The sequence below is a fragment of the Gammaproteobacteria bacterium genome, from assembly GCA_033344735.1.
Taxonomy (GTDB): Bacteria; Pseudomonadota; Gammaproteobacteria; order UBA4575; family UBA4575; genus UBA1858.
Window position 1 is genome coordinate 1,095,417 of sequence record JAWPMW010000001.1, and the last position, 57,671, is coordinate 1,153,087.

Consider the following 57,671-nt stretch of genomic DNA (forward strand, 5'->3'; position numbering starts at 1 on the left):
GTCATAGGCTCCTGAAAAATCATAGAAATTTTACTCCCCCGCACTGAACGCATCTCTCGTTCACTATGGTCAAGCAAATTATCGCCGTTCAATAATACCTGCCCTTGAGAGATTTTTGCTGCATCTGGTAATAGCCTTGCAATAGATAAAGCAGTTATAGACTTGCCAGAACCCGATTCACCTACTAGCGCAAATGTCTCGCCATTATTAACCTCGAAAGAAATATCCTTAACAGCATTAATAGTTCGATCTGACAGTTTTATATCAGTGCATAAGTTATTTACTCTCAATAATGACATAAGAATTATTCCGAGCCTGATACACGCGGATCTAATGCGTCTCGTACAACATCTGCAAATAGATTCGCGAATAATACTAGCGTAAACATAAACACAAAGGCTGCAGTTAGCGACCACCACACCACGGGATCACGCGCCATTTCAAGACGCGCTTGATTAATCATATTCCCCCAGCTATTAGTTGCAGGATCCACCCCAATATTGATATAAGACAACACTGCTTCTGCCAACACTAAACCACTAAAATCAAGCGCCACAGTAATTAATACAATATGCATAAAATTCGGCATAACATGACGCGTGAGGATTCTAAATTTTGTTACCCCAAAAGCGGTTGCTGCCTGAATGTATTCCATTTCGCGCAACTTAAATGTTTCAGCACGTAATAAGCGACACAATCCTGTCCAACTAGTGACACCCAAAATTAAACAGAGAAATAACAAACGCACATCCGCGCGTTCAATTAAACTATTAAAGTTCTCCTCATTATTACTCATATAAATTTGCACTAGCAAAATAGATGCAGCTATGAGTAACACACCCGGAATTGAATTCAATGTTGTATATAAATACTGAATGACATCATCCACCCACCCTCTGAAGTAACCAGCCATTGCGCCTAGCGATATCGCCACTGGCAGCATCACAATAGTAGTAAGAGTTCCAATCAAAATTCCTGTACGAATGCTTTTAATCGCTTGATAAAAAACATCTTGGCCTACTTTATCTGTTCCAAACAAATGATAGTACGAACCAACCACCATACACACAGAGATAAATATGATTATCAGCCCCGTTGTTATTGCTATTGCTCGCACAGGATAGTCATGATTAGCTACAAACAGCTTAGATAATGACTCAGGAAATGATTGCTTATATCTCTTCGAATTCACCAAGCATATCAATGCCCACAGCACACACCAGGCAATAAATGCATAAAACAATCCCTTGATAACAAGCAAAGTAATATCAGAAATTTTATCTTGTTTGGAATAATCTAAATGCGCACCCCCAAACTTGAGTGGCGGATATATTTGCTGCATAGATCCATCTGCTTGCTGCACCATTTCTTTAGAAAACAAATGTGTCGCAAGCGGTGCAGAAAATGTTTTCTCTACCTGGATTCGCATGGGCGTCATTAAAACATCTAGCACACTCAATATTTCATTAGAGTATTGATTGTGTTCAGCCTTTGCATTTTCTAATCGCGGGTTAAAATGCATAGAATCTAACAGTGCAATGCTGTAGTAAGTTAATAACACCAATAAAGAAACAACCCCTGTAGTACGTTTGAATACTTTTTTCCATGGTCGATTTATATGTTCGCGCTTACGTGCGAATAATACAAACATCAACAACAACGCAGTTAAGAAAAAGAATAATGCATCTGTGATTAATATGACGGGCTGAAATGGCATGATTAATTTAAGCGAATACGTGGATCAACCAATGTGTAAGAAATATCTGTCAATATCAAACCAATAATGTATAAAACAGAACCCAGATAAACCATAGATCTTACAATTGCAAAATCCTGGCTGTTTATTGCATCAATCGTATAACTACCCAGCCCAGGAATACCAAAAAAACTTTCCACCAACAAACTACCCATAAATAACATAGGCAAAACAACTACTACACCAGTCAAAATTGGAATTAAAGCATTTCTTAAAACATGTCTGAATAAGACTAGTTGCTCAGACAAACCTTTTGATCTAGCGGTACGCACATAATCTTTGTTTATCTCTTCTAGAAAGATAGTACGATACCAACGAGTACTAGAACCAATCCCCCCAATAACTCCTATGATGACTGGAAGAATCAAAAACTTTATGGCTTCAAATCCTGTGTCATAACCAGATATCGGCACTACTTGCAATAATTTTCCTATGACAAACTGCCCGCCAATAATGTAAAACAAGGCAGAAACTGACATTAAAGCGACACATATGATGACCGCCCAATAATCGATATATGTGGCGCGAAAAAATGCGATTAATAAAGCAAACGTAATTGTAACCAACAAACCAAGAATTAAATTAGGCACTGCTATTGCCAAGCTTGGCCACATGCGATTACTAATGTCATAACCGATATTTCTTCCACTATCAGAACTTCCAAAATCGAATATAAATAATTTTATCGATTTTTGGAAAAAAATAGTTTCAGTTAATTTGCTTACTCCTATTTCTTCCCCATTCACAAGTAAAGGCAAATGATAACCTCTCTCGCGTTTCCACTCTTCAATTTGCTCTGCGGTTGTATGCTTTTCACCTAGCTGACTAATTGCCATATGATCAGGTGAATTGACCACAAAAAATAATATAAAGGTAATTATATTCACGCCAATTAGAATCGGAATAGCATACAATAATCTTCGAATAATATAGCTAATCATAATGCTTTAGCTTTTTCACGTTGGTAGTAACCCCGAATTGCTGGAATGACTGTAACAATTAATAAAATTGCAATTAAATAGATTGGCCACAGTATAGGCTTATTCCATTTCTCACGTAGTTCAGCGCGCACCCCAGGTTCAATGCGGCGGTACTTGATATAATTATTTGCCATCGCATTCGGCTTAACATTTTCATACCAACCATGGTACAAAGAGTATCCTTTAGGATTAAATGCCCAAACCCATGGCGCATCGGCTCTAACAATCTCGTTCATTTGACGGATTAGCGCTAGACGTTCTGGCCCATTTTCCATATTTTTCATTTGATCGAATAATGCATCAAACTCAGGGTTACTATAGTTACTGTAATTCTGACCCTTGCTATCTAATACTGAGTGCGGGCCGTATAAAAGAAAGAAAAAGTTTTCTGGATCAGGGTAATCTGCATTCCAACCTAGAGTATAAATTTGCACACTACCATCACGAATTTTATCGTAGTAACGGTTGACATCAGTACCACGAATAACTAATTCGATATCAATCTTCTTAAATTGTTTCACCATCCAATTTAGCAATGCTTTAGTATCCGCCCCTCGACTCACAGCATCATAGTAAAGAATTAGAGGTCTCCCTGAATCTTGATCAATTCCATCTGCATAACCAGCATCCACCATAATCTGCTTCGCTTCAGCAATACTTTTTCTTACTGGACGATCATTCTCCCAGTTGTACACATAAGGATTAATACCGGCTTCACCTTTTTCGTAACCATAAATACCCGGCGGAATTGGCCCTTGTGCCGGAATGCCACGGCCATTTTTAAAAATAGATATAAACTCGTCATAATCAACAACAATTGAAATGGCGCGCCTTAGTAAACGTGCGCGCTCAGAGTCTCCACCAAGCACTGCATCACGCATATTAAAACCTAGATAATATAAACTTGGCTGTACGGCTGAGGCGAGCTCTATATCTTTTCCTTTCATTTCTTCAGTTAAACCAAATTCTCCTTGTGAATTAAGTTCAACTGATTGATCAAAACTATCTGAAGTGATACCCGATGTATCATAATAACCCTGAAGGAATTTATTAAAATATGGGATGCTTTCTTTTTCCAAACTAAAAACAACTTTATCAACTAACGGTAAAGATTTTCCTGCATCATCTAACAAACCCGCTTCCATATCACCTGGCTCGCCTTCGGTCGGATAGGTTTCACCATGAAAATTTGGATTACGATCCAACACCATACGTAAATTTGGATTGTTTTCCGTTAGCATGAATGGCCCCGTACCAATTGGGTACCAATCAAATGAAATATTTCGTTCTTCCATTCCAGGCTGAGCATAAAATTTATCTGCCTCCCAAGGGATAGGTGAGAAAAATGGCATGCTTAACCAGTATATAAACTGCGGATAAATCCCTTTTACTCTAATTCGGTAACGATAATCATCAAGAACTTCTAAACCTGCCATATCTATAGATCGTAAATCTAACCACTGAAAACTATCATTCTCATTTAAGGACGCTAATATTTTTTCACGATAATCTTTAAAGCCAACAATATAGTTTCCTAATAATCCCGCGAGTGGCGAGTGTAAATTTGGATGTGCCAAGCGTTTAATTTGGTATACATAATCATAAGCAGTTAGTTCTCTGCTACCTTGGCGCGCAAAATCACTTAACTCAAATACATCATTTAGGCCTGCATCTGTCAATTCATGGTAATAATAGCCACCTGCTTTGTTTTTAGCTAAAGCTGGATGTGGTTGATATTCGATATCTTGTTGTATTTCGACAATATAATCGGTAAACGCAATATCTTCAGGATTTGCATCAGTGGGTAATTCGTTTGCTTGTTCATCAAGATATATCTTCGTTGGCATATGTGCCGCAGTTAATGGAATAAGTTGATAAGGACGTTTCAAGTAATGATATTGCAGAGGTGGCTCGTAAATTTGCGTAATAAAGATATATTCACTTGCACTATAAGATTTAACCGGATCTAATTCTTTAGGACGCTCTTGAAACGCTGAATAAATTATCTCTTTGTCGGCATCTATATCCCGATAAGGATTATTCCACTGACTTTCTTGACAGCCATATAGAAGCACGCCCGATAAAATTATCAGCAAAAAAATTTTAAAAGTATATCTACCTGCCATCAACTTATCGGACAATGTATAATTATGAATTCAATCGCACCAGTATAGCGATTAGCACGTAATCAGGCGAACTACTTTTACAGGAGAAACCATGGGTTTTCTGGCGAATAAAAAAGCATTAATAATTGGCGTTGCGAGTAATCGATCAATTGCTTGGGGAGTGGCCAAGGCCATGCATGAACAGGGCGCTGAATTAGCCTTTACTTACCAGAATGATCGCCTCCAGTCACGTGTCGAAAAATTAGCCAATGAATGTGGAAGTAATATAGTGCTTCCTTGCGATGTTGCCACCGACGAGAACATTTCCGACCTGTTTAAGCAATTAGGAACTCACTGGACAGAATTTGACATCTTAGTCCATTCGGTCGCATTTGCTCCTAAAGAAGAGCTTGAAGGCGACTTCGTTGAAAATACTACTCGCGAAGGATCAAAACTTGCTCATGACATCAGCAGCTATAGTTTAACCGCACTGGCGAAAGCTGCACGCCCGATGATGAGCGGACACCCTAGCGCAATCATTTCGCTCACCTATTTAGGCGCAATGAAAGCAATGCCAAATTACAATGTTATGGGACTCGCTAAAGCAAGCCTAGAAGCTAATACGAGGTATATGGCTTATGCATTAGGCCCTGACAATATTCGTGTGAACTGCATTTCTGCAGGTCCAATAAGAACTTTAGCAGCAGCAGGAATTGGGGACTTTCGCAAAATGCTTGATCACGTAGAACAAAATGCGCCTTTACGTAAAAATGTAACTATTGAAGAAGTTGGCAATGCTGCTGCATTTTTATGTTCCGACTTAGCCAGTGGCATTACTGGAGAAATTACCTACGTGGACTCAGGATTCAATATTGTTGGAATGACAGGTTATTAAGTTACAAGACTAGTTTGCTCTCCTTCAGAACGAGCAATGATCACCGCACCGCATGAATCACTAAACACATTCACTGCGGTACGACACATATCCAATACTCTATCCACTGCTAAAATCAGGCCTATTCCCTCTAGTGGAAGACCCATTGCAGCTAAGATAATTGTAATAGCAACCAAGCTTGCAGCAGGCACACCAGCCACTCCAATTGATGTCATTAATGCGAGAATGACCACTGTAAATTGCTGCACAAAGCCCAACTCCAAGCCATAAGCCTGAGCAATAAATAAGGCAGCGACACATTCATATAATGCAGTTCCATCCATATTAATAGTCGCACCTAATGGCAAAACAAAACTAGATGTCTTATTAGACACACCTGCACGATCTTGTACGCAGTCCAAAGTAACTGGCAATGTTGCAGATGACGAGCTAGTTGAAAATGCAGTTAATAATGCGGGAGACATTGCTTGAAAATGTTTTATAGGGCGAACACGCGCAATCAGTTTTAACAAAATTGGCATCACAACAAACATGTGAATAACAAGTGCAGCTAAAACTACAAAGAAAAACTTCGCTAATGGTATAAACACATCGATACCAGATGTCGCAACAATTTTAGCTACCAAGGCAAACACGCCAATAGGTGCAAAACGCATGATTAGATCAGTCATTTTCATCATGACTTCAAACATGCCTTCGAAGAAAACCTTCATCGTTATATTATGCTCATTTTTGAGCTGAGAAATAAAATATCCAAACAATAGACTAAAGAAGATCAACCCCAACATTTGACCTTGCGCGGCTGCATGAATGATATTAGGTGGAATCATGCGTAGAAATATGCCGGCAATATCCCCTGTACTTGCATCTCCTACTTTCTGAGTGATTTCTGCTGTATCGGCATGAAGCCCGAGCACTTCTTTTGCTGGCACATCATTAATCAATCCAGGTTGGAATACCATCACCATTACCAAACCAATAATGATTGCAATAGTACTGGTTAAAACATAATAGAGAAGCGTTTTACTTCCCATGCGTGCAAATGAACCATCTTGTTCAATGCTGGCAATACCAACAATAATAGAAGAAACAATTAACGGAACAATAATCATTTTTAGTGCATTAAGAAATAATGCACCAAAGAACTCAAAAATGGGGATAAGATCAAAACCAGAAATGGTATTAATTGATGTAGTTAATGAACCTACAACAACCGCAAAGGCCAACGCAATTGATATTTGCCAATGCAATTTCATCAATTTATTAATAGTTAAATATTCTCAGGAAACACGGTAACATCTCCCGTTTCTCTCAATGCATTTAACATTGCTTGCATTTCTCTCCGACCATATCGACCTTGCACAGAAATCCATTCTGCAGTTTCAATATTTACATCAGAATCAGCGACGCTCAACACTTCGTTTAATCTTATTACTGCAAACTGCCCATTATCAAGCTCAACACCATCAAACAGAGGATAGCTACTTGACGTTGAAAGAGAGAATACATGATCTACAATTCCATCAGGCACCGAATCATCATCGCGCAATAGAGCCCCAGCAGATTCAAGAGAAACATCAAATTGCTTAACCACATTGTCAATATTTGACGAATTGTCATTTAGTTTTTCTATTACATTTTTGGCTTTAGATATCAATTGATCACGCGCTTTGATGGTTTTCACAGTCCGTATAATATCGTCTTTAACTACGCCTAAAGGCTGAATTTCTGAAGGCTCATGCTCAGCAACACGAACAACGATAGAATATCCATCTGCCACTTCCAAAAGAGCACTATTTACGCCTTTATTTAACACTTCGTCAGAAAATGCAGCACTAACTACACTTGGGTAAGAAGCAATACCTTCTAATTCTGCACCAGATATCCAATCAGAAGTCTGCACTTTCATACCCAGCTCATCTGCTGCCGAGTCTAAATTATCTTCGTTCACATAGCTTAAGTTCGATAATCGTTCAGCAATCTCTATATATTCCTTATCAGAAGCATCGGCACGTAATTCATTTTCTATTTGTGTACGTACTTGCTCAAGCGCTTTAGTTTTTGGAGAGGTAATATCTTCCAATTTAATTAACTGCACACCTAGACTAGTTTTAATCGGGGCACTCACATCGCCTTTTTGCATAGAAAATAATGTCTGAACAAAAACAGGATTATCAAAATCTGTACGAGTAATATAACCAAGACTTCCACCTTTATCGGCGGAAAATTTATCTTCAGAAATTTCTTCCGCTAAATTGGCAAAATCTTCACCATTTTTGATTCGATCAGCTGCAGTTTTCATATTACTTAGCGCCAAAGCAACTTGGTCTTCAGATGCATTTTCCTCTAACTTCAGTAATATGTGGCTGGCTTTTCTTAGCTCAGGCGTTTGATATCGACCAGGATCGTCATCATAAGAAGACTGTATTTCATCTTCTGTAAATGTAAGCGCATCACCAATATCTTTCTGTTTGACTTCCAAATATTCCAACTTAACACGCTGCAATGTTTTAAAAGACTGCTTATTAGATTGATAATAGTCATCAATTTCTTTATCTGTGACTTCAACAGAATTTTCATCTGCGTTAATCAAAAAATAATCGAAGTTGCGTTTTTGCTGTTTAAGAGCAGAATATTTTTTCTTGTCTTCACTTGGTAGGAAACTAGAGTAGACAGCACTACCTTGATACTGATTAATAGCCTCTTCTAGACGCAGTTGATTTTCAAACTCAACAGGACTTCGTCGTTGAGATGTTAATAGCTGTTCATATCTTGCAGAATCAAATCGACCTGCATTCTGAAACTGAGGTACCGCCTGTATACGTTCTGTTAATTTGTTATCGCTGATACGGTAGCCAGCATCATTAATTTCATCACTGAGCAATGCGTTTTGTATCAATGAATCAAGAACACTTTGCTTCAATTTACTTTCATCGCTATAGACAGAATCAAAGGAACTACCCAGAATTGATTTCAAGTAACGGCGCTGATCTTGAACTTGAGCATCAAACGCTCGCTTTACAATTTCTTCATCATTAACAACGGCTACTTTTTGATCGTCAGGACCGCCGAGATATTCATGAATCCCCCAAAATGCGAATGGAATGGCTATCAAACCGATAATAATGTAAGCGATGATACCGCTCGCTCGCTCACGAATTTGCATCAACATAAAATTAACTCAATTAGATTTATATTTAAAATTGGCGGGTATTATACAAGATAGGAGAAGATGAAATCTTCCCCTATTTGTATAAAAGATGGCGGAGTGGACGGGATTCGAACCCGCGACCCCCGGCGTGACAGGCCGATATTCTAACCAGCTGAACTACCACTCCATGTATAGCTATTTGCTATTGGTGGGTGCTGAGGGGATCGAACCCCCGACCCTCGCCTTGTAAGGGCGATGCTCTACCAGCTGAGCTAAGCACCCATGCAAAAGGCGCGCTAGTTTACGGCATCCTTCAAAGCTTTTCCAGCTTTAAACGCAGGAACTTTTGATGCTTTAATTTCCATAGGTTCGCCAGTTCTTGGATTTCTGCCAGTGCGAGCCCCACGCTCACGAACTAGAAATGTTCCAAACCCTGCAATCGCTACTTGATCACCACTTTTAAGTGCACCTGTGATTGCTTCGATGACTGCATCTACTGTTCTACCTGCTGATGCCTTAGAAAGATCAGCGGCACTTGCAACCGCTTCAGTTAACTCAGTTTTATTCATTGAATGATTTACCCCTGAATTGATTATTATAGAAGTCTAGTACGGTGTTGATTAGCACAAAGATATATCGATACTTATGATTGATATTACTAAAAGCTCAAAGTAAATGTAAAAGAATACACACTTTCATTTTCATCAAGTGCATACAAGAACAACCTTTAATGCGCAGAGAAGTTATACCAGCAAGGGATTCACACTGTCAATAAAGGACTAGTGGTGTCTCACTTCTTCTTTTTTATTACCGACAGCAAGTATTTTCTTTTTCAACTCGCTTAAGTTCTCACCACCTTCCAAAGGTGTAGGCTTTTCAGTTAATGCTATTTCGAGCACTTCATCAATCCAACGAACTGGCCGAATTTCTATTTGTGCTTTAATATTATCTGGGATCTCAACTAGGTCTTTTTCATTTTCTTCAGGTATGACCACTGTTTTAATTCCGCCTCGATGAGCCGCCAATAATTTTTCTTTTAGTCCACCGATAGGCAATACCTCACCTCGCAATGTTATTTCACCTGTCATTGCGACATCAGCACGCACAGGAATATGAGTTAATGCTGACACCAATGCAGTAGTCATCCCTATACCAGCACTTGGTCCATCCTTTTTCACAGCGCCCTCAGGGACATGTATGTGAATATCAACTTTATCGTAAAATTCCGGACTAACGCCTAATGATATAGCACGACTACGAACAACAGTTTGCGCTACTTGAATTGATTCCTTCATCACATCTTCAAGATTACCAGTTGGCGCCATCATCTTGCCTTTACCTAAGACAATCTCAGATTCTATACTTAGCAGCTCACCACCTACTTCGGTCCAAGCCAGTCCTGTTACCTGGCCAATTTGATCTTTCTCGTCGGCTAAACCATAACGGAATTTACGCACACCCAAGTAGTCATCAATATTCTCTGGTGTAACTATGATTTTTTGATTGTCTTTTCCTAAAACAATCGACTTAACCACTTTACGGCAAATTTTAGAAATTTCTCTTTCAAGATTACGCACACCGGCTTCACGCGTGTAGTAACGAATAATATCTTGGACAGACTCTTTGCTGATTTCTATTTCATTTTCCTTCAAACCATTAGTCTTAATTTGCTTAGGCAACAAATAACGCATGGCGATATTTAATTTTTCATCTTCTGTATATCCCGGAATACGAATAACTTCCATACGGTCTAATAATGGACCTGGAATATTCATGCTGTTTGATGTAGCAACAAACATTACATCTGATAAATCAAAATCAACTTCTAGATAGTGATCACTAAAAGTATTGTTCTGCTCTGGGTCTAAGACTTCTAACATTGCTGATGATGGATCACCGCGGAAGTCTGCAGCCATTTTGTCAATTTCATCCAACAAGAACATTGGGTTTCTTACACCTATCTTTGAAAGATTTTGAATAATTTTTCCTGGCAAAGAACCTATGTAAGTCCGACGATGCCCTCGAATTTCGGCTTCATCACGCACTCCACCTAAAGACATGCGGGTGTACTTTCTTCCGGTTGCACGTGCGATAGACTTTCCAAGAGATGTTTTACCCACACCTGGAGGTCCCACTAAACATAGAATTGGTCCTTTCAGTTTTTTCACACGTTGTTGCACAGCCAAATACTCAAGGATACGTTCTTTGACTTTGTCAAGACCATAGTGATCTTCTTCAAGAATGTTTTCCGCATTGGCAAGATTGCGATTTATCTTACTTTTCTTCTTCCAGGGCGTACCGACCATCCAGTCAAGATAATTTCTTACCACAGTAGCTTCTGCAGACATTGGAGACATTAACTTTAATTTATTCAACTCAGAAGTAGCTTTTTCTTTAGCCTCTTCCGGCATACCAGCATCTTCTATTTTTTGTGCAAGCTCTTCGACTTCATTTGGCGCGTCTTCCATCTCACCAAGTTCTTTCTGAATCGCTTTCATTTGCTCATTAAGATAGTACTCTCGCTGGCTCTTTTCCATTTGCTGCTTAACCCGACCGCGGATACGCTTTTCAATCTGCAATACATCTAGTTCAGCTTCGATTAAATTCATCAAATGCTCTAGACGCTCGTAGGTTGAAACGATTTCTAAGACATGCTGTTTTTCATCGAGTTTCAAAGACATATGTGCAGCAATGGTATCTGACAATCGACTAGGATCATCTATACCAGCTAACGAAGTTAACACTTCAGGTGGCACTTTTTTATTTAGTTTTACATACTGCTCAAACAAGCTAACAATTGAACGAGAAAGTACTTCAAGTTTTTTCTCATCTTCAGGCTCTTCGTTATCAAGGACTGCAATTTCAGCAGTAAAATATTCTGACTCTTCCGCAAATCGGATAACTTTTGCACGCTCGGCACCTTCTACTAATACCTTGATAGTGCCGTCTGGAAGTTTTAGCAATTGCAAAATTGATGACAATGTCCCAATGGTATGGAAATCGTCAAATGATGGCTCATCAAGCTCTGCACTTTTTTGTGCAACCAATAAAATCTGTTTGTTATTTGCCATAGCCGCATCTAATGCTTGAATGGACTTATCACGACCGACAAATAATGGGATCACCATATTTGGATACACGACAACATCGCGTAATGGCAATACAGGGACATTAGAAATGTCTGTAAGATCGATAGGATTATTTTCTTGCTGGTCAGCCATAGAGACTCCTTTGAGTCTAATGAGTAGAAGTTAAATGTGAATTGATATTCACACTATATATGGACACCCAACACCAATTTCAAGTGAGTATGGGCAAAGCCTGTACAAGGAAGCTTATTCCTCAGCAGCTGCTTTTTCGTAGTCTGTGCTCTCGTAGATGAGATAAGGCTTGGCGTCACCCTTAATAACAGCTTCATCTACAACTACCTTAGTCACACCATCAATTGATGGCAAATCATACATAGTGTCTAGAAGCACATTTTCCAGGATAGTACGCAAACCACGTGCGCCTGTTTTGCGCTCCATGGCTTTCTTAGCAACAGCGGTTAATGCATTTGGACGGAATTCTATTTCTGCATCTTCCATCTCAAATAATCGTGTGTATTGCTTAGTTAAAGCATTTTTAGGCTCAGTAAGAATTCGAACTAATGCATCAGAATCTAATTCTTCTAGTGTTGCCACCACTGGCAAGCGACCTACAAATTCAGGAATCAAACCGTAACGCACAAGGTCTTCAGGTTCAACACCGTGCAAGATTTCTCCCACCGAGGTATCGTCATTGGTTGCACGTACTTCAGCAGAAAAACCTATACCTGTTTTCTCGGTACGATCAAGAATCACTTTATCTAACCCTGCAAATGCACCACCGCACACGAACAGAATGTTACTTGTATCGACTTGTAAAAATTCTTGCTGCGGGTGCTTACGACCACCTTGAGGAGGAACTGAAGCAACCGTGCCTTCAATGAGCTTCAATAATGCTTGCTGAACTCCTTCACCAGACACATCACGAGTAATCGATGGGTTATCAGATTTACGAGAAATCTTGTCGATCTCATCAATATAAACAATACCTGTCTGTGCTTTTTCTACATCGTAGTCGCACTTTTGTAAAAGTTTTTGAATAATATTTTCTACATCTTCACCTACATAACCCGCTTCAGTTAATGTAGTAGCATCGGCAATCGTGAATGGCACGTTAAGAAGTCGCGCTAATGTTTCTGCTAATAAGGTTTTTCCTGACCCGGTTGGACCAACCAACAAGATGTTGCTTTTCGCCAATTCGACACTATCTTTAGAGCCGTTGCTAGCTTCTAGACGTTTGTAGTGATTATAGACAGCAACCGACAATACTTTTTTTGCACTGACTTGGCCTATTACATACTCATCTAAGATGGCATTAATTTCTTTAGGCTTCGGAAGTTTATTTCCACTAGCAGGTGATTGTTCCTGCATCTCTTCACGAATAATGTCATTACATAATTCAACACACTCATCGCATATAAATACTGAAGGACCAGCGATAAGTTTCCTTACTTCATGCTGACTTTTGCCGCAGAATGAACAGTAAAGTAGTTTTCCGCTATCGGTTTCTTTCTTTGAATCATCACCGCTCATATTGAAATCCTATCAGTTCTACGGGTAGTTTTTATCAGCGTTAGTTTATGACGAATTACCTAAAGGAAAAAGCGAATCTATTCCCAGAATGGTACTTTACATCGGCATTTAAAAATCGTCCAATTATATTGTTTAATATCAGTGCTTTATATCACTATTTTAAATGGTTCTCAATGCTAATCAGCGCCACGGGTGGTCAAAACTTTATCAATTAGTCCATATTCGCGCGCTTCTTCGCTATCCATGAAGTTATCACGCTCAGTATCCTCGCTAATTGTCTCCATTGTTTGACCAGTATGCTTAGATAACACACGATTTAGCTGCTCACGGATTTTAAGAATTTCCTTAGCATGGATGTCAAAATCTGAGGCCTGGCCTTGAAAACCTCCTAACGGCTGATGAATCATGACTCTCGAATGAGGTAATGCATAACGTTTGCCATCAGTGCCACCAGCCAACAAAACAGCTCCCATGCTCGCAGCCTGACCTATGCATAACGTACTAATATCCGGCTTAGTAAATTGCATGGTGTCATAAATGGCCATACCTGCTGTGACAGAACCACCTGGTGAATTAATATAAATGGAAATGTCTTTATCTGGATTTTCTGATTCTAAGAATAATATCTGTGCAACAATCAAATTTGCCATATGGTCCTCGATAGGACCGACAATAAAAATGACACGTTCCTTAAGTAATCGAGAATATATGTCATAAGCTCGTTCGCCTCGCGCGGATTGTTCAACGACCATTGGCACAAGATTCATCATCGGCTCTTGAGAGTTTCCATTATCCATAGCACTTTTCACCTTCATTAATTTATTGACGTTGTTTCACAATACTATCAAATGACTCTTTGTTTTCTTTCTTAATAACCTGCCCCATGATCCACTCTACAACTTGATCTTCCATCACTAATGACTCAACACTAGCACGCGCTTGATTATTCGTAGAATAATACTGAATGACCTGTTCACGATCTGCATACTGACTAGCGAGCTGCTGTATACGCTGATTGACCAATTGCGTATCTACTTGTAGCTTCTGCTCACTGACAATTTCACCAATCACTAAACCCAATTTAACTCTACGCTTGGCTTCTTCTTCAAATAAGTTGTCAGGCAATTCTGAGTCTGTTTCCATTTTGAAATTTTCTAACGCTTGTTTTCTTAGTGCCGCTACTTCCTGGCTTACCATGGACTCGGGCAATGACAGTTCATTGTTATCGAGCAGCACTTGCATTACAGCTTCTTTAGATTTTACATTTAACTGCTGCTGCAACTCTCCTTCTAAAGACTTTCTTATTTCAGCCTTCAGTTCATCTATAGATCCATCAACACCGAAGGAACTTATGAATTCATCATCAATTTCAGGCAATTCACCCTCTTCCACTTTTTTGATGATTACGTCAAAAGTGGCTTCTTTACCAGCTAACTCACTATTTCCATAGTCCTCAGGAAAGGTAACGGCAAAACTCTTGTTTTCACCAGCTTTTAGACCCAATAAATTATCTTCAAAACCAGCAATCATGCCGCCATCGCCCATTACCAACGGGAAGTCTTCCGCTTTACCACCCTCGAATTCCTTCCCATCCAATTTGCCAACGAAGTCTAATGTGATTCTTTGTTCATTCTTGCAAGCACCATCAACTTCATTCCACTGCATACGCTGCTTTCTTACACGTTCCAGTGTGAGATCAACATCTTTGTCCTCTACTTCAGAAGTTGGCACCGTCACTTCAAGTTTACTAAAGTCACATAATTTAAAATCAGGGAATACATCAAACAAGGCAACAAAAGTTATATCTTGCCCCTTTTCAATATTTTGTGGCTCGATACTGGGTGATGACGCGGGACGTAGTTTTTCTTGAAGCACAGCATCTCGATAGCTCGCTTGCATTTCATCAGCCATCACTTCTTGATTTACCTGTGCACCATAACGCTGCCGGACAACATTCAGTGGTACCTTGCCTGGTCGAAAACCATCTATTTTTACTCGACCTTTTAGTCCATTAAGGCGCTGATTTACTTCTTTCTCAACTTTATCCGAAGGAATGGTGATGGTGATTTTTCTTCCGAGCTCACTTGTCTCTTCAACCGATACTTGCATTAATCATTAGCCCTCAAAGAAGTATATAAATAGATTTTGTATTTTGCTTATGCAGTCTTGATTTGAAATTGATGATGGTGCGAAAGGAGAGACTCGAACTCTCACGGGTTGCCCCACTGGAACCTAAATCCAGCGCGTCTACCAATTCCGCCACTCTCGCTTAATCATCACAGACATCAACGTGCTAGTATAACTTGAAATACGCCCGATAGTTAGGTGCTATCCCACTAGAAATATAAGACCCATAAAATATAACAACCTTGGCTAATCCATAGCCAAACACTACTCTTTCGAAATTATATAGATCAAAGCAAGAAGCAATTATCATGTCTCGAGTCACTATTATTGTTATCTATTTTTGCACGATTTGCATAATAGGCTGTTTACTCGCCTATCCAATATTCCTATTAAGCGGTGCTAATCTCGAGCGTATCGTCTCACGAACAATATTATTTTTTGCGGTATTACTATTCTACCCAACATGTCGAATGTTAAATATAAACAACTTTTCATCACTAGGCTTTAGCCGTAAACACTTCACTAAAATAGCAGTACGCTCATGGCTATTCGGGTTGATCATGTTGGTGCCAATCTCAATTTTGTTTTTGTCTTGTGGATTTAGACTATGGGAACCAGTTCCACAAAGCTTATTAGAGCCATTGTTAGTTTTTGCCAGTGCCCTTGTTTCCGCAAGTATCATAGGCCTTATAGAAGAAACATTGTTTCGCGGTCTACTACAATCACAGCTGACATCAGTAATGAATTCATTATCGGCAATAATTATTGTCAGTATCATTTATAGCAGCGTTCACTTCTTACAGGCACCTGACTATGATCTCAGCAATGGCATTCATTGGTATAGCGGTTTTATTTTACTGTCTACAGCATTTGCTAATTTTAGCAATGCAGGTATGTTTTTAGATGCCTGGTTTGCACTATTCCTTGCAGGGATATTTTTATCACTTGTACGATTACGCACAAATAATATTTTATGGTGTATTGGTATACACGCAGGCTGGGTCACACACATTAAAGTATTTAAAGATTTTACAGATCGAGACAATAGTGCTGAGTGTGGGCAGTTTGCTAGCAACTATGATAACTATGTTGGTGAATTCAGCGCGATATGGATATTATTCGTTATTTGTGTTTGGGCATTATTATATTTTCGAAAATCTTCTACTACCTAACCACTCTTTTCCAACCTATCAAATAAGCATCTAGGACCCATATCTCTTGGTTACGCTTAATGTAAGGTATATCGCGTGCAAATCCACCGTGCCATTTATTGTTATCAAAATTCTGCTCACCCAAATATAATTTTTGATTCTCCTCATCTACTTTCAGTATTACCGCCACATGACCAGTACCATGAAACTCTTGCGAATAAATCAGCAAATCTCCTCGTTGCACACCATGCTGTTTATCACCGTTTACAATACTTATAAATGGCTTCTGGATGTTTTTATTTGGCGAACCTACCTCTTTTAAATCCCATATATCTGCAGCTATATCTACATCACCATATACAACATCGTAATTTGTTAGCAGCCACCGACGTGCATACTCTACACATTGCCACTTAATTCCTGTAAATGTATCACTTACAAAGTATGGCGTAGGATTTACGCACGTATTATTACAATTAGAATAAGCTTTCACGCCAGATATAGATTCACCTAGCGTTTCTCCGTAGTAAACTATGCAGTCACTAGAACAATCCTGCGGCAAGTCATCAGCATGAGCTGCGACGCAAAAAACAATAACACAAATTACAAACACCAAGCGCATCAGAATCATCTTTATTTACTCACTCAAGATCATTAATTGCGAATACTATTTGCTTTTTAACTTTATCGATAGCTTTATCTATTTGCTTGTAACTATCATCTTGATTTAATGCAATTCCCGGAGAGTTCTTTTGCCATATCTCAGACAATGCAACAGCATCTTTTTGCACAGACTCTGGCATAGCATAGCTAATATCCTTAACTGCCAGCACATGTGACCAACCTGATTTTATATCGCCTCTATCATCATCACGATCAAAACGTGCATATAGAACTACTTCTTGTAATTCCGTTAACTCTTGCATCATAAAGAAGCCGGCTTCACGAATATTTTTATTTGATTCAGTAGATTCATTACGCCAGGTATTGTAACCCAGCCCAGACAGGGCCACGATTAAACTAATAATTGCGACCGCATTTGTTCGAAGTTGTTCTGAAATCACCAATACTAACCACCAACATTTACGTTATTGTTGGAGTCATTATACGCGAGTTAAACCACACCCATACTTTTTAACAAAATTTGCTTTGCATTTTCGGCATTAGACTGAAGCACAGATGCATCACCAACATCGATATCGAATAATGTCGCCATCTCTTGGTATTCCTCGGTCAATTTACCTATTAATGAGAGAAAATCAGTAATATCCAATCCAAATTCCTTCTCCGCCATTTCTGCAACATTCATATAATTTTTAAATTCTTCATCACAATAAATGCAATCTGCAATTGGTCCTGAAAATCTAATACATTGAATAAGCTTTGGATCTAACTGTGTTTCCACTAAATCACTATCAGCATGACTTAATCCCACCACCTCCGTTATCTTTTGCGGTATACGCCATGAGTCTAACAACCATTGGCCTATAGCCGCATGGTCTGTTTCCAATTGACTCATTTCTAATGCACATAAATACCGGTGATCCTGCTGCCTCTCATCAATACCTTTATAAACTGAAGGAACTGCCTTATCAATTGCAAGCATTCCCAAGTCTTGCAACATGCCAGGTAAAAATAGCTCTTCCTTCATTGCATATTTTGTGACTTCACCTAATTTACGACATGCCACAGCAGTTGCCAAAGAACGTTTCCAAAACAAGTCATAATCCAAGCCTTCAGAATCGGTATGTTTTGCACCACCCACTAAAGAAAAACTAAGCGCAATATTTAACGTTCCAGTCCAACCAAACATAGACACTGCCTGCTGCACACTATCAGTTTCTATTGCACGCATATAAAGAGATGAATTTGCCATGCGAATAATTTTTGCTGATAACACGGGGTCCATACTGACAACTTGTGCAAGCGTATCAATATCACTTCCGACATTCTGACTGAGATCAATAATCTGGGCAGCCACGCCCGGAGGGGAAGGAAGCTCTTTACACTTTTTTAATTTATCTAGGACTTCTTGCTTAATACCACTCATATGAGGATTCCAAATAGATAACTAGTTACCCTTCAAATATCGGCTTATATGGACAGGACTTAAGTGAATAAAGTCAAAATATTAAAACAAACGACTATTTTGACCAGAGAATGAACAAAATTATGTAAATCAGGGAATTAGAGACGATAATTGGTTTACTAGGCGGTGGTGGGGTGAACGATGGGACTCGAACCCACGACGACTGGAATCACAATCCAGGGCTCTACCAACTGAGCTACGCTCACCATAACAACCTGGTCAACAAATTTGCGAGTCTCTCTACCTAAACGCAGTGGTGGCGCGCCCGGCAGGACTCGAACCTGCAACCCCCGGCTTAGAAGGCCGATGCTCTATCCAGTTGAGCTACGGGCGCAGAATATATTTACGTGCCGTGTTTTTACCGCTGTCACATGGTAGACATACTGGCGTACAAGTCAACATAGAAAGCCAATTCTAAACGATACAAAACAGTGAAACACTTACATAGGTTTTTGGTCGGGGCAGAGGGATTTGAACCCCCGACCCTCTGCTCCCAAAGCAGATGCGCTACCAGGCTGCGCTATGCCCCGAACTGATTACTCAACCATTCATCTAGAATGGTCAAGTGCGCGGAAGGATACGCGTATTGGGCGGCTACCGTCAACCAGTTGTAATCAGATTCTAAGCGGACTAAATGGCTTTTCCAGTCAGGCTGTATTCATTATGATACACAATTCAAATAAACCACCAAATAGGCACCGAATGAAAGCGATTTACCTCACTAGTATTTTTATGTGCTTGTTACTAGCCATATTAGGAAACACAACGATGAGTGAAACAAACCCCAAAGTTCAATTTCAAACCACTAAAGGCAATATCGTCATACAATTAGATGCTGAAAAAGCACCCAAGACGGTAGAAAACTTTTTAGCTTACGTAAAATCTGGTCACTACGATGGCACTATTTTCCATCGTGTAATTCCATCATTCATGATTCAAGGCGGTGGCTTTGATGTTGATATGAAGCAAAAGACCACTAATGCGACTATTCAAAATGAGGCAAATAATGGTTTAAAAAACATAAAAGGTTCCATTTCTATGGCGCGAACATCAGCGCCACACTCTGCTACCGCACAATTTTTTATTAACGTAGTTGACAATGCAATGTTAGATTTCACCAGCGAGTCCCCACAGGGTTGGGGCTATGCAGTATTTGGTCAAGTGACTGAAGGTTTAGATGTAGTATTGACTATCGAAGAAGTTGCAACCGGGAATCACGGCGGACACCAAAATGTACCTCTTGAACCGATAGTTATTGAGAAAGTAACGTTACTCGAGCAATAAATGTCTGAGACTTTATTTGTCTCAGACGTTCACTTAGATGTGAAGAGGCCGGCTGTCGTCGACCTCTTCAATCTATTCTTACTTAAACGCGCTATACATGCAGATGCTTTATATATTTTAGGTGATCTATTCGAATACTGGATTGGCGATGATGCTCCATATGATGAATATCAGTCAACATTTCAAGCATTAAAAACAGTTAGCGAATCAAATACACCTGTTTATTTTTTACATGGTAATAGAGATTTTTTAGTCGCCGAAAAATTTGCTAAACAAACTGGCATACTTCTACTAACTGAAGAGCATGTGGCAAATATATATAACCAAAAGATTTTGTTAATGCATGGAGATACACTCTGCATTGACGACATTGCATACCAACGCTTTAGAAAAAAAACACAAAATAAATGGTTGCGATGGATTGTATTGCAATTACCTGTATCTACACGTCAATCACTTGCTAAGCGATTAAGAGATACTTCAACACAAGCAGTAGCTGAAAAATCTGACGATATTATGGATGTAAATCAAATCGCAGTTGAAGCTGCCATGCAAAGAAACAAAACCAACTTGTTGATTCATGGGCATACACACCGGCCCAGCATTCACGACTTCGAAATTGACTCGAAATTCTATAAACGTGCAGTGCTTGGTGACTGGTACAAGAAAGGCAGTGTCATCAGTGTCAGCCCTGAAGGAATAGTTTTAGAAAGTTTTACATCAGTATAGAGCTTAGGACAAAGCTTTTAATTCTTCTTTACTAAAGCCCGCTTGTTGTCTTGCATCTATATGCAAAGGCCCATTAGCCACAGTTACATTATATTGCTTCAATAACGAGATAAATGTTGCTTCGGAATCGAGATTTTGCTGCTTACATGCATGACGGAACCACCTTGTGCCTATTTCCACATGGCCAATTTCATCCTGTAAAATTATTTTCAATATATTCACCGTATCGATATCTCCCGCGAATTCTAGTCTAGATATCATCCCTGGCGTGACGTCGAGGCCTCTAGCTTCTAAGACACGTGGCACCAGCGCCATACGCTCAACAATATTATGTTGTGTTTTTATTGCCATCTCCCACAATCCATTATGTGCAGGATGATGGCCATAAGCAGAGTTTAGCTGGTTCAATCGATCACTTAGCAGCAAGAAATGCTTAGACTCTTCAGCTGCAACTTTCATCCAATCAAAATAATAATCACGTGGCATATGCTGGAAACGATACACTGCGTCCAACGCTAAGTTAATCGCATTAAATTCGATATGACATATAGCATGAACTAGCGCTACGCGACCTTGTTCAGTATTCAAATTGCGCCGCGCAACTTTACTAGGATGGACTAATTGAGGCTGGCTTGGACGGCCCGGAATTTCGACCGTTTCGACAGTACTGTGTACAGACAGATCGATTTGATCTGAGGTTAACTGAGTATAGAGTTGATCGACTTGCTTTGTTTTTATAACAGGATCATTTTGCATCAAAATCTTTTTGACCTGACCAAAAAACATTTTACAAATACTTACGTTACTTCTTTAAAACAACTACTAAATCCATCACATTTGTTCCTGTTGGCCCTGTAGTGACCAAGTCGCCTGTCTTGATCAAGTAATTACCTACATCTGCCGCGCTAAGGTAATCATTAATATCTAGATTATACTTATCTCCACGCGATACAGTTTGCCCATCCACTAGACCTCCCGCGTCAGGGGTCGGACCATCTGTGCCATCAGTACCAGCCGCAAGAAATACAATACTATCATTACCTGACAATTCGCGTGCAGCAACTGCTGCCAAATGTTGATTACGTCCTCCACGACCAGGATTATCAGGAAGTATTAGTGAAGTTTCTCCACCCCATATATGAACACCATACGCTGCATCGTTAAGCAGATGACAAATTTCAACTGCTTTTTTTTCAGCATCACCCTGCATAAACTCATCATGAACTTTCACTTCAAACCCTAAAGACTGCGCACAAATTTTTGCTGCAACTTTTGCATCATCCAATGTCGCAATCACATGGGTAGTTATATTAGAAAATAATTCTTTGTTTGCAGTAGGCGTAAAACTCACGCCCTCTAGTATAGAGGTAATTGATTCAGGCAAATCGAGTTGACTAATATCTTCTTGTACAGGGGTAAGCGGTCCTGAACCTATCACAGCAGGATCATCGCCTGGCACATCTGAAATTAGTAAAGCAAGCGTTTCTCGACCATTGATAAAATTCGCCAAACGACCACCCTTAATATGAGAGATAGCTCTTCTTATCTGGTTCATTTGAGTAATGTCATAACCAATCGATAACAGTACTTTATTCAGCTGAGCTAATTTCTCTAACGTCATTCCATCTGCCAACACTTCCATCAAACTGGAAGCGCCACCAGAGAATAACACTAAAAATCTTGCGTCTTGAGGAGCATTTTCTACATAATCAACTAGTGCTCTGCCCGCTGCCAAGCTTGGCTCTCCAGGCACAGGGTGATCCGATTCTATTGCCGTGATGTTCTCATAAGTACGTAGCTCGTCCTCAGTATGATCATGTTTAGTAATCACTAAACCGCTAACAATCTGATCTTTAAGTACTGACAGCGCACCGATTGACATCGAAGAAGCTGCTTTTCCGACTGCAATCAAATGGTATTCACCTGACAAAGAGTTATTCTCTAAGAATTCTATAACTGCATTATTCCCTTTGACGCGTGAAACTCCAGCCTCAAATATTTCAAGCACTTGATCACGCGCTTGTTCAAGTTGTTTTGCGTCCATAAGATTACTTTTTACTAATTATAAGAAAGGCGCGAGAATACAATAGAATATAGCTAGGTGCGAATAGTTTTAATTATTGTTAGAGAAATTTTAAACGATATACACAAAAGTTCCGACAGATACCTGCTGATAGAGGTCAATAATATCTGCATTGGACATACGAATACATCCATGTGATGCCGGTGTGCCTAACAGGCCTTCTTCGTGAGTACCGTGTATATAGATATAGCGTTGAAAAGAATCTACGCCTTCTCCACAGTTTTTATTTTCTTCCAATCCGTGAAGCCAAAGTATTCGAGTTAGAATTAAATCGCGCTCGGATGGTTTAGCATCGTCAATGATTTCTGCAGTCTCACCCGAAGCTACTCGACCGACAAATATTTCATTAATTTGTTGCTGATCACCAATTTTTTCAGCGATTTGATGCGCGCCTAGTGGCGTCATAAAGCTATCCTGATGACATCCCATACCATACTTTGAAGTTGACACTGAGAACTGGCGTAGCTCAGCAGCATCTGCGATCATATAAAGAAGTTGACCGCCTGAGTCCACCAATAACCATGGTTCAGTGATTTGATTGGAAAATTTTTCCTCTAGCTTTAAACGAAGATTCTCCAAATTAGCCGGCAGTTGCATCAAAATGCGAATCTACTTATAAATTATTAATCAAATCTACACTTGTATAGTCTTGCTGCTTACCCTGTTCTTGCTCAGCTTTACTTGCATCACTACGCACAACCTCTAAAGACCGGAGATATTCATCGCCGATCCCAGTGACATATTTTCCAGTAAAAACAGAGGTCTCAAACTGTTTTAGCTTTTTATTTCCTTTTCGTACTGACCAAATTAAATCATCTATATTCTGATAAAATAATTTATCTGCACCTATCTCCTCACAAACCTCATCGACATTTTTCCCATGTGCAATTAACTCGGTTGCTGCAGGCATATCAATACCATATATATTCTGATAACGAACTGGCGGAGAAGCAGAGGCAAAGTAAACATTTTTGGCACCAGCTTCTCTAGCCATTTGAACAATTTCTTTTGAGGTTGTTCCACGTACAATAGAATCATCTACCAGCAAAACGTTTTTATTTTTGTACTCCAACCCAATTGGATTAAGTTTTTGACGCACAGATTTTTTACGCTGAGTTTGTCCAGGCATAATAAATGTTCGGCCTATGTATCGATTCTTAATAAACCCTTCACGATACTTGCACCCTATTACATGAGCCATTTCCAACGCTGCAGTTCGACTAGTATCTGGAATAGGAATCACTACGTCTATGTCATGCTCAGGCCAAGCTTTAAGTATTTTTTCCGCTAAACGCTGCCCCATACGCATACGTGCTTTTTGCACATAAACATTTTCAACTATCGAATCAGGTCGAGCAAAGTACACATACTCAAAAATACATGGTGAATATATACCTTCATCGACACATACTTGAGAATGAAATTGTCCCTGCTGATCAATAAGAATAGCTTCACCAGGTTTTACATCGCGCACTAACTCGTATCCCAGCACATCTAACGCGACACTTTCGGATGCAACCATATACTGAACGCCTTTTTTAGTTTCTTTAACACCATAAACTAAGGGGCGTATACCATAAGGATCGCGAAATGCCAAAATTCCCATACCACAAATCATTGATACCACGGCATAGGCACCTTCACATCGCCGATGCACTCCTCGTACTGCATCAAATATCGTCCTGGGTGATAATTGTCTCTGCCCAGAATAAAGTAACTCATGCGCAAGTACGTTCAATAATATTTCTGAGTCTGAGTTAGTATTAATATGGCGGCGGTCATCAAGATACAATTCTTGTTTTAAATCTTCAGCATTTGTCAGATTTCCGTTATGACCTAAGCTCAAGCCGTATGGAGAATTTACATAAAATGGTTGTGCTTCTGCTGAAGAAGAACTTCCAGCAGTTGGATATCGAACATGTGCTATGCCCATGCTACCTTGCATCTGCTGCATATGACGATCCTGGAATACGTCTCGCACCAGGCCGTTGCCTTTACGTTGATAAATGCGGTTACCTTCCGAAGTAGCGATACCAGCAGCGTCTTGCCCGCGATGTTGTAATACCGTCAGACCATCGTACAACTCTTGATTAAGCTGTTGACTACCTATTATTCCTACGATTCCACACATATTAGTTCTCTATAGCTGAATATCGGCACTGGGTACTTCAGCAGGCAGTCTAAACTGCTGTGCATATCGTTCAGGTAACTGAGCGACTACCCACACTGCCGCATGTTCAAACGGTTTAATAAATCGCGATGATTGCCAGGATGTCGTTTGATGCAATGTGGTAAACGCTGAAGCTGTCATAATCAAAATAGTTGTAATCACGGAGGCTCGTAACATACCAAACACCATCCCAAGCATACGATCTACACCTTTTAGTATCTGTGCTTTCATAATTTGACTGAGCACAAAGTTAATTAACGCACCAAACACCAATACGCCTACCATGATTAACACAAAGGCTATGCCAACACGAATATTAGTGCCAAATTCCTTTTCGCCAAATGACAGGCTTGTACTATCAATTGCCTCAGGAAGCAAAAATGAGACTTGTTCAGACTGACTAAGCGCCAACCAAATAGCAGCTACCCAAGTCACAATTGATACTGCTTCACGCACAAACCCTCTTAACAGGGCAATAGTTGTCGAAATCAAAAAAATGACAACAATGATTATATCTATCCAAGTGATATCAGCCATGTATTTATTATTTTTTAATTATCCAGCTGTACGTGGATGTCTAGTTACAAACGCTGCCTCTAACTTCATTTTCTTTCGCAAACTATCCCTAATCTTTGTTGCCTCATCTTGCGAGATAACAGGACCAACTTTGACTCTATAATAGTCTTTACCGTTATTCGAGCCAACCTCAACCAATGCATCATAACCCGCATCAACAAGTTGTTTTTGCATGGCCAAAGCTTTTGTCTTTTCACCAAATGCACCTACTTGGACTACCCAACTTAACAGCTCTGATTTAGTATCAGCACTCACAACCACCTCTGGCACAATATTATTAGCTGCATCCGTGTCTTGATGGCTGGCTGTAGTATCTTGACCAGAATAAGTATGTTCTGGCGCTGGCGTTTGCACCTGACTATCAAGCTCATCAGAAAATACCAGCGTGGGTTCTGGCGGCATTTCCATATCGATCTTTGTCACAGATTCTTGCCCAGAACCATCTAGAATCATGGGTATAAAAATAACCGCCAATGACAACAATACAGTGGCACCAACGATTCTATATTTAAGCGTTGAATCCACTATTTTAGTAAGTTTGGTAAATGCAATTCATATCCATATTCTACATAAACCATGTGACACATGCGAAGCTTGTATGAACTATCGTTAATATTGAAAAATATTTATGATTCACTAGCAAGTACTTCAGAAACAGTAAAAATCGAACCAAAGACTATAATTCGATCACCCTCGCAGGCATCTATCTGTGCTTGCGAATACGCATGTTCCACTGATTCAAACACTTTCACACTGATATCTGAGCTTTGTTTCATAAGTGACTGTTCCACCTTATCTACTTGCATACGTCGCGGTGAATTAACTTGCGATATATACCAATTATCTATGTGAGAGTGCATCAATGAAACTATTCCATCAACATCTTTATCACTTAAAATTGCAAACACCGCAATTGTCTTTTGAGGCCTAGGTAGCGCCATTAGATTCTCAGCCAATATCTTTGCACTATCGAAATTATGTGCAACATCCAAAATAATTTCACAATCCTTTACAATGCGTTGAAATCTTCCTTCTAGGGTCACTTCACGCAGGCCAGTCTCTATAGCATCTGCATTCAAAGGTAACTTATCGCTTAAACAATACAAACCCATAATCACGCTAGCCGCATTTCTGATTTGTACTGCGCCAGAAAGATTAGGCAATGGCAGGCCATGAATCTCATAGCCGTCCGTCAAGAAAGACCACGATGTTTTTGCAACTTTATAGCTAAAATCTGCATTCAACTGAAACAAGTCAGCGTTAATTTTTTGAGCTGACTGCGAAATCGAATTAGGTGGATCTATATCACCACAGATTGCAGGCGTGTTAGCGCGGAAAATTCCTGCTTTTTCGTAACCAATTAATTCTCTGGTGTCACCCAGCCACTCAGTATGATCCAAGCCTATACTTGTAACGAATGCCAAATCGTTATCAATAATATTAGTCGCATCTAAACGCCCACCCAAACCAACTTCTAGGATGGCTACATCGACTTTATTTTCATGGAAAATATCTAACGCAGTTAAAGTAGCAAATTCAAAAAAACTTAAACTAATGTCACCTCGCGCACTATTAATTTTTTCAAAGGACTGACACAACTGCTTATCATTAACACATCTCAAACCAATTCTTATACGTTCATTATAGTGAACAATATGTGGAGAAGTGTAAGTGCCGACTTTATATCCGCCGTGATGCAGTATTGCACTTAACATCGCTACAGCAGAACCTTTACCATTTGTACCCGCAACAGTAATAACGGGAAAAGGACACTCAAGAAGATTTAGACGTTTTGCAACAGTTTCGACTCTGTCTAGGCCTAATTCAATTTCACGAGCATGTAATGTTGTTTGCCACGCCAACCAATCTTCTAAGGTGTTATATTTCATTGCATCAAGCAATTCAAAATAAGAACTAAAATTGCCATGCTAATTATAACGGCAAGAATTTATACGATGCGATCAGTTAAAATATGCAGCAAATTATGAATACGATCGCGCATGTCTTTTCTTTCAACGATCATATCAATTGCTCCGTGCTCTAATAAGAATTCACTTCGCTGAAAACCTTCAGGCAATGTTTCACGCACGGTTTGTTGAATTACTCTTGGGCCAGCAAAGCCTATAAGCGCATTTGGCTCTGCGATATGCACATCACCCAACATCGCAAAGCTTGCAGAGACTCCACCCATTGTTGGGTCAGTTAATACAGAAACAAAAGGCAAACGTTGTTCCGATAATCGCGTTAGTGCAGCACTTGTTTTAGCCATCTGCATTAATGACATTAATGCTTCTTGCATGCGCGCACCACCACTAGTAGAAAAGCATATAAAGGGAATACTTTCAGCAATACTCTTCTTAACCCCCATCAAAAAGCGCTCGCCAACAACAGAGCCCATAGACCCACCCATAAAACTAAATTCAAATGCCGCAACAACAACAGGCATCCCTTTTAGTTTTCCATGAGAAACAACTAGGGCATCTTTCTCACCGGTACTTTTAGTAGCCGCAGAAAGGCGATCTTTATATTTCTTCGAATCCTTAAACTTCAGAAAATCTTTAGGCTCTAATTCGGAACCTATTTCTTGTTGGTCTCCATCATCAAGAAAGTAACTGACACGACTACGCGCACTGATTCGCAAATGATGACCACACTTTGGACATACTTGTAGATTACGCTCTAGCTCCGCACCGTATAGTACTGCGCTACAACTTGGGCATTTATCCCATAGACCTTCAGGCACTTTTCGCTTAGACGTACTTTCAGTACGAATTTGCGACGGCATTAGTTTCTCTAGCCAGCTCATATTATTTTAATTTTACCAGATAAATTGATTAGGGAAATTAAATTGAAATTTAGTTAAGCTATATTTTGAACAGATTGGCTATTATCCAACGCATTCTTAATATCGTGCAACAAAGTTTTAACCTTACCGACCGCCGTAGGTAAATCATCCCCATATTCTGCAATAATTGAGACAATAGCACTGCCTACTACCACCGCATTACTACAGTCAGCAACCATACGTGCGGTTTTTGCATCTTTAATTCCAAATCCAACGGCAACTGGAATATCTGTATGTTTTCTAATCTGGGTGACTTTTTCTTCTACACTCGCTACATCAATCTGACTAGCACCTGTAATTCCCTTGAAAGAGACGTAATAAAGGAATCCCGAAGCCAGATCAGTAATCATTTGCACACGTTTATCTTTTGTTGTTGGTGCTAATAAATAAATGGTGTCTATATTCTGCGCTTTATAAATTGAAGCCATTTGCTGACTTTCTTCCGGCGGCAAATCAACCGTTATAACACCATCCACCAAGCCTGTAACAGTTTGCGCAAACTTCTCTACACCAAATATCTCTATTGGATTTTGATATCCCATTAATACAATGGGTGTAGTCGAATTCGTTTCACGAAATTGCTTAACAATATTTATCACATCATGTAACGAAGTCTCATGTTTCAGCGCACGTTCACAGGCAAGTTGTATCACAGGACCATCTGCCATTGGATCAGAAAAAGGTATTCCCAATTCAATTATATCGCTACCAGCATCTGTCAGAGCATGCATCAACTCTAATGTATGTGATGGGTGAGGATCTCCAGCAGTAATATAACTAATAAGTGCCTTTTGGTTGCTTTGTTGAAGTTGCTCAAAGCATGTGTGTATACGACTCACAACTCAATCCCCTCTATGCCTGCCACAGTATTGATATCTTTATCTCCACGTCCAGACAAATTAACAATTATAGATTGATCTTTATCCATCATTTTTGCCAGTTTTTGGGCGTAGGCAACAGCATGACTACTTTCTAATGCAGGAATAATACCTTCAACGCGTGTCAACTCATGGAACGCAGCAAGAGCTTCCTCGTCAGTCACAGAAACATACTCAACACTACCCTCATCTTTTAACCATGAATGCTCAGGTCCCACACCTGGGTAGTCTAATCCCGCTGAAATTGAATGTGTTTCAATAATTTGACCATTATTATCTTCCATAAGATAAGTGCGATTACCATGTAACACCCCAGGGCTTCCTGCATTTAATGGCGCAGAGTGACGTCCAGTTTCTATCCCATCTCCACCAGCTTCTACACCATATTTTTTAACTTCCTTGTCTGATAAAAATGGATGAAATAAACCTATTGCATTTGAACCTCCACCCACACATGCAACCAGAGCATCAGGTAACTTACTTGTTTGCGTTAAGCTTTGCTCACGTGCTTCGCGACCAATAACAGTTTGGAAATCACGCACTAATAATGGATAAGGATGTGGACCAGCAACAGTACCTATAATATAAAAAGTATTGTCGACATTAGTCACCCAGTCTCGCAGCGCTTCATTTAAAGCATCTTTCAATGTTCTCGAACCTGATGTGACAGGAACAACAGTAGCGCCCAACAAGCGCATGCGAAAAACATTAGGCGCTTGCCGCTGAATATCATCTGCACCCATATAAACAACACACTCTAAACCTAGGCGTGCGGCAATAGTGGCACTTGCTACTCCATGTTGACCCGCACCCGTTTCTGCAATGATTCGAGTTTTACCCATACGCTTAGCGAGCAATGCTTGGCCTATGGTATTGTTAATTTTATGCGCGCCCGTGTGATTGAGATCTTCTCGCTTAAGATAGACCTGAGCGCCTCCCCAAAGCTTTGTTAATCTTTCTGCATGATAGAGCGGGCTTGGACGTCCCACATAATAAGCAAGGTCATCATCAAACTCTTTTTGAAATGCAGGATCATCTTTGCTAGCAAGATAAGCTGTCTCAAGTTCCTCCAAAGGAGTCATTAATGTTTCCGCAACAAAACGTCCACCGTAAATACCAAAATGGCCATCCTTATCAGGCATCGTGGTTGCGTTCACTGTGTTTTCTTTTACGTTAACGTTCATCTGCTTCTCGCACTGAACTGACAAAATCATTCATTTTATTAATATCTTTTATTCCTTTGGCTGATTCAATTCCACTACTGACATCAACAGCATATGGGCGAACTTGCTTAATCGCGGCAGCCACATTTTCAGAGCTTAGGCCACCAGCAAGAATTATTGGCTTTTGTATTGTTGGGATATTTTCCCAATTAAACTGCTTACCAGAACCGCCCGGCTGCCCTACTTCATTACTATCAAGCAATAAAGCTGAGGCGGAAGGGTAGTCCAGCTCAGACATTGCCTGATGATCGCCACCCATAGCTACACTCTTTAAGTAAGGCAAACCAAACGAAGCGCAGAACTGCTCTGGCTCATCTCCGTGAAACTGGAGCATATCTAGTTGGATTTCGCCCAATAACGAGTTAATTGTACCCGCATCTTGATTCATGAATAACCCTACACTAGTAATAAATGGCCCACAGCGATCAATTAACGTACATGCGTGTTGTACATCTATAGAACGTGGGCTAGTAGGGCAAAACACCAAGCCGACTGCATCAATACCCAAATCTTGAGCCACATCCAGATCTTCAGGCCGAGTAATTCCACAAAATTTAATACGTGTGCGCGCCATCTTTTAGCTTCTTAATTGTTAACTCAAATAATTTTAGATGAATTTCATAGCTGATATTTTTGCTCATACAATACAGACATAAAATACAAACCCTGGGCAGGTGCCGTTACCCCACCACAAGCACGATCCTTTTTCATTAATACTCGCTGCGCCCACTGTGGAGAATTTTCATTCTTACCAATACTCATCAGCACGCCTGCTAAATTTCGTACCATATGATGCAGGAATCCATTAGCTGTCACATCCATAATAATTAATGCCCCTTCTCGATGAATACGAAAATTTGAGATTTCTCGTATTGGACTTTTCGCTTGGCAAGATAATGCTCGAAAGCTTGTAAAATCATGCTCCCCAACAAGGTAGTTAGCACCCTCTTGCATTAGATCTGCCTGCAGAGGCAATCTTTCCCACACTGCTCTCTTAGCAAGCAATGCGGAGCGCACTTTTTCATTTGCTATAATATAACGATAAGTACGTGAAAGTGCAGAAAAGCGTGCATGAAAATCTTCAGGCATAGGTTTAATTGACCTTAACACCACACTGGGTGGTAAATTTGCATTTATTCCTAACAACCAGGAACGCAAATCTCTGTTAGCATTAGTGTCAAAATGCATTACCTGTCCAAGCGCATGCACACCGGTATCTGTACGGCCTGCACAAGCTATTCCCACCTCATGGTTAGCGACTAGGCTGATTGCTCGCTCAACAGTTTCTTGCACTGATGGCACATGCAACTGTCGCTGCCAGCCACAAAAATCACTACCATCGTACTCAACGATACCTGCAAATCTCATATTTTTTCTATCACTGAAACCAAGAAAGCCTCAGTGTATACACTGAGGCTTTCTAAATCTTGTAGCTTAAAGTATAAGTCTAGCTTAGCTTATCCAACAAATCCTTAGCTTGTTGAATTTGAGTCTGATCACCCTGCTCCATCACTTCGGTTAATGTCTCCTTTGCAGCATCCTCATCACCCATATCGACAAAGGCTTTCGCCAAATCAAGTTTAGTCCCCACTTCTTCAATCACAGATGGATTTTCTAGTTCATAATCATCACCAAACTCGCCCAGATCTGTCATTGTTGAGTCAATATTTCCAACATCAAACTGCTCGGTAACATCTTCGGTTAGCATATCCTTTTCAAACGTGCCCGTTTCACTAGCAGCTAAATCTTCACTTAAATCATCAAGATCTAAATCCGGTTTACCCAATTCAGAAGTTTGCAATGTCGGCAACGAATCTTCTTCGATTTTATCAGGATCAATATCATCTGAATCAAAGCTTAAGGTCTCAAGTTCCGCCGTTAAATTTTCCTGAACTTGCTCCAAACTAACTGTATCTTCATCGACACGCTCTGAATCACCCGCGAAAGCTTTTGCTTCCGGGCTATCAGCATCAAACAATGAGCTATCAAACATCTCTGTTTCAGGATTATCACCATCAAGCATCTCATCTAGATCATTATCAACTTTAATTCCTGAGCTCTCTGATTTGTCATTCAAATCATCATCAAGATTAATTGCATTATCAAGATCAGCACTTGCAGCTAGAGAAGAATCTAACATCTCTGTTTCACCATCATGGCTGACAGAAGAATTCAATTCATTTTCCAGTGAATCTTCATCAAAATCTAAAAATACATCATTACTATCGCTTGAATCATCAGCTGACGCTTGATCTGTACTTGTTTCATCCAAATCAAATGCTAACGTTTCCTCATCAGAGCTTGAATCATTTTCAGTACTAGACTCAACTTCTGAATCAAAATCTAAACTCGCTTCCAATATAGCAGTCGAAGACTCTTCCAATTCATCTTCTTCTAAATCATTAGCAAAAGTTTGTGTTGCTTCTTCTGCAGAATCCTGATCTATTTCATCACTTAATTCACCGTCATCGCCAAAGCTAAAGTCTAGTGAGTTATCATCAAGATCGTCACTTTCAAAGTCTTCCATGTCATCAGAGTCCATACTGAAATCATTAATATCATTGGCCTCCATTGCTTCAGTAGCAACTTCATCATTTACAACAACCTCGGATGAATCACTAGACGTTGACTCTGCTCCAGCAAATAAAGCATGAGCAGGAACTAATGCTGCGCCCATGGATACAATTTTAGCCCACTCAGGTGATTGCTTATCAATGCTTGATTCCATAGCTTCTACATGTTGCACGAACGCATCAGGCTTCTTATCTCCAGAATAAATTTCTGCAAGCTTGACCTGATACTTTGCATTGCCCGGCTCTTTTGCAAGTCCATCTTTCAAAAGTTCTTCTGCTTGCTGATATAAACCATAAGATATATAAACATCGGCCTCAGCTAATACGTCATCGCTATCAGCAGTAGTATCATCACCTGCAAATACACTTTCTTCTTCTACCTCATCCTCCGCATTGACCGTTTCAAGATCATCCAACGCTTCATCAATACTATCAGGAGTCGCGATCACCGTTTCATCAAGCATTTGATCAACGGAAGGTTCATCTTCAAAAGCAGGCAATCCATTTGCAACTAGTTCAGTATCTTCGACATTTGCATTTCTTCGTTTCAAACCTAGCCAGCCGAGTAAAAGTGCAATTAAAGCGCCACCTGCATAGAGCAACGACTTACTTTGGTCTTTAAATATTGAAGTGATTTTTTCGACAAAAGAAACTTCGGCGGCAGTCTCAACTGCAGCTACTTCAGGAACGATTTCTGGAGTTATCTCTGCTTCAGCAACTAAACTCTCAGGCTGTTCGACTTCAGCTTGTTGCTCTGCAGCTAAAAATTCTTCTGGTATTGGACCAGAAAAATCAGGTAACGGCTCAACCGTAGCAGCTTTAATCGCTTGCTCAGGTTCAACTTCCATTTCAGCTGCAATATCGGCTACTTGCTCTTCAGCCAAGGCCAGCGCTTCAGTAGCAGCATTCATAGCTTCTTCATCAGAACTGACTTGCTCTACTATCGAATCACCGTTATCCGCAGCCAATGTATTTTGTAATTGAGCTAACTGCTCATTCTGCAGGCTAATTATGTCTTCCTGCTTTTTAATCATAGATTCGAGTGACTCTATACGGCCTTTTAGCTCTGCATTTTCTTGACCTTTAGACTGTGTACTCTCCTTTAGCAAATTCACTTGCCTACGTAATTCTTTTAAGGTCGCATTTGCATCGTCACCGGTTTTGCCATCTGTAGCATCACCATCGCCTAATATAGACAAAGAAGAACTAGAATCTTTTGTTTGTTGCTCAGAAGACTCAGGAGTCTCCATGGCTTCCGCCTCAACCATTTCACCAGCATCTACATTTACCGCACTATCTGTTTGCGTCACTTGCTTCCAGACTTGCCATTGACGGCGAACTTCTGCGAGTGCATCACGTGCAGAATATTTAGATAAATCTTCAGCAGGTATGCGTAGTACTACGCCAGACTTAAGATTGTTAATATTATTTCTTGTAAAACCTTGAGGATTGGCTTCTTGTATCGCCAACATCATTTGATTAACGCTTACACCATTTTCACGCGCATAGGGTTCAGCAATACTCCATAGAGTATCTCCGCGCCTAACTGGCCTGGTGGAAGATTTTGTTTTTTTTAAAGGTACCGGCTTAGACACTGTACTGGGTACAGCCGCCTGTTTTGGTCGCACACTAGGTGTTGGAACTTTAGGTGCGGGTGTAGTTGCAACAGTGCGAGGCTTTGACACTGGCTTATTTGCAACAGGGGCAGGTTGTGTAGAAACTTTTGGTGCTTGAATTGTTGCTCTAGCTTTTTCGCCAAACACGGGAGGATCTAACAGCACTGTGTATTCTCTTAATAGTTTACCCTTGGCCCAACGCACATCAACCAAAAAGGTAAGAAAAGGTTCGCGTATAGAATCGGTAGATGTAACTCTAATAATTGGCTTACCTTTTAAAATCATTGGTGTGAATTTTAAACGAGTAAGAATATAAGGACGCGGAACACCTACTCTTTCAAACATTTGTTGACTGGCGAGCTCAACTTGTACTTCATCAATAGTTGCTGCATTGAATCCAACCAATTCAATTTCAGCATCCATTGGCTGATTAAGCGCAGAATTAATTTGTATTTCACCTAAGCCAAAGGCAAAAACTAGACCGGGGCTCCCAATAAGCATAGTGGCCAACAGCGTTAGTGCCACAATCTTCTTATGCATTCTTGTATCCCCCATGATTATTTTTTGTATATTCACTAGCCAATTAATAATTTTATAAAGATTCTACTTTAAGTTAAATGAGTAACTCACGACACTAATATAAATTATATATGATTTTCGATCAAAAATTCTGCGATCTGAATGCTATTTAAAGCAGCGCCTTTTCTCACATTATCACTCACTACCCACATATTTAGACCGCGAGGATGCGAGATGTCTTCTCGAATACGTCCTACAAATACAGGATCGGTTCCATCCGCTTCTGTCGCTGCAGTGGGGTAACCACCGTCTCGCCTCTCATCCATGACAACAATTCCCGGTGCTTTACCAAGTACTTCTTTAGCCTGTGCCGCTGTCATAGGCTTTTTTAGCTCCAAATGAACGGCTTCAGAATGACCAAATTTCACCGGAATTCTGACCGCGGTTGGATTCACACGGATGCTGTTATCACCCATAATCTTGTGTGTTTCCCAAACCATTTTCATCTCTTCCTTGGTATATCCGTTATCTTGGAATATATCTATATGTGGCAGTGCGTTAAAAGCAATTTGTTTCGGATAGACGTGACAATTCAGCGGCTCATTAGCCATAATTGCCTGAGTTTGCTCATCTAATTCATCAATTGCTTCTTTGCCAGTTCCAGACACTGCTTGATAGGTTGCTACGTTAATTCTCTCAATACCGACAGCATCATGGATAGGCTTTAAAGCCACCAACATTTGAATTGTCGAACAATTCGGATTGGCAATGATTCCGCGATTCTTATAATCTGCAATCGCATGCGCATTAACTTCAGGTACAACCAGGGGAATATCGTCTTCGTATCTAAATCTAGATGTGTTATCAATCACCACACAGCCATTTTCAGCAGCAATTGGGGCATAAATATCTGACACAGATGCACCAGGTGAAAATAGTCCGATTTGTACTTGTGAAAAATCAAATTTAGCCAAGTCCTGCGCTTCTAGACAACGGCTACCGAAAGAAACAGGTTTACCTACTGAGCGCTCACTTGCTAGTGCATAAACATTTCCAACAGGGAAACTTCGTTGCGCCAAAATCGACAACATCACTTCTCCTACAGCACCTGTTGCACCGACAACAGCAACATCATATTTTTTAGCCATTACGCTTCCTTAAACTCTTCTAAATTTACACCTTATGCAGATATATTTTTTGCAGATTGGCTAATACAGCATCACCCATTTCTATGGTAGACACCGCTTGAATATTGCCGTCTACAATATCTTGGGTACGCACACCTTGCTGCAAAGTAGCTATGACTGCCTGTTCTATACTTTTTGCAGCATTCACTTGATTGAAAGAATAACGTAACAACATAGCCAACGATAAAATTGTCGCTAATGGATTAGCAATACCTTTACCGGCTATATCTGGTGCTGAACCATGAATTGGCTCATACATCCCCTTATTCTCTTGATTCAAAGACGCTGAAGGCAACATACCAATCGAACCTGTTAGCATTGCTGCTGCGTCAGAAAGAATGTCGCCAAATAGATTTGATGTCACCATGACATCAAATTGTTTAGGTGCTCTGACTAACTGCATAGCAGCATTATCAACATACATATGACTAAGCTCGACATCTGAATATTGACGATGCACTTCTTCCATCACTTCACGCCAAAGTAAAGACACTTCTAACACATTAGCTTTATCAACAGAGCATAATCGCTTATCACGTTTTTGCGCAGCAAGGAAAGCCACATGAGCAATGCGACGAATTTCATTTTCGTCATACACCATAGTGTTATATGCGCGACGCACATTGTTTACCACTTCTCGTGCACGTGGCTGGCCAAAATAAATCCCGCCAGTTAATTCTCTTACGATCAGCAAATCCAGATCAGCAACCAACTCTGGTTTCAAAGAAGATGCAGAAGCAAGTTGCGCATAGAGTAATGCAGGGCGTAAGTTTGCAAACAAATTTAGGTGCGCACGAATATCTAGCAATCCTTGCTCTGGTCGAAGATGCCTTTCGACCTCATCGTATTGAGGCCCACCGACAGCACCTAACAGAATCGCATCGCAATTATCAGCTTGAGCAATTGTATCAGCAGGAAATGGAGAATGCGTTTTATCGTACGCTGCCCCACCAATGAGCCCATACTCAACCTCAACCGACAAACCATGCTCACGCAAAAAGTCCAGCACTTTAACGCCTTCATTAACAATCTCTGGCCCGATGCCATCACCAGGCAATACTAAAATTTTTGGTGTTTCCGATTTAGTCATGAGCAAATAACCATGGTGATTTCTTTTTCAGTTTATCTTCATAAGCATGAATTTTATCTTTGTACTGCAAGGTAATTCCTATTTCATCCAAACCATTTAACATGCAGTGCTTTTTGAATTCATCAATATCAAAATCATAAGTGCCAATATTCTCAGCAACCACCTGCTGTTTTTCCAGATCAATAGACACTTGATAATCAGCATCATTCAAACTTTTCTCAAACAATTTATCGATAGCACTCTTTTCAAGCGCAATAGGAAGCAATCCGTTCTTAAAACAGTTGCTAAAAAATATATCTGCAAAGCTGGTAGATAGCACAGCCCGAAAACCATAATCCAACATTGCCCATACTGCATGCTCCCTTGAAGAGCCGCAGCCGAAATTATCGCGCGCCAATAACACTTGTGCATTTTTATATTGAGGATTATTCAGAATAAAATCCGCATCTATTCGACGTTGACTATTATCTTGATCAGGCTCACCTGGATCTAAATAGCGCCAATCATCAAATAAATTCACCCCAAAGCCACTCTTTTTTATAGATTTCAAATATTGTTTTGGAATAATCGCATCGGTATCAACATTTGGTCGATCTAATGGTAATAAACTTGACGTCATCTTAGTAAACGATTCCATAAGTAAAACTCTTTAGTTAAAATATTTACGCGCATCATCAAAGTGACCAGCAATTCCTGCAGCCGCAGCCATCGCCGGACTAACCAGATGAGTGCGACCACCTTGGCCTTGACGACCTTCAAAATTTCTATTTGAAGTAGAAGCACAGCGTTCACCAGATTCGAGCTGATCAGCATTCATTCCTAGACACATTGAACACCCTGGATCACGCCATTCAAATCCTGCAGATTTAAAAATTTGATCTAGCCCTTCTTGCTCTGCTTGACGTTTCACAAGTCCTGAACCTGGCACAATCATGCCTAATTTAATATTGCTAGCGAGTGTTTTCCCTTGAACTACCTGTGCAGCCTCACGAAGATCTTCAATTCTAGAATTGGTGCATGAACCAATGAATACCTTATCTATTTTAATTTGGCTAACTACTTGTCCTGGTGCTAGCCCCATATAAGCTAATGCATTGCGCATTCCTTCTGCTTTTGTCACATTAGATTCTTGATCAGGATCAGGCACCACACCATCCACTGGCACTACCATTTCGGGCGATGTTCCCCAGCTCACTTGCGGACTTAATTGACTAGCATCTAAATCAACGTCGCTATCAAAATGCGCACCCTCATCAGAGATTAACTTACGCCATGACTTAACAGCCTCATCCCACATCGCATCTTTAGGGGCAAATGGACGGCCACAAATATAGTCAATGGTTTTATCATCTACACCAATCACTCCGGCACGAGCACCCGCTTCAATGGACATATTGCAAATTGTCATGCGTGCTTCAATCGATAAACGTTCGATTGCATCACCACAAAATTCCATAGTATGCCCATTTCCACCTGCAGTACCGATTTTTGCAATCAGTGCCAATACAATATCTTTCGAATAGACACCTTTAGCTAGAACACCGTTTACATTGACCCGCATTGATTTGGTTTTTCTTAACAACAAACACTGTGTTGCTAAAACATGCTCTACTTCTGAGGTACCGATACCAAATGCAAGCGCTGCTAATGCTCCATGAGTTGATGTATGCGAATCACCACATACGATTGTCATGCCAGGCAAACTAGCACCTTGCTCTGGACCAATCACATGCACAATACCTTGACGTGGATCATTCATTTCGAATTTCTGCAAAGCAAAAAAATTACAGTTCTCGTCTAACGCTTGCAATTGCTTACGTGACACAGGATCCGCAATATCTTTATGTCTATCTTTGGTTGGAACGTTGTGATCTGGCACCGCAAGAATTGATGCCTTACGCCATGGTTCACGACCTGCCAAACGTAAACTTTCAAATGCTTGCGGTGAAGTCACTTCATGCACTAGATGTCGATCAATATAGATAAGACTGGTACCGTCATCTTGAGTGTGTACTACATGAGAATTCCAAAGCTTGTCGTATAAAGATAATGCTGTCATGGGTGATAATTGCTTAGCTTGTTAATTAAATAATGTTCATCGAATTTGAAAAATCCGATTTATATATCAGTTTAAATTTATTTATTTAAATGCAGGTATGTCTGGGAACTCAGTACTGACATTGGCATTTTGCCCACGATGACGTAACGCATGGTCCGCCAACACTAGCGCCATCATTGCTTCTGCAATTGGCACTGCTCTTATGCCTACGCAAGGGTCATGACGCCCTGTAGTAACCACTTCAGTTTGCTGACCTCGCTCATCCACCGACTCACCTGGTACACGAATACTTGATGTTGGTTTCAATGCAATTGAAGCAATTAAATCTTGCCCAGAGCTAATACCACCTAATGTTCCGCCAGAATTATTTGTCAAAAACCCACTTGGTTGAATATTATCGCGGTGCTCACTTCCAAGCTGAGTCACACAATCAAAACCCGAGCCCATCTCTACAGCTTTCACCGCATTGATAGACATCATTGCTTTAGCAATATCAGCATCTAAACGATCAAATATAGGCTCGCCCCAACCCACGGGCACACTACTCGCCTTCACCAGTAAACGTGCACCAATTGAATCGCCATCACGACGTAATTGATCTAAGAGTACTTCTAATTTAGGCACTTGTGTTTCATCACCGAAAAAGAATGGATTGTTCTCAACTTCATTCCAGTTCATATTTTGCACGCGAATATTGCCAATTTGTGTCACGCATGCATGAACCTCGGTATTAAAGTCACGCAACAAAAATTGTTTTGCAATTGCGCCTGCCGCCACACGCATTGCTGTCTCTCTAGCAGAAGATCTACCACCACCACGATAGTCACGAATACCGTATTTTTTATAATACGTATAGTCTGCATGCCCAGGTCTAAATTTCTTAGCTATATCAGAATAATCTTTAGAACGTTGGTCTTCGTTACGAATCATTAACCCAATTGGCGTACCAGTAGTCACGCCTTCGAAAACACCAGATAAAATTTCAACACAATCTGATTCACGTCGTTGAGTAGTAAATTTAGATTGGCCAGGCTTGCGACGATCTAAATCAGGCTGCAAATGTTCTTCGGTTAAAGGAATACCCGGGGGGCAGCCATCCACAATTGCACCAATCGCAGGACCATGACTTTCTCCAAAAGATGTTACACAGAATAAAGTTCCAAATGTATTACCGGACATTTAATTTACTCAATAGAATTTGTTTCAACAATTCGCTTACACTCATCATAAGTTAATACGCATATTCCTTCGCCTCCATGCTGCAACTCATGCCACATAAAATCATAATGTGGAAACTGTGCTTGCAATTCTCGCGCAGACTGACCCACCTCCAACACCAAAATACCTTTTGGTTCGAGGTAATTACTCGCACCAAAGATGATTCGCTTGGCAATATCGAGGCCGTTCTCCCCAGTGAATAAAGCATGCGCTGGCTCATGAGAAAATTCACTAGGCAAACCTAACTGCTCCGACACAGGAACATACGGCGGATTGGCGGTGATAATATCATATTGGCGGAGTGGAAGTTGCTCGTAGACATCTGAAAGTACAGCATTTATGCGCGATTCAAGACCATGAAAGGCGATATTCTTATTGGCTACGAGTAACGCACGTGCGTCGATATCACTAATATCGACCTTAGAATGCTCAAATTCCATCCCAGCGAGGATGCCCAAGCATCCGTTACCGGTACATAAATCCAAAATTCGTCGTACAGGCTGCTTTTTAGACCGCCAGGGAAAGAATCGGTCTTCTATCATTTCTGCCATTGGTGAACGTGGGATCAATACATTCTCATCAACAAAAAACTTCACCCCCGATAACAAGGTTTCTCCCAATACATAGGCAAGTGGAATTCTAGAGAATATTCGCTGGCACAAGAAAACTTGCAACCGATCCACATCAGACTGGCTAAGTTCTATAGCAGCCGATTCTTGCCCAAAATCGGGTGGTAATCCCACGACAAAACTGACAAGATACGCGGCCTCATCTATTGAGGTTTGCATACCGTGACCATAGTTTAACGGATACTTTTGTAGAAGATCTGCAATTTCGTGTACCGCTTCGAGCACGCTCTTACAAGCCAGTACTATAGAATTTTCCATGCTTATAAATTAGGTCAAATGTAATTCAAAAATTTTTCAAATAAATAACTTTTAGCTATATAACAATATTAATCATGAACGCGACCAACAAAGCAATCTTAATCATTTTAGCGATTGCGATATCTATTGGCCTCGGCATTTATGCTTCAGGTAAAAAATTCGCGTTAGGCGACATCAACCAGCAACTAAAACAAGCCACCTACTTATACGATCAACAAAAAGCCATAGCAGATTTCAGTCTGATTGATCATAACAATAATAGCTTCACCCCAGACAATATTAATAATTTATGGACATTCTGGTTTTTTGGCTTTACCCATTGCCCGGATATTTGCCCAATTACATTAGGCACCTTAAGCGCCACAGTGGATAGATTAAAATCAAAACACAATATAGAAGACGAAATAAAAATTATTTTTGTCTCCGTTGATCCTGAACGAGATGAAATTGCTAAACTGAAATCATATACCAGCGCGTTTAGTGCTCATGCACTAGGCGTAACTGCAGCACCAGAACAGCTCGCACCATTTCTTAAGAACATGGGCATCGTTGCTGTAAAGCAATCGCCCAAACAGGAATCCTCAGATTATCTAGTCGATCACAGTAGCTCCATCTTCTTGATCGCACCTGACACAGGGATAAGCGCAGTATTTGGTGCACCACATAATGCTGAGGAAATCACTCAGGACTTTTTAACTATTCGTAAATTTTACCGCTAATGGAACCTGTAGCCGCCACTTCATGGGAGAAGTTCAAAGGATTAATTTTTCATTGCTTCCCTCACCACTTATTGTCACGCACAACATTTTGGCTAACTCGTCAGCATTTACCATATATGGAAAAATTAATTAGCTTCTTCATTAGTGCTTTCAAAGTCGACATGAAGGATGCTGTTATTGAAGACATCTCACGTTACTCCACATTTAATGAATTTTTCACCCGCGAATTAAAACCAAACACACGCCCAATAGATAGCAGCACTGAAAGTATTGCGTCTCCATGCGATGGGAAAATTAGTATGTTTGGCGAGATTGATCAAAACACATTAATACAAGCCAAAAACAAAACATTCACTCTCAATGAATTCTTAACGCCTAGTTGCGAAAATTTGGATAAATTTATTGGTGGCAGCTTCTGTACAATTTACTTATCACCGCGTGACTACCATCGCGTGCATGCCGCCTATAGCGGACAATTGTTAGAAATGATTTATGTACCAGGCCGATTATTTAGCGTAGCGCCATATGCACCAAAGGCAATTGACAAGTTATATGCACGTAACGAACGCGTTGTTTCTGTTTTCAAAATTGAAAATGGCTATATGGCAATCACAATGGTTGGTGCCGTTAATGTCTCTGCAATCGAAATGATTTGGGAAGGCTTAGTCACACCACCGCACTTAAACACCACCGTTCATTACAATTATACAGACAGAAACATTGTGCTGAATAAAGGCCAACATATGGGCACATTTAATATGGGTTCAACAGTAGTAATGATTTTTTCTAAAAGCTATGCTCAAATGCTACAACAACTACACATAGACCAAACAGTTAGAATGGGTGAAACCATAGCTACTCGAATGAGATAAATATTCAAGCATTTGACCAATCAAAGCTAATTACCTCAGCCAACGATGATGCTCCTACTGCAAGCATCATAACCCGATCAAATCCCACTGCAACACCAGCACATTTAGGAAGACCTTGCTCTAACGCTTCAATTAAACGCTGGTCAATTTCTACTTTGGTTAAATCATGCGTCTTTCTAATCAATTGGTCATTTTCAAAACGCTTTATCTGCTGCTCAGGATCTAATAATTCGACATAGCCATTCGCCAACTCAATACCTTTATAGAACACTTCGAATCTATCTGCGATAGCCTGATTTTTATCATCAAGTTTAGATAATGCTGCCTGTGCTGCAGGATAATGAAATACTACAGTGACAGATCGCGCATTCATTGACGGCTGAACTTTGTGTGAGAATAAAAAATCGATACATTGCGCCAACGACATATCAAATTGCTGCATTAAATTACTCTGTCTCACCAAATCTTTAATTTCACCGCATGACAGTGATTGTAATGACACTCCCAATGCCTTTTCAGTTAAATCGTAGTAACTAATATATTCAATATTTATTGACGCACACTCATCGGATAATAGCTCAAGAATCAAATCAACTGTTTCTCGCATAATTTGTTGCAAACAGAAGCCATGCCTATACCACTCGATGATAGTAAATTCAGGATTGTGCAAAGCGCCTTGCTCGCCAACCCGAAAAGATTTACATATCTGAAAAATATCAGGTGCGCCTGCAGCAAGTAATCGCTTCATTGCATATTCAGGAGATGTTTGCAGATAACGCAATTCATCAGCTGTAATTTTATATGAGTCAATATTAGGCTCAGTAACAGTATGCGAACATGCCAAAGGTGTCTCCACTTCTAACACATTTCGCTGAGAAAAGAAGTCGCGCGTTCTATTCAGCAATTCCGCACGTTGCTGGAGGTTTTGCAAACTGGCTGTCGGACGCCAATTAGACATAGGAAATATTAGAACTGAAACTAGTTATCCTTTACTCGTGACACATATTCACCTGTACGAGTATCTATTTTAATTACTTCACCTTCTTCAACAAACAGAGGCACTTTTACTGTTGCCCCCGTTTCAAGAGTTGCAGGCTTGGTAGCTCCTTGCGCAGTATCGCCTTTGACACCCGGATCTGATTGAGTAATCTTTAATTCTACAAAATTTGGCGCACTAACTGATAAAGGTGCTCCATTGTACAAAGTGACCTGACATATATCTTGATCTTTCAGCCACTTATAAGACTCTCCTACGGCAGTAGAATCGGCTGCATGCTGTTCAAAAGTCGTCTGATCCATAAAGTGCCATTGCTCACCATCCGAGTACAAATACTGCATATCCACTTCCATTACGTCAGCACCCTCTACACTATCTCCAGACTTAAAGGTACGATCTACCACACGCCCTGTCTTGAGGTTACGAATTTTTACCCGGTTAAAAGCTTGACCCTTGCCAGGTTTGACAAATTCATTCTCTACAATGGTATAGGGATCGCCATCTATCATAATTTTAAGACCTGACTTAAATTCGTTAGTACTGTAACTTGCCATAAAGATAACTTCATTAATTTAAAAGACGCGCCATGATACCGTGCAAGCCAACATCGGAACATCCCCCACAGTGGAAAAAACTATTTGCCACCTCATATGTGGGCATCAAAGAATTTGCCAAGCGCGCGTCTGATTATTCAGTTAGCGCTGACAACCTGAACAAAATTGATGCGCTCTTCCCCATTCAACTATCACAACAGTTACTAGATAACCATCCCATTGATGGACCTGTATTAAAACAGTACCTTCCCAACATTCAAGAGTTAAACAACCCATCAGGTTATACAGATGATCCCGTGGGTGATATATCCGCTACTCTACAACCAGGCATTATCAAGAAATACAAACATCGTGTTTTACTCATTACAAATAACACTTGCCCAATACATTGCCGATACTGTTTTCGAAAAGATTTCCCTTACCCTGAGACTAACCCTAACACTCATCAGTTTGAAAGCGCCATATCTTTTTGTGAAAAAGATAAATCTATTAACGAAGTAATACTCAGTGGTGGAGACCCACTTAGCTTAGAAGATCATGTACTTGATACACTTTTCAAGTCACTAGAAAAAATTCCCCACATTAAGACAATACGCATACACACAAAATTTCCTTCTGTATATCCAGAACGCATCACGCAAGAATTTTTAGTGGCATTAAAAAATTGCACACTTAATAAAGTGTGCGTATTTCACATAAATCATCCAGATGAAATTAACCACCAATTTTGTGATGCAGTACAAAAAATTAAACAGACAAATACGACTACATTCAATCAATCAGTATTGTTAAATAATGTAAATGACAACCCTGATATATTAATAGAATTATCCAACAAATTATTTGCAGCCGGTGTTGTTCCATATTACTTACACATGCTAGATCCTGCCAAAGGTACGCATCACTTTAGCGTTTCAACAGAACGCGCTAAATCCATTATCCAACAAATGAAAAATAACTTGCCTGGCTACCTTGTGCCTAAACTTGCTCAGGAAATCCCTGGGCAAAACAGCAAAATTTACTAAATCTCCTAACCCACTAGTTGTTAGTAATTTTATTAATTTTTTTTAGTTGATAAGGCAGTCACAGACCCCAGATAGGGCAACAACTATACTTATTTGCGTCAATTAGGATAGACGGGGGGCTACTGCCGACAAGGAGACAGCTAGCTAGCCGCATTTTATTGGTACAAGTTTTAGAATCTAAAATTGGAAAACTCAAACCTGCAAGGAACTATTTCGATGTTATTGGACATGCAAATCTACATGCCTACACAAGATCCATTGGCGCAGCCGGATATTGCATTTACTCCACGGCAGATCAAGAAATGGATCAAAGATTTACCTATGATCAATCTTGATTCTGCTAGCAAGCAAACCCATCAGCTCATCGCTGCAAGCAACAGGCAGACATATCCTGTCAAACAGAGACTTGCATCAATTGAATTATTACAGCCGCTATCAAAAATATTTCTAGATCATCATCGCAGATATTTAGCATGTCAAACATTCCCATTATCACCAGGAGCTAACGAAATATTTCAACTCCAGCAAAGCATGAATTCTGAACTTGCTATTGCTTTTAAAATTATTATCTCTGAAGTCGTACAAGGTGATTCAAAATTAGACCAAAAGAAATTACTGCACTGCATCTTCAAAGCCATTTCTCATCTGCAACAACAGTATGTGTCTGGTTTATTAATGTACCAAGAATTACCAAACAATCTCTGGCACGACATTTGTCAACTATACAGAGTCGCAGAGCACTATGGCTTACATACCGCATTAGTATTGGTCGATGGAACCAAACAAAAATCGACTATTCTAAATATCTTTAAACACCTTTGTGCTTTGACATTAATTTCATTCAATCAACTCCGCCAAGGTGAAGCGGACAAGGTCAATAGATTTCTTGAAGAACATCATGAGTTAATTGATATCAAGCCCAACACAGACTCTTTATCTGGCGAGTATATCTATATTGCTAACTTAGCAACTGGAAAATATCCAACTTATTATATCCCACGTGAGATGCCGATCTCCACTGAAAACCGCTTTATAGGTTATTCAGCACTTGTAAGTAAACTTGGCGAATCAACTAAGAAGTTCGCACAGAGCACTTCATACTACTTGCAGTCAAACGAAGAACTAGATCCAGAATTGGCTAGCCGCCTAATCACTATGATAGGCAATCCCAGCCAACGCCACAAAAAGAGAATTAAGAGTGATCAAGTCGTACGTGCAATTATCGGACTTAAACGCATCGTTGAAACTATGACACCTAAAGAGCAAGACTTATCTAGAGATTATTCGGAGCAAAGTTCATTCGTCGTCAACAGCCTCTCCTTATTACCAATAGAGGAATCTATCAACGCCAGCTCACCTAAACAATTAAGCAAATCATCTGCTAACGAAACGTTAAGTGATGTGTGGAACCCATTTGCCACAAAGTCAGGCGTAACAAATATCGATAATCAGCAACATCAAGATCAAGAGCAGGAAAAATATACAGACATTGTTAGTTCATTGGATAAATGGCAAGTAGAAAACTTCAATGCTGGCGGCTTTTGTCTACACTACAGAGCTGAAGGCATATGCACTACACGTGTAGGAGATATCATTGCAGTAAGAGATGAAAATAAAAGTCGCGAAACATTACAGTGGCGAGTAGGCATCATTCGCTGGATGCAAGGACTACCAAATAAAGAACACAAAGTAGGCGTAGAACTTTTTGGTGCAGAATGCGCATGCATCACTGCATATAACAAAAATAATACTCACTTGGAGCATGAAGGATTACTACTTAAAAGAATTTTTGAGAACAGCAAAAGCTATAGTTTGCTATTACCCTCTAACACGAACTTAGACTCACGAGAGATTGTTATTAGAGGCTCCAACAGTAAGCGCGCCGTCATGCTGGGGAGGACACTTGAAAAAACCAGTTGCTTCTCCCACATTGAAGTAATAAAAATATTTAGCGGCCAATAACCGCCAATAGATTTACTAAAGGACTGGCACCTAAACACATGGATCAGATATTAAAAATATTGGTAATTGACCAAGATGCAAACAATGCTGACAATATTGTACGTACAATAAAATCATCAGGCTTTGCAGTGCGTGAAACTATAGTTTCGTCTAGAGAGCAATTTGAGGATGTCAAAAATTTAGAAATAAACCCTCACATTATCATTCAAGCCAACAATATTGATGAGCTAACTATTCAAGATGCTCGAAATTGTTTCGATATCAACTCTCATGAAATTCCAATTGTTGCACTTAGCGAAGATTTATCAACACAACAGTCAAGTTTATTTCTTGATGGTGCAACCATAGTTCTAGATTACAACGATAATGAGCAATTAAAGCATGCTACTTCACGTGTTGCACAAACCGAATTTTATATCCAAGATCTAAAAGTGCAGGCTGACAATTACAAAGAATTAGACCAGCGTTACAATAAAATTCTAAATACCTCGCGTGACGCTATTTGTTATATCCACGAAGGATTACACACGTATGCTAATGCATCTTATTTAGAATTATTTGACATTGAAGGCTCAGAAGAAGCGAGCGTTTTATCAATCCTTGAGCTAGTCTCACCTGATGATCAAGCATCATTAAAATCAATACTAAAAGATGTAAGCAAAAATCATACGTCTGGTACAGCGAGCTTAAACTTCAAGTCTGGAGATGAATATTTCCATACTGATATTGAATACAATCCTGTATTGGTTGAAGGAGAAACTTGCGCACAATTTGTATTACACATGCAAACTAGCGAGTCCAAGGAGCTTCAAGAACAACTTAGCTATATAAGCGAGCGTGACCATGGAACAGGGTTCTTCCATAGAAAGTCACTGACAGATAAAATACAAGAAGCTATTGAGTCTGCGCAGGGCGGCCAGACACCCGCAACATACATTCAAATCGATATAGCTAATATTGACACCATTAAAGATCAGCTTGGTATAGCAACAATAGACAAACTAGGAGCGCATATAGCTGAAGCACTAAAACAAGTTTGCAGCGATAATGAAACGCTAGGAAAGATTACTGACGAATCATTTGGCATACTGACATCGGAAAGTGATGAAGACAAACTAGTCACACTAGGCGAACAGTTTAGAGAAGCTATAGATACCAATCCTGTCACCATCAAGAACCAAAAAGTGTCTCCTGAACTATACATCGGAGCAACTTCACTCGACCCAAGTTTTGAAGATGTCTCTGATGCACTTTCTGCGGCAAAATCTGCCTGCGATTATGCATGGGAAAATGAAATCCAAGAACTTTATATTTTTGCCAAGGAATCTCGCAGTCTTACAGGCACATTACTAGATCAGAAATGGACACAAGAGCTGCAAGATGCAATTCGGGAAAATAGATTACAACTACTTTATCAACCTGTTGTTAGCATTGCAGGAAAATCTGAAGATCGCTACCAAGTTTACACACAACTTGTCAGCAAAGAAGGTGCAAAAATCTCAGTCGCAGAATTACTTCCAAGTATTGAAAGGTCTGGAGTTTCTGCGATGTTAGATCGCTGGGTGGTAACTACCGCATTAAAGAAACTGGCAGAACACACTGATAAAAGTCCAGAATCTTTATTCTTCATAAAATTAACTGCAGGCGCATTGAACGACCAACAATTTATACCTTGGTTAGAAAAGCAATGTAAAAGCCAAAATGTTAATCCATTTAGATTGGTATTTGATATGCGCGAAGAAAGTATTGTTAGCCACTTGAAGGATGCACGCGAATTTGCTACCCAATTACAACAATTAGGCTGCCAGATTGCTATAGATGCATTTGGCATAAGCCAAGAACCTGGAAAGATTTTATCAATGATTCCTGCTAGCTATTTGAAGTTAAGCTTCCAGCTAATGGCCAGCCTTAAGAATGGTGATCAGGAGCGCATTGAAGAGATCAAGCATATTTGTGCTCAAGCGAAAGAGAAAAACACAATGACAATCGCGCCATTCGTTGAAACAGCAGAAGCATTATCACAAATTTGGTCGATCAATATCGATTTTGTAAGTGGCGACTTCTTCCGTGAGCCAAACGAAAATCTAGGTTACGATTTCTCCAGTGCTGCTTAATTAATACTAGCTATTTTCTAACGCAGCAATGCGTTGATCTAACGGGGGATGCGACATCAACAACTTCTGCAATCCTCCTTTTACTCCACCTGAAATCCCAAATGCTGCTAACTCTCCTGGTAAATCTTCGGGTTGATGTGCAGACTGTAAACGACGCAAAGCGGCTATCATATTATTCTTTCCAGCAAGCTCCGCACCACCAATATCAGCGCGATACTCTCTACGTCGCGAGAACCACTTAGCAATAATAGCGGCCAAAATACCTAACACCATTTCAGCGATAATACTGCCAATAAAATATCCTGGCCCTATACCTCGCTCAATTTTAAATACCGCACGGTCAATCAACATACCTATAATTCGCGAGAATAAAATAACAAACGTATTCAATACACCTTGCAACAACCCCATCGTGACCATATCACCATTTGCTACATGACTAACCTCATGGCCAAGCACCGCTTCAACTTCACCTTTGGACATCGACTGTAACAATCCGGTACTCACCGCGACTAGCGCATCATTCTTTTTCATTCCGGTAGCAAATGCATTTGGTTGAGGGGATTCGAATATGCCCACTTCAGGCATACCAATGCCCGCTTGCTGAGCTTGGCGTTGCACCGTCTCGATAAGCCAGCGCTCAATATCGTTTTGAGGCGATTCAATCACCTGCAAACCAGTACTCTTCTTTGCCATCCATTTAGAAATAGCTAAAGAGATGAACGAGCCTCCAAAGCCCATCACCAGCGCCATGATTAGCAAACCATTAATTTGTCCGCTCATGCCTTGCTGAGCCAGCCAAGCATCTAAACCTAGTACACGAGACGAGACACTAAGTACGGCTAATACACCAAAATTAGCGGCTAAAAATAATCCTATACGTGACAGCATGATGACCTCTTACATTAACTCTCTAATCAAACTATAAAATAACGTGAATTTATGACAATTCAACCTTCAACAAGTTTAACAATTTACTCTGAAGAAAAATCTACTTGTAGACGATCGACTGCTCGATAGCCTCTAGGTAATTTTAGTCCGCGCCTGCCACGCTCGCCAGCATACTCATCTACTTCTTCGCCTTTCATGGTCTTATGTTTTTTCCCACAATATAGCGTAAGCGCTTCTCCATCTTGCACTAAACATATATGATTAACCGTTTCTTCTCCGGCTTTTAGCTTGGCGCTAGGAATATTAATAAACTTAATTCCTTTACCCTTAGACATTAACGGGAACTCAGATAATTCAGTTACTAGCATATAGCCTTCGGAACCAACAGCGACAATCCAGTCTTCCTCATGTGAACGCACTAGCACCGGTGGTAAAACTTTTGCCCCAACAGGAACATTTAAGATGCGTTTACCGGCCTTATTACGCGAATACAAATCTTCTAATTTACATACAAAACCATAACCAAAATCAGTTGCCAAAAAATATAAACTATTTGGATCTCCCGTCATGACCCCAACAAAACTGGCGCCGTCAGCAGGATTAAATCGTGCAGTCAACGACTCTCCTTGACCTCTGGCAGATGGCAAGCTATGTGACGGCAATGTATAGGCTTTACCTTGCGAATCTAAAAATACTGCCATTTGATTACTCTTGCCAAAAGCATGCGATTGATACTCATCACCAGACTTATAGTTCATCTCGATTGGATCAACCTCATGACCCTTAGCAGCTCTTACCCAACCCCGCTGCGACAAAATCACCGTGGTTAATTCAGCAGGCATCAACTGAGTTTCATCTAGCTGCTGCGCAGTGGTTCGACTAACAATCTCTGAGCGCCTGTCATCACCATAAGTTTCTGCATCTTCTAACAATTCATTGCGAATTAGTTTTTTCAGTCGCGCTTTAGACCCTAACGTTTTCTCTAACGTATCTCTTTCTGCGTTTAACTCTTTTGTTTCCGCTTTAATTTTTATTTCTTCAAGCTTAGCTAATCGTCGCAACTTAATTTCCAGAATGGCTTCGGCTTGAATATCACTAAGCTTAAAGCGCTTCATCATGACTGGCTTAGGCTCATCTTGTTCTCGTATAATGGCAATAATCTCATCGATATTAAGATAAGCAATCAACAAACCTTCTAGAATATGCAAACGTTCATTAACTCGATCTAATCTCCACTGTAAACGTCGCGTCACTGTGTGTGTTCTAAATTCAAGCCACTCTTTCAAGAGAGAACACAAGTCTTTGACTTGTGGTCGACCATTAATACCAATAACATTCATATTCACACGATAAGTGCGCTCTAAATCAGTAGTAGCAAATAGATGCAGCATTAATGCTTCTACATCTACGCGATTACTCCTTGGCACTACTACTAGCCTGACAGGGTTTTCATGATCAGACTCATCGCGCAAGTCATCTACCATTGGTAGTTTCTTAGCATTCATTTGTTGTGCTATCTGTTCTAACACGCGCGCACCAGATACTTGATATGGCAATGCTGAAATAATGACCCCGTCAGTCTCTTGCTCATACACGGCACGCATGCGCACTTGCCCATTCCCAGATTCGTATATGGCTTTAATTTCTTCTGGCGATGAGATTATTTCTGCATCGGTAGGATAATCCGGGCCAAGCACATGCTCAGATAATTCAGTACTAGTTGCTTTTGGCTGATCAAGCAAACGGATGCATGCTGAAACAACTTCACGAATATTATGCGGAGGAATATCAGTAGACATCCCTACTGCGATACCCATTCCACCATTCAACAAAATATTGGGCAGACGTGCTGGCAATACAACAGGTTCTTGTAATGTGCCATCAAAATTTGCCGTCCAATCAACAGTACCTTGACCTAACTCTTGCAGTAAAGATTTTGCATAAGGAGTCAAACGAGATTCGGTATATCTCATTGCCGCAAATGATTTAGGATCATCTGTAGATCCCCAGTTTCCCTGCCCTTGAACTAATGGATATCGGTAGGAAAATGGTTGCGCCATTAATACCATTGCTTCATAACAGGCAGAATCCCCATGCGGATGAAACTTACCGATAACATCGCCAACTGTTCGCGCTGATTTCTTTGGCTTAGAAGTGGCAGAGAGACCCAGCTCAGACATTGCATATACAATTCTACGTTGCACCGGTTTCAACCCATCACCTATCTGTGGCAAAGCACGGTCAAGAATGACGTACATCGAATAATCTAGATAGGCTTTCTCAGAGAAAGTATGCAGAGCGACACGTTCCACATCGCCATAATCAAATTCCAAGTTATCATTCATAATAAATCCAAAATACTAATAATGATGTTAAATTTCCGCCAAGTTACCTTTTTCTTCTAACCAAGCTTTGCGTCCCTGTATATTCTTTTTACCTAAAAGCATGTCCATAATCTTATAAGTGTCGTCCCCAGACTCTATAGTCAGTTGCACTAAACGACGACTATCAGGAGAAATTGTAGACTCGCGCAATTGACTAGGATTCATTTCACCTAATCCTTTAAAGCGAGTAACATTAACTTTGCCTTTCTTTTTCTCAGCAGAAATTCTATCTTCAATACCTTGTTTTTCTGCTTCGTCTAGCGCGTAAAATACCTCTTTACCCACATCAATCCTGAACAGTGGGGGCATTGCGATATACACATGACCGGCTTCAATTAAGGCAGGGAAATGGCGTAAAAATAGTGCACACAATAATGTAGCAATATGTAAGCCATCAGAGTCCGCATCAGCTAGCACACAAATTTTCCCATAACGTAATTTACTAAGATCAGAATCCCCAGGGTCAACACCGATAGCAATAGCAATATCATGTACTTCTTGTGAAGCTAGCACTTGGTCAGAAGCCACTTCCCAACTATTTAAAATTTTACCTCGTAGCGGCATGATTGCTTGAAAGTCCCGATCACGCGCTTGCTTTGCAGACCCCCCCGCAGAATCACCTTCGACTAAAAACAATTCTGTACGATTAACATCTTGGGATGCACAGTCTGCCAACTTGCCAGGCAATGCGGGACCAGCAGTGACTCTTTTGCGTACCACTTTCTTAATCGCACGCAATCGCTTTTCTGCGTTACGTATGACTAATTGCGCCAAGGCTTCACCCGTTTCTACATTTTGATGCAACCACACACCAACAGAATCTTTAACCACACCTGAGACAAATGCAGCACTTTCACGTGAACCTAGGCGTTCTTTAGTTTGACCTGCGAACTGCGGATCAAGCATCTTCACTGACAACACATATGCTAACTGCTGCCAGACATCATCCGGTGCAATCTTGACGCCACGAGGAGTTAATTTACGCGTCTCACAGAACTCCCTTAATGCATCTGTTAGACCGGTTCGCAAACCATTCACATGAGTTCCTCCTTGGGCGGTAGGAATCAAGTTCACATAGCTCTCCGCGATCCATTCACTACCTTCTTCAACCCATGTTAACGCCCATTCAGCCGCCTCATTTTCAGAAGCAAAATTGCCGTATATAGGTTTCAGTGGAAGTAATGTCATCCCACTTAACTCGGATAACAAATAATCACTTATTCCATCCTGATAGTACCATTCTGTTTCTTCTTTTTTTACCACATCTTTAAACTGGATACGCAGCCCCGGACAAAGCACTGCTTTTGCGCGTAGCAAATGAACCAGTTTAGGAATGGAATAATTAATGCTGTCAAAATATTTTGGATCAGGCCAAAAGCGTATGGTAGTTCCAGTATTGCGCTTCCCCACGGTACCAATTTGTTTCAGCGAGGTGGCTTTATTACCGTTGGCAAATGACATACTGTATTCTTTGCCATCACGACGCACAGTGACATCAACATGCTTGGATAGCGCATTCACAACTGAAATTCCCACTCCATGTAGGCCACCTGAGAATTGGTAGTTTTTGTTAGAGAATTTCCCGCCTGCATGCAATGTAGACATAATCACCTCCACACCAGGCTTTTTTAGCTCAGGATGCTTATCCACCGGCATACCTCGACCATCATCAATCACTTCCAATGAGCCGTCCTTAAATAGACTGACCTGTATACTGGAGGCATACCCAGCAATAGCCTCATCCACACTATTATCTATAATTTCTTGTGCTAAGTGATTTGGACGGGCAGTATCTGTATACATCCCTGGACGCTTACGAACAGGGTCTAAACCGCTTAATACTTCAATAGCGGCTGCATCATACTGTTTAGACATAAATTAAAATCAAAAGGAAATCTTCGTTAGGGTAATAGCGCTTAAAGATGACGCATTCTATATGAAACCAGCACGCAGCAAAAATTTCTTAGTAAATCATGGCTAGTTTAGATACTTCGACACACCCACAGAACAATGCCAATGTGTTTGCCTCGGCAGGCTCTGGCAAGACATGGTTACTAATTACTCGAATCTGTCGCCTATTACTAGCTGGTGCTGAACCACAGCAAATACTAGCGATCACTTTCACTCGAAAAAGTGCCGCAGAAATGCGCGCTCGACTGTTTGACAAGCTGCAAGCCTGGTCCGTGATTTCCGAAACACAATTGCGCAACGAACTAGCGGCGATAAGAGAAACAACAGACAACAGTAACATCGAGAAAGCCAGAGGCCTCTATGAAAAACTTCTATTTTCCGACCAAACTATTCGAATTAGTACTTTTCATGCATTTTGTGAGGAAATAATTAGAGCCTTCCCACTGGAAAGTGAATTACCAACCACTTTTGAACTCACGGAACATTCTCATGTATATGCCAATCAAGCTTGGCAACGCTTGTTAACTAGCAGCGAACAGACAGGGAAGACTAAATTACGTGAAGCATTACATACATTATTTGATTTTTGTTTTGGGCTGAATGGCTGCAAGACTGCACTACTTAGCTTTTTAAATGCACGCAGTGAGTGGCGTGCATTTACCAAGCAATCCCAAGATGCTGTTGCATTTGCTTACACTGAACTTGTTAAACAAGTAGGCGAATCACATGACAATGAATATTCATTATGGCTTCAAAGTAATGAATTCATTGATACATTAAAAAAATACTATGAACTACTACGCACAAGCCCAGCAAAAACATATCAACAGTGGGCTGATAAAATTGAACCCATACTATCTATACAAGATCAACGTTTAAATTCTACATTACAAAGCCTACGATCAGCTTTGTTAACTAATGACAACAACCCACGTAAATTAACCATCAGCAAAGCCTGGCAAAAAATAATCAGCCCTCAGCAAGTCGATTTTCTCACTCGCACTCATCAGGAATTTACAAGTAAACTTTTATCTCTACTTGACAGCCAAGTTCACACACGCTTATTAAATGCCAATCAAGCGTGGTTTTATGCGGGCAGAGAATTACTGCAGCAATATCAGCATGTAAAATTTGAGCACGGAATTATTGATTTTAACGACCTTGAGTGGGAAACCTATCGATTACTGCAACAAGAAGACCATGCCCTATGGGTGCAATATAAATTAGGCCAAAGAATTCGCCACTTCTTGGTCGATGAATTTCAAGATACCAACCCTATTCAGTGGCACTTATTAAAACCCTTGATTGAGTCTTCCCAAGATCAACACGAAACACAATCCAGCAGCTTATTTTTAGTTGGTGACATCAAGCAATCAATATATCGCTTTCGAGGTGCTAATCCAGAAATACAGACTCTGGCATCAGAGTGGTCTCAACAACAATTAAACAGCCAATTAATGAGTAATGATCATTCCTGGCGCTCGTCACCCGCCATTATAGATTGTGTTAATAGAATTTTCTCTCACCATACAATTGCAGAAAAATTTTGTTTATTTCAAACTCATAGCTATCAACATAATGACCGTTGGGGATTTGTAAAAATTCATCCTTTAATTGATATTCAAGTCAAACAAGAGCTAAAGCAATTTCGCGACCCATTATCCACTCCAAGAGAAAATGACGAACAAACTGCTCATTATAAAGAAGGCGTACTAATTGCAAAAGAAATTTCCAGACTAATACAATCCAATACACCAATATATGATGGCGATCGAATTCGTGCTGCAAATTATAGTGATATTTTAATATTGACACGCACTCGATCTCACTTAGAGGAACTTAAATCAGGCCTAGTCAGTGCCTCAATCCCGATTCAAGCAAATGATGCGACACGCTTACTCGATTTTCTTGAGATAAAAGACATGCTTGCACTATTAACCACCTTGATTGATCCTTATGATGACTTAGCATTCACGCACTTATTGTCAAGCCCTATTTTCAACATCAAAGAACAACAGCTAATTCAGTTAAAAGTAGTTGATGCAGCCACATGGAAACAGAAACTAGATATTTATACTGCTGATGCTAGCCCAGACAATCAATTACATGCTGTGAAGGCAAAATTATATGAATGGCATCAATTATCTGATCGTATTCCAGTTCACGATCTACTCAATTACATCTTTTCCAATTGGAACATTCTTGAACGTTATCGCTCTGCTATAGCAAACTCAGAGTCTCAGCACATTTGTGCACGCCTCAATCAATTCTTACAACAAAGCCTAGACATAGACAGCGGCAGATTTTCAAGCATTGCCAGATTTCTAAGGAGCATCAAAGAAACTAATCCTGAAGCTTTGTTTGTTGACGACAATGAAGATGCTAATGTCGTTGATATAATGACGGTCCATGGCTCTAAAGGATTAGAGTCT

At 40.3% G+C, this 57,671-nt stretch carries 46 protein-coding genes, 6 tRNA genes and 2 pseudogenes (2 of these 54 cut by a window edge); 10 read left to right on the forward strand and 44 right to left on the reverse strand.

Going from position 1 to position 57,671, the window contains the following annotated elements; translation table 11 throughout:
* The 4 genes in view from R8G33_05595 to R8G33_05610 are tightly spaced (at most 5 nt apart) and all read right to left on the reverse strand, a layout consistent with a single transcriptional unit that may run on beyond the window.
* Nucleotides 1-299, reverse strand: partial view of a dipeptide ABC transporter ATP-binding protein gene (locus R8G33_05595; protein ID MDW3095131.1) — the 5' end (the start) only. Its footprint begins 1,360 nt before the window's first position; only the first 299 of its 1,659 coding nucleotides appear in the window; the start codon lies at nt 297-299; its stop codon lies off the left edge, out of view.
* Nucleotides 300-304: 5 nt separating this feature from the next.
* Nucleotides 305-1,717: an ABC transporter permease gene (locus R8G33_05600; protein MDW3095132.1), complete on the reverse strand. Its 1,413-nt coding sequence runs from the start codon at nt 1,715-1,717 to the stop codon at nt 305-307.
* Between the two features lie 2 nt (nt 1,718-1,719).
* Nucleotides 1,720-2,697, reverse strand: coding sequence for an ABC transporter permease (locus R8G33_05605; protein ID MDW3095133.1), 978 nt, complete (start codon nt 2,695-2,697; stop codon nt 1,720-1,722).
* The gene (locus R8G33_05610) at nt 2,694-4,862 is read right to left on the reverse strand and encodes an ABC transporter substrate-binding protein (GenBank protein ID MDW3095134.1); all 2,169 of its coding nucleotides are present in this window, start codon (nt 4,860-4,862) and stop codon (nt 2,694-2,696) included. The genes R8G33_05605 and R8G33_05610 overlap by 4 nt, the downstream gene beginning before the upstream one ends.
* A 91-nt stretch (nt 4,863-4,953) precedes the next feature.
* On the opposite strand from R8G33_05610, the gene R8G33_05615 reads away from it, so the two are divergent.
* Entirely contained in the window at nt 4,954-5,736 is a 783-nt protein-coding gene (locus R8G33_05615; GenBank protein ID MDW3095135.1) for an enoyl-ACP reductase, read from the forward strand.
* Here the strand turns inward: R8G33_05615 and R8G33_05620 are convergent.
* The 10 genes and pseudogenes from R8G33_05620 to R8G33_05665 all read right to left on the reverse strand — a co-directional run bounded on the left by R8G33_05620 (nt 5,733) and on the right by R8G33_05665 (nt 15,775).
* Nucleotides 5,733-6,992, reverse strand: a complete 1,260-nt coding sequence (locus R8G33_05620) for a dicarboxylate/amino acid:cation symporter (GenBank protein ID MDW3095136.1) — start codon at nt 6,990-6,992, stop codon at nt 5,733-5,735. The genes R8G33_05615 and R8G33_05620 overlap by 4 nt on opposite strands.
* A 14-nt stretch (nt 6,993-7,006) precedes the next feature.
* Nucleotides 7,007-8,908 carry a SurA N-terminal domain-containing protein gene (locus R8G33_05625; protein ID MDW3095137.1) on the reverse strand — a complete coding sequence of 634 codons (1,902 nt, stop codon included), beginning with the start codon at nt 8,906-8,908 and terminating at the stop codon, nt 7,007-7,009.
* Between the two features lie 89 nt (nt 8,909-8,997).
* Nucleotides 8,998-9,074, reverse strand: a tRNA-Asp gene (locus R8G33_05630).
* Nucleotides 9,075-9,093: 19 nt separating this feature from the next.
* Nucleotides 9,094-9,169, reverse strand: a tRNA-Val gene (locus R8G33_05635).
* A gap of 14 nt (nt 9,170-9,183) precedes the next feature.
* Nucleotides 9,184-9,456 carry an HU family DNA-binding protein gene (locus tag R8G33_05640; GenBank protein MDW3095138.1) on the reverse strand — a complete coding sequence of 91 codons (273 nt, stop codon included), beginning with the start codon at nt 9,454-9,456 and terminating at the stop codon, nt 9,184-9,186.
* Between the two features lie 306 nt (nt 9,457-9,762).
* Nucleotides 9,763-12,108 (reverse strand): annotated as a pseudogene (gene lon, locus R8G33_05645) (endopeptidase La).
* A 114-nt stretch (nt 12,109-12,222) separates the two neighbouring features.
* Nucleotides 12,223-13,506 carry an ATP-dependent Clp protease ATP-binding subunit ClpX gene (clpX, locus tag R8G33_05650; GenBank protein MDW3095139.1) on the reverse strand — a complete coding sequence of 428 codons (1,284 nt, stop codon included), beginning with the start codon at nt 13,504-13,506 and terminating at the stop codon, nt 12,223-12,225.
* A gap of 176 nt (nt 13,507-13,682) precedes the next feature.
* Nucleotides 13,683-14,303, reverse strand: a complete 621-nt coding sequence (gene clpP / locus R8G33_05655) for an ATP-dependent Clp endopeptidase proteolytic subunit ClpP (protein MDW3095140.1) — start codon at nt 14,301-14,303, stop codon at nt 13,683-13,685.
* 22 nt (nt 14,304-14,325) lie between these two features.
* Nucleotides 14,326-15,615, reverse strand: a complete 1,290-nt coding sequence (gene tig / locus R8G33_05660) for a trigger factor (GenBank protein MDW3095141.1) — start codon at nt 15,613-15,615, stop codon at nt 14,326-14,328.
* Nucleotides 15,616-15,690: 75 nt separating this feature from the next.
* Nucleotides 15,691-15,775: transfer RNA gene (locus R8G33_05665), tRNA-Leu, on the reverse strand.
* A 328-nt stretch (nt 15,776-16,103) separates the two neighbouring features.
* Between R8G33_05665 and R8G33_05670 the strand changes: the two genes are divergently transcribed.
* Nucleotides 16,104-16,805, forward strand: coding sequence for a CPBP family intramembrane glutamic endopeptidase (locus R8G33_05670; protein MDW3095142.1), 702 nt, complete (start codon nt 16,104-16,106; stop codon nt 16,803-16,805).
* Here R8G33_05670 and R8G33_05675 read toward each other — a convergent pair.
* The 6 genes from R8G33_05675 to R8G33_05700 form a co-directional block, all read right to left on the reverse strand.
* Nucleotides 16,798-17,415 carry a CHAP domain-containing protein gene (locus R8G33_05675; protein ID MDW3095143.1) on the reverse strand — a complete coding sequence of 206 codons (618 nt, stop codon included), beginning with the start codon at nt 17,413-17,415 and terminating at the stop codon, nt 16,798-16,800. The genes R8G33_05670 and R8G33_05675 overlap by 8 nt on opposite strands.
* A 10-nt stretch (nt 17,416-17,425) precedes the next feature.
* The gene (locus tag R8G33_05680; protein MDW3095144.1) at nt 17,426-17,848 is read right to left on the reverse strand and encodes a hypothetical protein; all 423 of its coding nucleotides are present in this window, start codon (nt 17,846-17,848) and stop codon (nt 17,426-17,428) included.
* 50 nt (nt 17,849-17,898) lie between these two features.
* Nucleotides 17,899-18,834, reverse strand: a complete 936-nt coding sequence (locus R8G33_05685) for an HDOD domain-containing protein (GenBank protein MDW3095145.1) — start codon at nt 18,832-18,834, stop codon at nt 17,899-17,901.
* 169 nt (nt 18,835-19,003) lie between these two features.
* Nucleotides 19,004-19,079 (reverse strand) — tRNA-His (locus R8G33_05690).
* Nucleotides 19,080-19,130: 51 nt separating this feature from the next.
* A tRNA-Arg gene (locus R8G33_05695) sits at nt 19,131-19,207 on the reverse strand.
* A 119-nt stretch (nt 19,208-19,326) separates the two neighbouring features.
* Nucleotides 19,327-19,403, reverse strand: a tRNA-Pro gene (locus tag R8G33_05700).
* A gap of 238 nt (nt 19,404-19,641) precedes the next feature.
* On the opposite strand from R8G33_05700, the gene R8G33_05705 reads away from it, so the two are divergent.
* On the forward strand, nt 19,642-20,157 hold the full coding sequence (locus R8G33_05705) for a peptidylprolyl isomerase (protein ID MDW3095146.1): 516 nt from the start codon (nt 19,642-19,644) through the stop codon (nt 20,155-20,157).
* Complete coding sequence (locus tag R8G33_05710) at nt 20,158-20,886, forward strand: UDP-2,3-diacylglucosamine diphosphatase (GenBank protein MDW3095147.1); 729 nt, start codon at nt 20,158-20,160, stop codon at nt 20,884-20,886.
* A gap of 3 nt (nt 20,887-20,889) precedes the next feature.
* Here R8G33_05710 and R8G33_05715 read toward each other — a convergent pair whose 3' ends face one another.
* The 19 genes and pseudogenes from R8G33_05715 to prmB all read right to left on the reverse strand — a co-directional run bounded on the left by R8G33_05715 (nt 20,890) and on the right by prmB (nt 41,810).
* Entirely contained in the window at nt 20,890-21,642 is a 753-nt protein-coding gene (locus R8G33_05715) for a ferritin-like domain-containing protein (protein ID MDW3095148.1), read from the reverse strand.
* 46 nt (nt 21,643-21,688) lie between these two features.
* The gene (locus tag R8G33_05720; protein ID MDW3095149.1) at nt 21,689-22,930 is read right to left on the reverse strand and encodes a DUF4147 domain-containing protein; all 1,242 of its coding nucleotides are present in this window, start codon (nt 22,928-22,930) and stop codon (nt 21,689-21,691) included.
* A 90-nt stretch (nt 22,931-23,020) separates the two neighbouring features.
* Nucleotides 23,021-23,566: a L,D-transpeptidase gene (locus tag R8G33_05725; GenBank protein ID MDW3095150.1), complete on the reverse strand. Its 546-nt coding sequence runs from the start codon at nt 23,564-23,566 to the stop codon at nt 23,021-23,023.
* Between the two features lie 16 nt (nt 23,567-23,582).
* Nucleotides 23,583-25,100, reverse strand: a complete 1,518-nt coding sequence (gene purF / locus R8G33_05730; GenBank protein ID MDW3095151.1) for an amidophosphoribosyltransferase — start codon at nt 25,098-25,100, stop codon at nt 23,583-23,585.
* Nucleotides 25,101-25,109: 9 nt separating this feature from the next.
* Complete coding sequence (locus tag R8G33_05735; protein ID MDW3095152.1) at nt 25,110-25,676, reverse strand: CvpA family protein; 567 nt, start codon at nt 25,674-25,676, stop codon at nt 25,110-25,112.
* 18 nt (nt 25,677-25,694) lie between these two features.
* The gene (locus R8G33_05740) at nt 25,695-26,240 is read right to left on the reverse strand and encodes an SPOR domain-containing protein (protein ID MDW3095153.1); all 546 of its coding nucleotides are present in this window, start codon (nt 26,238-26,240) and stop codon (nt 25,695-25,697) included.
* A gap of 101 nt (nt 26,241-26,341) precedes the next feature.
* Nucleotides 26,342-27,604, reverse strand: coding sequence for a bifunctional tetrahydrofolate synthase/dihydrofolate synthase (folC, locus tag R8G33_05745; GenBank protein MDW3095154.1), 1,263 nt, complete (start codon nt 27,602-27,604; stop codon nt 26,342-26,344).
* Nucleotides 27,605-27,678: 74 nt separating this feature from the next.
* Nucleotides 27,679-28,521, reverse strand: a pseudogene (gene accD / locus R8G33_05750) (acetyl-CoA carboxylase, carboxyltransferase subunit beta).
* 53 nt (nt 28,522-28,574) lie between these two features.
* Nucleotides 28,575-29,399 carry a tryptophan synthase subunit alpha gene (gene trpA / locus R8G33_05755; protein MDW3095155.1) on the reverse strand — a complete coding sequence of 275 codons (825 nt, stop codon included), beginning with the start codon at nt 29,397-29,399 and terminating at the stop codon, nt 28,575-28,577.
* Nucleotides 29,396-30,622 (reverse strand): tryptophan synthase subunit beta, encoded by a 1,227-nt coding sequence (gene trpB, locus R8G33_05760; GenBank protein ID MDW3095156.1) that lies wholly within the window; start codon nt 30,620-30,622, stop codon nt 29,396-29,398. Before trpB ends, trpA begins: the two co-directional genes overlap by 4 nt.
* Nucleotides 30,612-31,235 (reverse strand): phosphoribosylanthranilate isomerase, encoded by a 624-nt coding sequence (locus R8G33_05765; GenBank protein MDW3095157.1) that lies wholly within the window; start codon nt 31,233-31,235, stop codon nt 30,612-30,614. The genes trpB and R8G33_05765 overlap by 11 nt, the downstream gene beginning before the upstream one ends.
* Before the next feature lie 44 nt (nt 31,236-31,279).
* A complete protein-coding gene (gene truA / locus R8G33_05770; protein MDW3095158.1) occupies nt 31,280-32,029 on the reverse strand; it encodes a tRNA pseudouridine(38-40) synthase TruA in 750 nt (249 codons plus the stop codon).
* A gap of 79 nt (nt 32,030-32,108) precedes the next feature.
* Nucleotides 32,109-35,390 (reverse strand): FimV/HubP family polar landmark protein, encoded by a 3,282-nt coding sequence (locus R8G33_05775; protein MDW3095159.1) that lies wholly within the window; start codon nt 35,388-35,390, stop codon nt 32,109-32,111.
* A gap of 104 nt (nt 35,391-35,494) precedes the next feature.
* Nucleotides 35,495-36,517 carry an aspartate-semialdehyde dehydrogenase gene (locus tag R8G33_05780; GenBank protein MDW3095160.1) on the reverse strand — a complete coding sequence of 341 codons (1,023 nt, stop codon included), beginning with the start codon at nt 36,515-36,517 and terminating at the stop codon, nt 35,495-35,497.
* Nucleotides 36,518-36,542: 25 nt separating this feature from the next.
* On the reverse strand, nt 36,543-37,646 hold the full coding sequence (leuB, locus tag R8G33_05785; protein MDW3095161.1) for a 3-isopropylmalate dehydrogenase: 1,104 nt from the start codon (nt 37,644-37,646) through the stop codon (nt 36,543-36,545).
* On the reverse strand, nt 37,639-38,283 hold the full coding sequence (gene leuD, locus R8G33_05790) for a 3-isopropylmalate dehydratase small subunit (protein MDW3095162.1): 645 nt from the start codon (nt 38,281-38,283) through the stop codon (nt 37,639-37,641). Before leuD ends, leuB begins: the two co-directional genes overlap by 8 nt.
* Before the next feature lie 12 nt (nt 38,284-38,295).
* Nucleotides 38,296-39,705: a 3-isopropylmalate dehydratase large subunit gene (gene leuC, locus R8G33_05795; protein ID MDW3095163.1), complete on the reverse strand. Its 1,410-nt coding sequence runs from the start codon at nt 39,703-39,705 to the stop codon at nt 38,296-38,298.
* A gap of 81 nt (nt 39,706-39,786) precedes the next feature.
* Nucleotides 39,787-40,884, reverse strand: a complete 1,098-nt coding sequence (gene aroC, locus R8G33_05800; protein ID MDW3095164.1) for a chorismate synthase — start codon at nt 40,882-40,884, stop codon at nt 39,787-39,789.
* A gap of 5 nt (nt 40,885-40,889) precedes the next feature.
* A complete protein-coding gene (gene prmB / locus R8G33_05805) occupies nt 40,890-41,810 on the reverse strand; it encodes a 50S ribosomal protein L3 N(5)-glutamine methyltransferase (GenBank protein MDW3095165.1) in 921 nt (306 codons plus the stop codon).
* A 74-nt stretch (nt 41,811-41,884) separates the two neighbouring features.
* Between prmB and R8G33_05810 the strand changes: the two genes are divergently transcribed.
* A complete protein-coding gene (locus R8G33_05810; GenBank protein MDW3095166.1) occupies nt 41,885-42,529 on the forward strand; it encodes an SCO family protein in 645 nt (214 codons plus the stop codon).
* Nucleotides 42,529-43,401 carry an archaetidylserine decarboxylase gene (asd, locus tag R8G33_05815; GenBank protein MDW3095167.1) on the forward strand — a complete coding sequence of 291 codons (873 nt, stop codon included), beginning with the start codon at nt 42,529-42,531 and terminating at the stop codon, nt 43,399-43,401. The genes R8G33_05810 and asd overlap by 1 nt, the downstream gene beginning before the upstream one ends.
* 4 nt (nt 43,402-43,405) lie before the next feature.
* On the opposite strand, the gene epmA is transcribed toward asd, so the two are convergent.
* Together epmA and efp are read right to left on the reverse strand one after the other, a co-directional pair.
* Nucleotides 43,406-44,359: an EF-P lysine aminoacylase EpmA gene (gene epmA / locus R8G33_05820; protein MDW3095168.1), complete on the reverse strand. Its 954-nt coding sequence runs from the start codon at nt 44,357-44,359 to the stop codon at nt 43,406-43,408.
* A 20-nt stretch (nt 44,360-44,379) separates the two neighbouring features.
* The gene (efp, locus tag R8G33_05825; GenBank protein MDW3095169.1) at nt 44,380-44,952 is read right to left on the reverse strand and encodes an elongation factor P; all 573 of its coding nucleotides are present in this window, start codon (nt 44,950-44,952) and stop codon (nt 44,380-44,382) included.
* 32 nt (nt 44,953-44,984) lie between these two features.
* On the opposite strand from efp, the gene R8G33_05830 reads away from it, so the two are divergent.
* The 3 genes from R8G33_05830 to R8G33_05840 all read left to right on the forward strand — a co-directional run bounded on the left by R8G33_05830 (nt 44,985) and on the right by R8G33_05840 (nt 50,053).
* Nucleotides 44,985-45,977, forward strand: a complete 993-nt coding sequence (locus R8G33_05830) for a KamA family radical SAM protein (protein MDW3095170.1) — start codon at nt 44,985-44,987, stop codon at nt 45,975-45,977.
* Between the two features lie 240 nt (nt 45,978-46,217).
* Nucleotides 46,218-47,939 (forward strand): hypothetical protein, encoded by a 1,722-nt coding sequence (locus tag R8G33_05835; GenBank protein MDW3095171.1) that lies wholly within the window; start codon nt 46,218-46,220, stop codon nt 47,937-47,939.
* Nucleotides 47,940-47,977: 38 nt separating this feature from the next.
* Nucleotides 47,978-50,053, forward strand: a complete 2,076-nt coding sequence (locus R8G33_05840; GenBank protein ID MDW3095172.1) for an EAL domain-containing protein — start codon at nt 47,978-47,980, stop codon at nt 50,051-50,053.
* A gap of 6 nt (nt 50,054-50,059) precedes the next feature.
* Here the strand turns inward: R8G33_05840 and htpX are convergent, their stop codons facing one another.
* The 3 genes from htpX to parE form a co-directional block, all read right to left on the reverse strand.
* The gene (gene htpX / locus R8G33_05845) at nt 50,060-50,941 is read right to left on the reverse strand and encodes a protease HtpX (GenBank protein MDW3095173.1); all 882 of its coding nucleotides are present in this window, start codon (nt 50,939-50,941) and stop codon (nt 50,060-50,062) included.
* Nucleotides 50,942-51,027: 86 nt separating this feature from the next.
* Nucleotides 51,028-53,289, reverse strand: a complete 2,262-nt coding sequence (gene parC, locus R8G33_05850; protein MDW3095174.1) for a DNA topoisomerase IV subunit A — start codon at nt 53,287-53,289, stop codon at nt 51,028-51,030.
* Nucleotides 53,290-53,316: 27 nt separating this feature from the next.
* Nucleotides 53,317-55,203, reverse strand: a complete 1,887-nt coding sequence (parE, locus tag R8G33_05855; GenBank protein ID MDW3095175.1) for a DNA topoisomerase IV subunit B — start codon at nt 55,201-55,203, stop codon at nt 53,317-53,319.
* Nucleotides 55,204-55,301: 98 nt separating this feature from the next.
* Here parE and R8G33_05860 point away from each other — a divergent pair, with 98 nt between their 5' ends.
* Nucleotides 55,302-57,671: the 5' portion of a UvrD-helicase domain-containing protein gene (locus tag R8G33_05860; GenBank protein ID MDW3095176.1), read on the forward strand. Its footprint extends 966 nt past the window's final position; the window shows 2,370 of its 3,336 coding nt (coding positions 1-2,370); its start codon is at nt 55,302-55,304; its stop codon lies beyond the right edge, outside the window.

Coding starts and splice junctions, on each gene's coding strand:
- R8G33_05600 (MDW3095132.1), bottom strand. CDS start 1,717: ATGCCATTTCAGCCCGTCATATTAATCACAGATGCATTATTCTTTTTC.
- R8G33_05605 (MDW3095133.1), bottom strand. CDS start 2,697: ATGATTAGCTATATTATTCGAAGATTATTGTATGCTATTCCGATTCTA.
- R8G33_05610 (MDW3095134.1), bottom strand. CDS start 4,862: ATGGCAGGTAGATATACTTTTAAAATTTTTTTGCTGATAATTTTATCG.
- R8G33_05615 (MDW3095135.1), top strand. CDS start 4,954: ATGGGTTTTCTGGCGAATAAAAAAGCATTAATAATTGGCGTTGCGAGT.
- R8G33_05620 (MDW3095136.1), bottom strand. CDS start 6,992: ATGAAATTGCATTGGCAAATATCAATTGCGTTGGCCTTTGCGGTTGTT.
- R8G33_05625 (MDW3095137.1), bottom strand. CDS start 8,908: ATGTTGATGCAAATTCGTGAGCGAGCGAGCGGTATCATCGCTTACATT.
- R8G33_05640 (MDW3095138.1), bottom strand. CDS start 9,456: ATGAATAAAACTGAGTTAACTGAAGCGGTTGCAAGTGCCGCTGATCTT.
- clpX (MDW3095139.1), bottom strand. CDS start 13,506: ATGAGCGGTGATGATTCAAAGAAAGAAACCGATAGCGGAAAACTACTT.
- clpP (MDW3095140.1), bottom strand. CDS start 14,303: ATGGATAATGGAAACTCTCAAGAGCCGATGATGAATCTTGTGCCAATG.
- tig (MDW3095141.1), bottom strand. CDS start 15,615: ATGCAAGTATCGGTTGAAGAGACAAGTGAGCTCGGAAGAAAAATCACC.
- R8G33_05670 (MDW3095142.1), top strand. CDS start 16,104: ATGTTAAATATAAACAACTTTTCATCACTAGGCTTTAGCCGTAAACAC.
- R8G33_05675 (MDW3095143.1), bottom strand. CDS start 17,415: ATGATTCTGATGCGCTTGGTGTTTGTAATTTGTGTTATTGTTTTTTGC.
- R8G33_05685 (MDW3095145.1), bottom strand. CDS start 18,834: ATGAGTGGTATTAAGCAAGAAGTCCTAGATAAATTAAAAAAGTGTAAA.
- R8G33_05705 (MDW3095146.1), top strand. CDS start 19,642: ATGAGTGAAACAAACCCCAAAGTTCAATTTCAAACCACTAAAGGCAAT.
- R8G33_05710 (MDW3095147.1), top strand. CDS start 20,158: ATGTCTGAGACTTTATTTGTCTCAGACGTTCACTTAGATGTGAAGAGG.
- R8G33_05715 (MDW3095148.1), bottom strand. CDS start 21,642: ATGCAAAATGATCCTGTTATAAAAACAAAGCAAGTCGATCAACTCTAT.
- R8G33_05720 (MDW3095149.1), bottom strand. CDS start 22,930: ATGGACGCAAAACAACTTGAACAAGCGCGTGATCAAGTGCTTGAAATA.
- R8G33_05725 (MDW3095150.1), bottom strand. CDS start 23,566: ATGCAACTGCCGGCTAATTTGGAGAATCTTCGTTTAAAGCTAGAGGAA.
- purF (MDW3095151.1), bottom strand. CDS start 25,100: ATGTGTGGAATCGTAGGAATAATAGGTAGTCAACAGCTTAATCAAGAG.
- R8G33_05735 (MDW3095152.1), bottom strand. CDS start 25,676: ATGGCTGATATCACTTGGATAGATATAATCATTGTTGTCATTTTTTTG.
- folC (MDW3095154.1), bottom strand. CDS start 27,604: ATGAAATATAACACCTTAGAAGATTGGTTGGCGTGGCAAACAACATTA.
- trpB (MDW3095156.1), bottom strand. CDS start 30,622: ATGAACGTTAACGTAAAAGAAAACACAGTGAACGCAACCACGATGCCT.
- R8G33_05765 (MDW3095157.1), bottom strand. CDS start 31,235: ATGGCGCGCACACGTATTAAATTTTGTGGAATTACTCGGCCTGAAGAT.
- truA (MDW3095158.1), bottom strand. CDS start 32,029: ATGAGATTTGCAGGTATCGTTGAGTACGATGGTAGTGATTTTTGTGGC.
- R8G33_05775 (MDW3095159.1), bottom strand. CDS start 35,390: ATGCATAAGAAGATTGTGGCACTAACGCTGTTGGCCACTATGCTTATT.
- R8G33_05780 (MDW3095160.1), bottom strand. CDS start 36,517: ATGGCTAAAAAATATGATGTTGCTGTTGTCGGTGCAACAGGTGCTGTA.
- leuB (MDW3095161.1), bottom strand. CDS start 37,646: ATGACTAAATCGGAAACACCAAAAATTTTAGTATTGCCTGGTGATGGC.
- leuD (MDW3095162.1), bottom strand. CDS start 38,283: ATGGAATCGTTTACTAAGATGACGTCAAGTTTATTACCATTAGATCGA.
- leuC (MDW3095163.1), bottom strand. CDS start 39,705: ATGACAGCATTATCTTTATACGACAAGCTTTGGAATTCTCATGTAGTA.
- aroC (MDW3095164.1), bottom strand. CDS start 40,884: ATGTCCGGTAATACATTTGGAACTTTATTCTGTGTAACATCTTTTGGA.
- prmB (MDW3095165.1), bottom strand. CDS start 41,810: ATGGAAAATTCTATAGTACTGGCTTGTAAGAGCGTGCTCGAAGCGGTA.
- R8G33_05810 (MDW3095166.1), top strand. CDS start 41,885: ATGAACGCGACCAACAAAGCAATCTTAATCATTTTAGCGATTGCGATA.
- asd (MDW3095167.1), top strand. CDS start 42,529: ATGGAACCTGTAGCCGCCACTTCATGGGAGAAGTTCAAAGGATTAATT.
- epmA (MDW3095168.1), bottom strand. CDS start 44,359: ATGTCTAATTGGCGTCCGACAGCCAGTTTGCAAAACCTCCAGCAACGT.
- efp (MDW3095169.1), bottom strand. CDS start 44,952: ATGGCAAGTTACAGTACTAACGAATTTAAGTCAGGTCTTAAAATTATG.
- R8G33_05830 (MDW3095170.1), top strand. CDS start 44,985: ATGATACCGTGCAAGCCAACATCGGAACATCCCCCACAGTGGAAAAAA.
- R8G33_05835 (MDW3095171.1), top strand. CDS start 46,218: ATGCCTACACAAGATCCATTGGCGCAGCCGGATATTGCATTTACTCCA.
- R8G33_05840 (MDW3095172.1), top strand. CDS start 47,978: ATGGATCAGATATTAAAAATATTGGTAATTGACCAAGATGCAAACAAT.
- parC (MDW3095174.1), bottom strand. CDS start 53,289: ATGAATGATAACTTGGAATTTGATTATGGCGATGTGGAACGTGTCGCT.
- parE (MDW3095175.1), bottom strand. CDS start 55,203: ATGTCTAAACAGTATGATGCAGCCGCTATTGAAGTATTAAGCGGTTTA.